Origin of the sequence: Bartonella sp. AS69XJJH, assembly GCF_042195585.1 — a bacterium.
In the GTDB taxonomy this organism is placed as follows: Bacteria; Pseudomonadota; Alphaproteobacteria; order Rhizobiales; family Rhizobiaceae; genus Bartonella.
On record NZ_JBHIOO010000006.1, the window covers coordinates 1 to 57,671 of the forward strand.

49 protein-coding genes, 1 tRNA gene and 1 pseudogene (1 of these 51 running past the window's edge) are annotated in these 57,671 nt (G+C 36.5%); 24 read left to right on the forward strand and 27 right to left on the reverse strand.

All coding sequences use genetic code 11. The features are described from left to right. The first annotated feature begins 100 nt into the window (after window positions 1-100). The 8 genes from ACFIK6_RS04160 to ACFIK6_RS04195 all read left to right on the forward strand — a co-directional run bounded on the left by ACFIK6_RS04160 (window position 101) and on the right by ACFIK6_RS04195 (window position 5,173). Window positions 101-436: a hypothetical protein gene (locus ACFIK6_RS04160; RefSeq protein ID WP_375641979.1), complete on the forward strand. Its 336-nt coding sequence runs from the start codon at window positions 101-103 to the stop codon at window positions 434-436. Window positions 437-449: 13 nt separating this feature from the next. Next, the gene (locus tag ACFIK6_RS04165; protein ID WP_375641978.1) at window positions 450-1,019 is read left to right on the forward strand and encodes a hypothetical protein; all 570 of its coding nucleotides are present in this window, start codon (window positions 450-452) and stop codon (window positions 1,017-1,019) included. Window positions 1,020-1,094: 75 nt separating this feature from the next. Further along, window positions 1,095-1,859: an ERF family protein gene (locus ACFIK6_RS04170; RefSeq protein WP_375641977.1), complete on the forward strand. Its 765-nt coding sequence runs from the start codon at window positions 1,095-1,097 to the stop codon at window positions 1,857-1,859. Window position 1,860: 1 nt separating this feature from the next. After that, window positions 1,861-2,484 carry a lambda exonuclease family protein gene (locus ACFIK6_RS04175; protein WP_375641976.1) on the forward strand — a complete coding sequence of 208 codons (624 nt, stop codon included), beginning with the start codon at window positions 1,861-1,863 and terminating at the stop codon, window positions 2,482-2,484. A gap of 110 nt (window positions 2,485-2,594) precedes the next feature. Continuing rightward, complete coding sequence (locus tag ACFIK6_RS04180) at window positions 2,595-3,140, forward strand: hypothetical protein (RefSeq protein ID WP_375641975.1); 546 nt, start codon at window positions 2,595-2,597, stop codon at window positions 3,138-3,140. Next, complete coding sequence (locus ACFIK6_RS04185) at window positions 3,137-3,748, forward strand: hypothetical protein (protein ID WP_273783639.1); 612 nt, start codon at window positions 3,137-3,139, stop codon at window positions 3,746-3,748. Before ACFIK6_RS04180 ends, ACFIK6_RS04185 begins: the two co-directional genes overlap by 4 nt. Window positions 3,749-3,881: 133 nt before the next feature. After that, window positions 3,882-4,130 (forward strand): hypothetical protein, encoded by a 249-nt coding sequence (locus ACFIK6_RS04190; protein ID WP_273724609.1) that lies wholly within the window; start codon window positions 3,882-3,884, stop codon window positions 4,128-4,130. Between the two features lie 2 nt (window positions 4,131-4,132). Beyond that, entirely contained in the window at window positions 4,133-5,173 is a 1,041-nt protein-coding gene (locus ACFIK6_RS04195; protein ID WP_375641974.1) for a tyrosine-type recombinase/integrase, read from the forward strand. Window positions 5,174-5,227: 54 nt separating this feature from the next. Here ACFIK6_RS04195 and ACFIK6_RS04200 read toward each other — a convergent pair whose 3' ends face one another. The 3 genes from ACFIK6_RS04200 to ACFIK6_RS04210 form a co-directional block, all read right to left on the reverse strand. Further along, a complete protein-coding gene (locus tag ACFIK6_RS04200) occupies window positions 5,228-5,527 on the reverse strand; it encodes a HigA family addiction module antitoxin (protein WP_330168901.1) in 300 nt (99 codons plus the stop codon). 18 nt (window positions 5,528-5,545) lie between these two features. Continuing rightward, the gene (locus ACFIK6_RS04205) at window positions 5,546-5,827 is read right to left on the reverse strand and encodes a type II toxin-antitoxin system RelE/ParE family toxin (RefSeq protein ID WP_375641973.1); all 282 of its coding nucleotides are present in this window, start codon (window positions 5,825-5,827) and stop codon (window positions 5,546-5,548) included. 199 nt (window positions 5,828-6,026) lie between these two features. Further along, window positions 6,027-6,101, reverse strand: a tRNA-Gln gene (locus tag ACFIK6_RS04210). 813 nt (window positions 6,102-6,914) lie between these two features. On the opposite strand from ACFIK6_RS04210, the gene ACFIK6_RS04215 reads away from it, so the two are divergent. Next, the gene (locus ACFIK6_RS04215) at window positions 6,915-7,517 is read left to right on the forward strand and encodes a superoxide dismutase (protein ID WP_375625105.1); all 603 of its coding nucleotides are present in this window, start codon (window positions 6,915-6,917) and stop codon (window positions 7,515-7,517) included. An 82-nt stretch (window positions 7,518-7,599) separates the two neighbouring features. On the opposite strand, the gene ACFIK6_RS04220 is transcribed toward ACFIK6_RS04215, so the two are convergent. Beyond that, window positions 7,600-9,693 carry a S9 family peptidase gene (locus ACFIK6_RS04220; protein ID WP_375641972.1) on the reverse strand — a complete coding sequence of 698 codons (2,094 nt, stop codon included), beginning with the start codon at window positions 9,691-9,693 and terminating at the stop codon, window positions 7,600-7,602. A gap of 856 nt (window positions 9,694-10,549) precedes the next feature. On the opposite strand from ACFIK6_RS04220, the gene ACFIK6_RS04225 reads away from it, so the two are divergent. Further along, entirely contained in the window at window positions 10,550-10,987 is a 438-nt protein-coding gene (locus ACFIK6_RS04225; RefSeq protein WP_012754848.1) for a MucR family transcriptional regulator, read from the forward strand. Window positions 10,988-11,085: 98 nt separating this feature from the next. Here ACFIK6_RS04225 and ACFIK6_RS04230 read toward each other — a convergent pair whose 3' ends face one another. Together ACFIK6_RS04230 and ACFIK6_RS04235 are read right to left on the reverse strand one after the other, a co-directional pair. Next, complete coding sequence (locus ACFIK6_RS04230; RefSeq protein WP_375641971.1) at window positions 11,086-11,496, reverse strand: SufE family protein; 411 nt, start codon at window positions 11,494-11,496, stop codon at window positions 11,086-11,088. Between the two features lie 139 nt (window positions 11,497-11,635). Beyond that, window positions 11,636-11,982 (reverse strand): annotated as a pseudogene (locus tag ACFIK6_RS04235) (DUF5330 domain-containing protein). A gap of 1,124 nt (window positions 11,983-13,106) precedes the next feature. Here ACFIK6_RS04235 and ACFIK6_RS04240 point away from each other — a divergent pair. Continuing rightward, window positions 13,107-13,940 (forward strand): peptidoglycan-binding domain-containing protein, encoded by an 834-nt coding sequence (locus tag ACFIK6_RS04240; RefSeq protein WP_375641970.1) that lies wholly within the window; start codon window positions 13,107-13,109, stop codon window positions 13,938-13,940. 1,763 nt (window positions 13,941-15,703) lie between these two features. On the opposite strand, the gene ppdK is transcribed toward ACFIK6_RS04240, so the two are convergent. The 3 genes from ppdK to ACFIK6_RS04255 all read right to left on the reverse strand — a co-directional run bounded on the left by ppdK (window position 15,704) and on the right by ACFIK6_RS04255 (window position 19,788). After that, window positions 15,704-18,370: a pyruvate, phosphate dikinase gene (gene ppdK / locus ACFIK6_RS04245; RefSeq protein WP_375677406.1), complete on the reverse strand. Its 2,667-nt coding sequence runs from the start codon at window positions 18,368-18,370 to the stop codon at window positions 15,704-15,706. 178 nt (window positions 18,371-18,548) lie between these two features. Further along, entirely contained in the window at window positions 18,549-19,205 is a 657-nt protein-coding gene (locus ACFIK6_RS04250; protein WP_375641968.1) for a DsbA family protein, read from the reverse strand. An 82-nt stretch (window positions 19,206-19,287) separates the two neighbouring features. Further along, window positions 19,288-19,788, reverse strand: a complete 501-nt coding sequence (locus ACFIK6_RS04255) for a DUF721 domain-containing protein (protein WP_375641967.1) — start codon at window positions 19,786-19,788, stop codon at window positions 19,288-19,290. 204 nt (window positions 19,789-19,992) lie between these two features. Here ACFIK6_RS04255 and mutY point away from each other — a divergent pair, with 204 nt between their 5' ends. Then, window positions 19,993-21,051 carry an A/G-specific adenine glycosylase gene (mutY, locus tag ACFIK6_RS04260; protein WP_375677407.1) on the forward strand — a complete coding sequence of 353 codons (1,059 nt, stop codon included), beginning with the start codon at window positions 19,993-19,995 and terminating at the stop codon, window positions 21,049-21,051. Between the two features lie 747 nt (window positions 21,052-21,798). Here mutY and ACFIK6_RS04265 read toward each other — a convergent pair. Next, the gene (locus ACFIK6_RS04265; protein ID WP_375641986.1) at window positions 21,799-22,887 is read right to left on the reverse strand and encodes a site-specific DNA-methyltransferase; all 1,089 of its coding nucleotides are present in this window, start codon (window positions 22,885-22,887) and stop codon (window positions 21,799-21,801) included. A gap of 365 nt (window positions 22,888-23,252) precedes the next feature. Here ACFIK6_RS04265 and ACFIK6_RS04270 point away from each other — a divergent pair, with 365 nt between their 5' ends. The 7 genes from ACFIK6_RS04270 (at window position 23,253) to ACFIK6_RS04300 (ending at window position 33,914) form a co-directional block, all read left to right on the forward strand. Beyond that, on the forward strand, window positions 23,253-23,948 hold the full coding sequence (locus ACFIK6_RS04270) for an HAD family hydrolase (RefSeq protein WP_375656569.1): 696 nt from the start codon (window positions 23,253-23,255) through the stop codon (window positions 23,946-23,948). A gap of 1,819 nt (window positions 23,949-25,767) precedes the next feature. Next, window positions 25,768-26,124 (forward strand): hypothetical protein, encoded by a 357-nt coding sequence (locus tag ACFIK6_RS04275; protein ID WP_273722969.1) that lies wholly within the window; start codon window positions 25,768-25,770, stop codon window positions 26,122-26,124. 177 nt (window positions 26,125-26,301) lie between these two features. Beyond that, window positions 26,302-26,664 carry a hypothetical protein gene (locus ACFIK6_RS04280; RefSeq protein WP_375641965.1) on the forward strand — a complete coding sequence of 121 codons (363 nt, stop codon included), beginning with the start codon at window positions 26,302-26,304 and terminating at the stop codon, window positions 26,662-26,664. A 214-nt stretch (window positions 26,665-26,878) separates the two neighbouring features. After that, window positions 26,879-27,241, forward strand: coding sequence for a hypothetical protein (locus tag ACFIK6_RS04285; RefSeq protein ID WP_375641964.1), 363 nt, complete (start codon window positions 26,879-26,881; stop codon window positions 27,239-27,241). A gap of 634 nt (window positions 27,242-27,875) precedes the next feature. Continuing rightward, window positions 27,876-29,273, forward strand: a complete 1,398-nt coding sequence (thrC, locus tag ACFIK6_RS04290) for a threonine synthase (protein WP_375677408.1) — start codon at window positions 27,876-27,878, stop codon at window positions 29,271-29,273. An 83-nt stretch (window positions 29,274-29,356) separates the two neighbouring features. Then, complete coding sequence (locus ACFIK6_RS04295; RefSeq protein WP_375641962.1) at window positions 29,357-30,631, forward strand: M16 family metallopeptidase; 1,275 nt, start codon at window positions 29,357-29,359, stop codon at window positions 30,629-30,631. A 397-nt stretch (window positions 30,632-31,028) separates the two neighbouring features. Then, complete coding sequence (locus tag ACFIK6_RS04300; protein ID WP_375641961.1) at window positions 31,029-33,914, forward strand: EAL domain-containing protein; 2,886 nt, start codon at window positions 31,029-31,031, stop codon at window positions 33,912-33,914. A 42-nt stretch (window positions 33,915-33,956) separates the two neighbouring features. Here ACFIK6_RS04300 and ACFIK6_RS04305 read toward each other — a convergent pair whose 3' ends face one another. Beyond that, on the reverse strand, window positions 33,957-34,541 hold the full coding sequence (locus ACFIK6_RS04305; RefSeq protein WP_012754832.1) for a YqgE/AlgH family protein: 585 nt from the start codon (window positions 34,539-34,541) through the stop codon (window positions 33,957-33,959). Window positions 34,542-34,612: 71 nt separating this feature from the next. Here ACFIK6_RS04305 and ACFIK6_RS04310 point away from each other — a divergent pair, with 71 nt between their 5' ends. Beyond that, on the forward strand, window positions 34,613-35,491 hold the full coding sequence (locus ACFIK6_RS04310; RefSeq protein ID WP_375641960.1) for a protein-disulfide reductase DsbD domain-containing protein: 879 nt from the start codon (window positions 34,613-34,615) through the stop codon (window positions 35,489-35,491). 27 nt (window positions 35,492-35,518) lie between these two features. On the opposite strand, the gene rnhA is transcribed toward ACFIK6_RS04310, so the two are convergent. The 4 genes from rnhA to cyoE form a co-directional block, all read right to left on the reverse strand. Then, window positions 35,519-35,986, reverse strand: coding sequence for a ribonuclease HI (gene rnhA, locus ACFIK6_RS04315; protein WP_375641959.1), 468 nt, complete (start codon window positions 35,984-35,986; stop codon window positions 35,519-35,521). Window positions 35,987-35,991: 5 nt separating this feature from the next. Beyond that, the gene (locus ACFIK6_RS04320; protein ID WP_375641958.1) at window positions 35,992-36,951 is read right to left on the reverse strand and encodes a homoserine kinase; all 960 of its coding nucleotides are present in this window, start codon (window positions 36,949-36,951) and stop codon (window positions 35,992-35,994) included. Beyond that, window positions 36,951-38,000, reverse strand: a complete 1,050-nt coding sequence (gene ispH, locus ACFIK6_RS04325; protein WP_375641957.1) for a 4-hydroxy-3-methylbut-2-enyl diphosphate reductase — start codon at window positions 37,998-38,000, stop codon at window positions 36,951-36,953. Before ispH ends, ACFIK6_RS04320 begins: the two co-directional genes overlap by 1 nt. Before the next feature lie 182 nt (window positions 38,001-38,182). Beyond that, window positions 38,183-39,118, reverse strand: coding sequence for a heme o synthase (cyoE, locus tag ACFIK6_RS04330; protein WP_375641985.1), 936 nt, complete (start codon window positions 39,116-39,118; stop codon window positions 38,183-38,185). A 344-nt stretch (window positions 39,119-39,462) separates the two neighbouring features. Between cyoE and ACFIK6_RS04335 the strand changes: the two genes are divergently transcribed. After that, on the forward strand, window positions 39,463-40,002 hold the full coding sequence (locus tag ACFIK6_RS04335; RefSeq protein WP_375641956.1) for an invasion associated locus B family protein: 540 nt from the start codon (window positions 39,463-39,465) through the stop codon (window positions 40,000-40,002). 109 nt (window positions 40,003-40,111) lie between these two features. Then, complete coding sequence (tldD, locus tag ACFIK6_RS04340; protein WP_375641955.1) at window positions 40,112-41,536, forward strand: metalloprotease TldD; 1,425 nt, start codon at window positions 40,112-40,114, stop codon at window positions 41,534-41,536. Window positions 41,537-42,079: 543 nt separating this feature from the next. Here tldD and ACFIK6_RS04345 read toward each other — a convergent pair. The 8 genes from ACFIK6_RS04345 to ACFIK6_RS04380 form a co-directional block, all read right to left on the reverse strand. Next, the gene (locus ACFIK6_RS04345) at window positions 42,080-43,333 is read right to left on the reverse strand and encodes a class I SAM-dependent RNA methyltransferase (protein ID WP_375641954.1); all 1,254 of its coding nucleotides are present in this window, start codon (window positions 43,331-43,333) and stop codon (window positions 42,080-42,082) included. After that, a complete protein-coding gene (locus ACFIK6_RS04350; protein ID WP_375641953.1) occupies window positions 43,330-44,073 on the reverse strand; it encodes a TlyA family RNA methyltransferase in 744 nt (247 codons plus the stop codon). Before ACFIK6_RS04350 ends, ACFIK6_RS04345 begins: the two co-directional genes overlap by 4 nt. A 16-nt stretch (window positions 44,074-44,089) precedes the next feature. Continuing rightward, complete coding sequence (gene dxs, locus ACFIK6_RS04355; protein WP_375641952.1) at window positions 44,090-45,997, reverse strand: 1-deoxy-D-xylulose-5-phosphate synthase; 1,908 nt, start codon at window positions 45,995-45,997, stop codon at window positions 44,090-44,092. Between the two features lie 236 nt (window positions 45,998-46,233). After that, entirely contained in the window at window positions 46,234-46,488 is a 255-nt protein-coding gene (locus ACFIK6_RS04360; protein ID WP_273791347.1) for an exodeoxyribonuclease VII small subunit, read from the reverse strand. 7 nt (window positions 46,489-46,495) lie between these two features. Next, a complete protein-coding gene (ribB, locus tag ACFIK6_RS04365; RefSeq protein WP_375641951.1) occupies window positions 46,496-47,599 on the reverse strand; it encodes a 3,4-dihydroxy-2-butanone-4-phosphate synthase in 1,104 nt (367 codons plus the stop codon). A 15-nt stretch (window positions 47,600-47,614) separates the two neighbouring features. After that, window positions 47,615-48,703 carry a chorismate synthase gene (gene aroC / locus ACFIK6_RS04370; RefSeq protein ID WP_375622315.1) on the reverse strand — a complete coding sequence of 363 codons (1,089 nt, stop codon included), beginning with the start codon at window positions 48,701-48,703 and terminating at the stop codon, window positions 47,615-47,617. Between the two features lie 146 nt (window positions 48,704-48,849). Then, on the reverse strand, window positions 48,850-49,668 hold the full coding sequence (gene fabI, locus ACFIK6_RS04375) for an enoyl-ACP reductase FabI (protein WP_375641950.1): 819 nt from the start codon (window positions 49,666-49,668) through the stop codon (window positions 48,850-48,852). A gap of 128 nt (window positions 49,669-49,796) precedes the next feature. Further along, window positions 49,797-50,699, reverse strand: coding sequence for a DnaJ C-terminal domain-containing protein (locus ACFIK6_RS04380; RefSeq protein WP_375641949.1), 903 nt, complete (start codon window positions 50,697-50,699; stop codon window positions 49,797-49,799). A gap of 234 nt (window positions 50,700-50,933) precedes the next feature. Between ACFIK6_RS04380 and pdxH the strand changes: the two genes are divergently transcribed. Continuing rightward, a complete protein-coding gene (gene pdxH / locus ACFIK6_RS04385) occupies window positions 50,934-51,557 on the forward strand; it encodes a pyridoxamine 5'-phosphate oxidase (RefSeq protein WP_375628318.1) in 624 nt (207 codons plus the stop codon). Between the two features lie 237 nt (window positions 51,558-51,794). Here pdxH and ubiA read toward each other — a convergent pair whose 3' ends face one another. After that, window positions 51,795-52,799, reverse strand: a complete 1,005-nt coding sequence (gene ubiA, locus ACFIK6_RS04390) for a 4-hydroxybenzoate octaprenyltransferase (RefSeq protein WP_375677409.1) — start codon at window positions 52,797-52,799, stop codon at window positions 51,795-51,797. A 90-nt stretch (window positions 52,800-52,889) separates the two neighbouring features. On the opposite strand from ubiA, the gene purD reads away from it, so the two are divergent. Beyond that, window positions 52,890-54,164, forward strand: a complete 1,275-nt coding sequence (gene purD / locus ACFIK6_RS04395; RefSeq protein WP_375677410.1) for a phosphoribosylamine--glycine ligase — start codon at window positions 52,890-52,892, stop codon at window positions 54,162-54,164. Between the two features lie 1,160 nt (window positions 54,165-55,324). Here purD and ACFIK6_RS04400 read toward each other — a convergent pair. The 3 genes from ACFIK6_RS04400 to ACFIK6_RS04410 form a co-directional block, all read right to left on the reverse strand. Continuing rightward, entirely contained in the window at window positions 55,325-55,852 is a 528-nt protein-coding gene (locus ACFIK6_RS04400) for a DUF6101 family protein (protein ID WP_375641946.1), read from the reverse strand. A gap of 144 nt (window positions 55,853-55,996) precedes the next feature. Continuing rightward, entirely contained in the window at window positions 55,997-57,406 is a 1,410-nt protein-coding gene (locus tag ACFIK6_RS04405) for an FAD-binding oxidoreductase (protein ID WP_375641945.1), read from the reverse strand. Between the two features lie 2 nt (window positions 57,407-57,408). Next, window positions 57,409-57,671 carry the final stretch of an L-threonylcarbamoyladenylate synthase gene (locus ACFIK6_RS04410; RefSeq protein WP_375677411.1) on the reverse strand. 700 nt of this gene lie beyond the right edge of the window, so 263 of the gene's 963 nt are visible here — the last part of the coding sequence; the start codon falls outside the window, past its right edge; its stop codon occupies window positions 57,409-57,411.

Sequence of the window (57,671 nt, forward strand, 5' to 3'; positions counted from 1 at the left end):
AATAGAAAAAGTCATTCCTTGCGCAAAAATCACAGCAAAAGGAATTGGTGTGCTGTCTCAAGAGCTTAAAAGACAAAGCATGCATTAAGAGGAGGTTATTATGATAAAAAAGAAATACGAATTGACTGATGAGACAATTAAAGTTGATAGAATAACGCTTTACCGTATCCGTGCATTAAAAGACTTTGGAGATGTTAAAAAAGGTGATCTTGGTGGCTGGGTAGAGAGTGAAAGAAATCTTAGCCATGATGACAATTGCTGGGTTGGTGGTGAGGCATGGGTTTATGAAAATGCCAAAGTTTATGAAAATGCTAAGGTTTATGAAAATGCTAAGGTTTATGATGATGCCGAAGTTTATAATAACGCAAAAGTTGGTGGTAATGCCATAGTAGCTGGCAAAACAGCATTTTATGGAAGTGATGCTATCTTAAGGTAGGGGGCAATAAACCATGGAAAAGAAATACGAACTGACTGATGAAATAAAAGAATTTTATGATGCAAGAGCCGATAAAAGTAAAAAACTTTATCGCATACGTGCATTAAGAGATTTTAGAAATATTAAAAAAGGTTACTTAGGCGGCTATATACAAAAAGAAGACAACCTATCGCATGAAGGCGATTGTTGGGTTTGGCATAAAGCTATGGTTTATGGTGACGCTAAGATTTTCGGCAATGCACAAGTATTTGAACGCGCAAAAATTACAGGCAGGGCGCATGTTTATGAAAATGCAAAAGTTTGTGGTGAAGCATATGTTGAATATGATGCGCAAATTTACGGCAATGCACAAATTTATGGTGAGGCTCGAGTTTTGGGCCATGTTTATGGCAATGCCCGTGTCTATGGAGATGCTTATATAAGTGATAAAGCACACATTTCCGGAAATATGAAAATTCTAGATGGAGTATATATTTTTGATAATGTAAATATTTCTGGTAATCTTGAAATTCGTGGACGCAATTCAATCATCTACGAAAGTGACTATTCAGCAAGCGATATAAGCTACATAAGCCGTTTCTAGCAACAAAAACAAAGATTTTAACACCAGCGTGATTCACGCCACGGGAGAATTGCGCTCAAATAGGAGGAAATCAAGATGAGTGAACTAACTACCACACAAACGGAATTAGTGGAAAAAAGAAACGATTGCGAAGTCAAACAAACAGCTATGGATCGCATTTTAAACAGAGCCTTAGAAAATGACGTTGATATGGACCGCTTAGAGCGCCTTATCACATTACGAGAAAAAGAAATAGAACGACAAAATTATCAAAGTTTCGTCTCTGATCTTTCCGCTATGCAAATCAAATATCAAAAAATCCAAAAAAACTCTATTAATACCCATACCAAGAGTACATATGCAACGCTTGATCAGTATATTGACGCAGTAAAGGATACTCTTGCAACATACCACTTCGCTTTGTTTTATCGTATTAAAAGTCAAACCACAACAAACGTTACCATAGAAATAACTCTATCTCATCCCTCTAGCAATCAAATCTCAACAGAAGGAACATTCCCGATTGATGGTCAAGGCAGTAAAAATAACATTCAATCTGTTGGTTCCACGATTACTTATGCACGCAGATATCTTTTAGGCATGCTTCTTAATGTGACCAGTGATGAAGATGATACTGATGGCAACACGCTCATAGCAGGTGTTACACCGGAACAAATGAATGAGATCAGAGAATTAATAGAACAGACACAAGCAAAGGAAAGCGATATTCTTTCTTTTATAGGCGTAAAAAATCTCACGCAGATGTCTTATAAACAAGCTCAAACCGTTTTGTTTGCTTTGAAAAAAAAGCAACGCTCGCAAATGAATAAAGCACAACAAGAGCAACAAAAGGCGTTGTGAAATGGAACAAAGAACAGCAGAGTGGTTTCAAGCCCGTTTAGGTAAAGTCACTGCTTCAAACGTTTACAACATACTCAGTAAAACAGCAAAGGGAACGCCTACAAGCAAATATGAGGAGTACAAAATAAAGCTTATGACAGAGCGCTTAACAGAGGAAATAAGCCAATCTTATACAACACCTGCTATGCAATGGGGCATTGAACATGAAGAGAATGCCTTAAGAGAATATGAATTCATTTATGACGCAGAAGTCACAAGGTGTGGATTTGTCCAACATCCTATAATCCAAATGGCTGGTGCAAGTCCTGATGGGCTTATTGGTGAGAACGGTTTAGTAGAGGTTAAATGCCCACAATCAACCACGCATTTGCGCTTCTTTATATATGACGAAATCAAGCCTGAATATATCGCACAAATGCAATTCCAAATGGCATGTACAGGACGCAAATGGTGTGATTTCATTAGCTATAATCCAAACTTTGTAGGCAGATCTACTGGTTTGAGAATGAAAATCAAACGCGTCAACCGTGATGAAAAACACATTGAAGAGATTAATAAAGCGGTCGAAATCTTTTTAGGGGAAATAGAACAAGAGATGCAAAAGATTTTGGCAAAAGCCGCTTAAACCTATGGGGGTGCTCTCTCCTCCCAGCACCCCCGCCCTTTCCTAACAACTTTCAACACATGCGTGCTTCACGCTACGGGTAGACTGTACGCAAATCAAGGAAATAAACCATGGAAAAGAAATATGAAATTACTGACGAAACAATCGAAGTTGATGGCAAAACTCTCCACCGCATTCGTGCATTGAGAGATTTGGGGGACGTCAAGAAAGGTGATCTTGGCGGCTATATCGAGAAAGAAGACAACCTATCGCATCATGGTAATTGCTGGATTGGGGGTTATGCCAAGGTTTATGATGATGCTAAGGTTTACGAAAATGCACAAGTTTACGGTTATGCACATGTTTACGACAATTCTCGTATTTATGGCAAAGCAGAAGTTTTCGATGAACCATGCATTTACGGTCATGCAGAAGTTTACGGTGATGCATATATTTGCGGTGAACCGCACGTTTTTGATAATGCAGAAGTTTATGGCAATGCACAAGTTTACGGTGAGGCATACATTTACGATAGGGCGCGTGTTTACGGCAATGCCCATGTTTACGGCAATGCGCATGTTTACGGTCATGCAAAAATTTACGGTGAAGCATGTGTATGTTGGGACGACTGGATTGATGGCGATAGAAGAATCTCAACTAGAGAACAAACCAAATGAGAAAATACGAACTGACTGATGAAACAATAGACATTGGGCGCAAAACTCTTCACCGAATTCGTGCTTTAAGGGATTTTGATGATGTTAAAGCAGACGACCTAGGCGGTTTTATACAAAAAGAAGACAATCTAAGTCATGATGGCAATTGCTGGGTAGGTGATGATGCAAAAGTCTATGGTTATGCCAAGATTTTTGGTGATGCACATGTTTATGGAAACGCTCGTGTGGATGGTCATGCAAGAGTTTATGACAAAGCCAAGGTTTTTGGTGATGCTTATATTGATAACATTGCTGATATTTACGAAAATGCATGTGTTTTTGGTAGTGCATCTGTTACCGGAGAAACTAATATTTTTGGCAATGCGCAGATTTTTGGACATGCTCGTGTTTTTGCCAGTGCACAAATCTACGAGAATGCACAAGTTTCCGGTGGTGCATTTATTAGTGGAAAAGCTAAAATTTATGGGAATGCTAAAATTTATGACAGTCCATTGATTTCCATCAGAGCAAAAGTTGGGGGAAATGCCAAAATCTATGGTTATGCATTTATTCATGGAAACGCAGAGATCATCAATGATGAAATCATCACAACGGGCGAGAGGCAATAAACCATGGAAAAGAAATACGAACGACTAATCTTATAGTGTCTCTATAAGCCGTTTCTAGCCACACAAACAAAATTTTAACACCAGCGTGATTCACGCCACGAGTGAATTACATCTAAAATGAAGGGGAATAAACATGCCACACCGCCCACCTACTATCACGCAACCAGCTATTGCTCGTGCTTTAAGAGAAGCTAAAAAACAAGGATGTGAACTCATAGAAATCAAACCTACAGGGGAATTATTAATTCATATCAATAAAACCATAACACCAACAACGACAGATAATACTTATAGCATTGACGATTTTCCACCGCTTGAAAATGAAAAAGAAGACTACGAGACCAGCAAAAGCTGCCCCTCTGTCGACGGTATAAAGTTTTAGCCATGCCAAAACGCCGTCCACCGCATCTTGTTCGTGAACGTACACGCCATGGTAAAATTATATGGTATGTACGTATTGGTCATGGACCACGGTTTCGGATTGAAGGAACCTATGGAACGCAAGAGTTTGTTGACAATTATACGATTGCCATTAAGCAAGCACAAAATGGCTCCTCCAAAACAAAGAGGCGTACCAGACTTACAGAAGGGTCTTTCGATTGGTTATTGCATCAGTATTTACAAAGCATGCAATGGCATAATCAATCAGAATCCACGAAAAAAGTTAAATATCGAATTCTGAATAATGTTTCTAAACATATTGGTGATCGCGCCTATAAAAGCATAAACAAACAACACATTCTTGACGCAGTAGAAAGAAGACGCGAGACTCCCGCAGCGGCAAGACATTTTTTAACGGCTTTAAATGGTCTTTTTAATTGGGCAGTTGATAATGATCTTTTGAATAGAAATCCTGCTTTTAATATAAAGCCACCAAAATCCTTTAACGCAGAAGGATTCATACCATGGTTAGAAGAAGACATAGATAAATATTATCACCGTTGGTCACATGGTACACATGAACGCGTCTGGATTGACGTCCTTTTGTATACAGGTTTACGTCGTGGTGATGCCGTTCGTATCGGCTGGAAAGATATCACAACAGATAATATTATTCATTTAAAAACAGAAAAGAGCCAATTTAAAACAGATGTTTTTCTCCCGATTTTGCCAGAACTCGCAGAAACACTTAAAATTGGTCCTATTGGAGATGAAACATTTATTTGCGGTAAAGAAGGTAAAAAACTGACCAAAGAAAGTTTTGGTAATCTGTTTCGTAAAGCTTGTAATGCAGCAGGTATTAAAAAATCAGCGCATGGATTGCGAAAATTAGCAGCAACACGTGCAGCAAATGCAGGTGCGACAGTTTCGCAAATGAAAGCGCTTTTTGGCTGGACAGAAGATAACATGGCATCCCTTTATACCAAAACAGCCGACAGAAAACGACTTGCAATAGAAGCAATCAAAAAACTTCAAAAAAGTTAGGACAATGGGTGGCTGCTAAAAAAAAACAAAGCCCCGTCAAAATTATGAATGAAATTAATGCGGCGTTTGAGGTGCATCAGAAACCAGAGGAGAAATAGGTGGTTGTGTCTGTTGCATTGTTTGCCATAAATTATAATTCGTTTGCATATCCAGCCAAAATTTTGCTTTACTAAAACCAGCTAGTTCTAATTTCACTGCAAGTTCGGTACTCATAGAAGCATGTCCGTTAATCACTCTTGATAGAGAAGCTCTTGTCATATGAAGATGATCAGCTAACTTTTGTATTGTTATCCCCATTTCTTCTAAGAAAGCTACTTTTAGAACTTCGCCCGGATGTGCGGGGTTATGCATCATTTGTTTTCGTTCCTTTCATCAATGGTAATCTTGATAATCAACAAGCTCCACATCTGTTCCTATAAAGCGAAAAGTAACACGCCAATTTCCATTCACCCATATAGAATAGTATCCTGTAAGTTCACCTTTAAGAGGGTGCATTTTAAAGGCAGGTGCTTTCAACATTTCAGGTGACGTAGCACTTGTTAAAGCTGTCAAGATAACGCGTAACTTTTTCACGTGATCTGGTCGAATAGCTTTTGTGGAACCTGTTGTATAAAATAATTTTAAGCCCTTATGTTTGAAACTCACAATTGCCATTATCGCCCCTTATCGTATACCATAGCTATACGATCATTAAAAATAAGAGTCAAGCGCCCTGCTAGCAAATCCAGTTATCTAGATAAAACGATTGAGTATAAGCTATAAAAAAGTTAGGGATAGGTGGAAAATAAGTTAAAAGAATCAACGGAATCAAAATTCCCGAACTTTTATATAACCTATTGATTTAATTAAATATTGGCTGGGGTACCTGGATTCGAACCAGGGAATGCCGGTACCAAAAACCGGTGCCTTACCGCTTGGCTATACCCCAAAAAACACGCTTTATAGCGATTCTTGCACCTTATAGCGATTCCTGTGATTGGACGCAATATCTGAAAATCAAAGACCTTACTTTTTTATCATAAAATTTCTGAGTCTTGTATGACATTGCATCGATACAAATTCGTAGCAGAAACTGATATACGGTTGTGCTTTTAACACAAGTAGAAACTATTTATCCACCAATTATTTTGCTCTTTGTATTGATGTCCTAGGAACAGAAAATCTTTTAGTTTACTCATGTATCTAATAAATTTGCATATGATTTACTTTTCTTGATATACTAAAATCTCATCTTGCTTAACTAAGATAAAAGCTGTCACCATTGGGGACCGGTACAGTGTGTATTAGTGCTGCTGTGCTCTTTTATTAAGCGTAAAGATGGTAATATCCACTGGCTTTTACATTATATTATCCATGGGTAGCGCCATAAAATGAAATCAAGTACATTGAAAAATAACATTTAATATTCTGTTGAAAACACTATGATACACCTATAGGTTAGAAGAGTTTTGCAAAAATTAAAAACAAGAAATAATAGCTGTTTCCATTTACTTTTTATTCAAAAGATAATGATATTTTTTACCCATTCATAGATGTAAAAAATCTTCAGAAGAAATCTTTATATAGACTAATGCCCTTTTGGATTGATGAGCATGCATTTCCTAAAAGCCTCTTTTACAAAAAGAGAGACATTAAAATTAATTTCATACAAATAGGTATTCAACATTTGCTTTTAAATTCGGTAAATGGCAAATTAGACTTATGAAATAAGCTTAACAATTAGAATCGAGGAGATTTTTAAATGGCTTTTGAATTGCCCCCGTTGCCTTATGATTACGATGCCCTTTCACCTTATATGTCACGCGAAACGCTTGAATATCATCATGATAAGCATCACCTCGCTTATCTTAACAACACCAATAATTTTGTGAAAGAGTTAGGCTTAGAAAATGAAAGCCTTGAAGATATTGTTAAAAAAAGTTTTGGAAAAAATATTGGTTTGTTTAATAATGCAGCACAGTATTACAATCATAACCACTTTTGGCTTTGGATGAAAAAAGATGGTGGTGGCCAAAAACTTCCTGAAAAGTTAGCAAAAGCTATTGACGCTGATCTAGGTGGTTACGACAAATTCCGCGCTGATTTTATTGCTGCTGCTAGTGCCCAATTTGGTTCTGGATGGGCGTGGGTTGCTGTTAAAGACGGCAAGCTTGAAATTATGAAAACGCCTAATGGCGAAAATCCCTTAATTCACAATGCTCGACCTATTTTGGGTGTCGATGTGTGGGAACATTCCTATTACATTGATTATCGCAATACTCGACCGAAGTACCTCGAATCCTTTGTAGACCATTTAATTAATTGGGACTATGTTTTGAAACTTTATGAAGAATGTGAACTTTAAGCTATCTAGATAATTTTTTAGTGTATGAAAGTCCCTATAATCCAATAAATTATCGGAGACTTTCATACAGAGATATTATGGATTAGCAAAAGTCTTTTCCTGCTATCTTTAGAATATATGCATAAATGTAGGCAGCTTCTTCTAGCTTTGAAAAACGTCCAGCTGCACCAGCGTGCCCTGAATCCATATTAATACGTAATAAAATTGCATTATCGTCTGTTTTTAGGTCTCGTAGTTTTGCCACCCATTTTGCAGGCTCCCAGTAAGTCACACGAGGATCTGTTAATCCTGCCATCACAAGTATAGGGGGATAGTTTTGAGCTTTGACATTATCGTAGGGAGAATAGGAAGCAATAAGCTTATAATCTTCTTCTGATTCAAGAGGATTCCCCCATTCGGCCCATTCTGGAGGTGTGAGTGGCAATGAAGCATCTAACATTGTTGCTAAGACATCAACAAAAGGCACATTCGCTACGATTCCAGCAAAATCCTGTGGAGCTATATTGGCAATGGCTCCCATCAACATCCCCCCTGCTGAACCACCATGAGCAATCAGCCGGTCGTGAGAAGTGAATTTATTTTTTACAAGATAACGCCCACAAGCAATAAAATCTGTAAATGTATTGTGCTTAAAGAGATGTTTTCCTTTCTCATACCATTCTACTCCCTTTTCTTTTCCTCCGCGAATATGAGCAATCGCGTAAATAAAACCTCTGTTTACTAGAGAAAGTACATTACTATTGAAACTGGCAGGAATAGAGATCCCATAAGCACCATAACCGTAAAGCAGACAAGGCGCACTACCATCAAGGGAAGTGTTTTTGTGATAAAAAAGTGAAATAGGAATCTTCTCCCCATCATCTGCTATTGCTGTAATACGTCGTGTTACATACGCATCTTTATTATGCCCAGAGGGAATTATTTGCGTTTTTAAAAGCATTCGTTTACAACTTTTCATCTCATAATCAAACACTTGATCAGGTGTTGTCATAGACGAATAGGAAAAACGAATAGTTGGACTGTTATATTCTGCAGCCCCTTGTAGACCTAAAGAATAAGCCTCTTCAGTAAAAGCAATGGAATTAACTTGTTTAGTGGTACGTTCCATTACTTTTATACGTGGAAGCCCCTCAAAACGTTCGATCCAGACAAGAAAATCTTGATAAGCATCATGGGATAATATGAGGCACCCAAGCTGATGTGGGACAAACTCAGACCAATTTTCTGATTGTGGAGATGTATATGGCGCTACCATAATTTTGAAATCTTTTGCATTATCTAAATTGGTCAGAATATAAAAGACATCACCGCCTTCTGTAAGTGAATATTCAATACCTTTTTGTCGTTTCCGTACACATTGGGGAATAGTAAAAGGCGCCTCAGCAGGAATTAACCAGATCTCGGATGTTTCATGATCATGAATATTAATATAAATAACATCATTAAGCTTAGAACCGCTTACATCTAAGAAAAAACCTGGATTATCTTCACGAAAAATAAGCTTATCTTGTGATTGATTTGTGTTTAATTGGTGATAATAGAGCTCTGAAGGTCGGTGGTTTTTATCCATCTTAGTATAAAAAAAACCTTCAGATCTAGCATCCCATACAATTTGACCAGATGTATCAGTAATTGTGTCCATACAGTCAGACAATGTCTCAAAATTACGAATTTTAGCTGTATAGAATTCTGATCCTTTGTCATCATAGGTCCATACCACGTGTGTATGGTCAGGAGATTCTTGAACTGAACCAAATTTGAAATATTCTTTGCCTTCTGCCAAGACATCACCATTAAGGTACACGTTTTTTTCTCCGCCATTCCTTGGTGTCCGAAAATAATGTGGTTGTTGACCTCCGGTAACATAAGAGAATCCGTATGCAAAAGGACCATGTTTTATAGGGACAGAACTATCATTCTCTTGGATCCTGTTTTTCATTTCGGTAAAAAGCAAATCTCGTAATGGTTTTGTATCAGCCATTTGAGCTGATTGATAAGCATTTTCTTTTTCAAGATAATGTCGAATATTGGGATCTAGACAGTTAGGATCTTTAAAAACATCTTGCCAGTTAGACGCACGTAGCCAATGATAGGGATCATCACGAAAAATACCATGATATATTTCCTTATGAGTGATTCTGGATGCTTTGGGAGGAATTGTAAAAGTGCGAGTCATACACAATCCTATATTAAAATATGTTAACAGCTTCGTTTATATGTTAGAATCACAGTTGTTGATGCAAGTGTAAAAATCTATAAGTTCTATTCACTTGCAAAAATAGCGCCATGATAATTTTTAAAATTAATACCTTTCTGTTCATTACATATCACAGCTATTGTTTTCTAAAGATATAATACCACTTTTATAATGAAAGTGACTGGTAAAACAATTAAACTATGAGAAAAAGAATTGATTTTTTTTGAAACAGTATAATCGCATAATTTTACAGAAAGGAATAAATATATATAAAGTATTATTATTACTGTATAAACAATAAAAATATCCTATGTCCTTTTAATGAATAGTTTTATATTATAAATAATGACATTATGTCATATTTATAATATAGTGTGTTTTTTATTATTAAATTTTATAAATATAAATAATAAAAATAAATTTGAAACCTATTAAATATAAACTTACTAAATTATAAGTATTCAAAACAAAAAATAATAATTTATATATTATATTTTTATAATTAGTAATTTTATTTTTACGTTCTCAAAAAAAATTAAATAAATTTTATCCTATATTTTTTTATAGTTGTGATGTATTATATATTATGTATGATATGTTATAGGATAAAAATATATTTTAGCATGTAATAATTTCGTTTTTCTTATTGTATATTATGACAAAAAATGGGTATTTATTTGATTTTTTTGTGTTTTGGCAATTTTATAGAATAATTGAATTGACAAAAAAGATTTTTGTACAATATGAAACTCATGTGCATGAGATCTTTATATCATGAGTATATGCACTATATCTCGATTTTGAATTACTCAATTTTAAATTAAAGGAAACAAGAATGGAACATCGTGCAGTCTTAGAGACTGAAAGCAATTTAGTTATTACATTGGTTGCTGATATTGTTGCTGCCTACGTGAGTAATAATTCTATTCGACCGACTGAAGTGCCAAGTTTAATTGCTGATGTCCATGCTGCTTTTCGTAAAGCAGGGAATCTAGAGTTAACAGAAGTCGAAGTTGAAAAACAAAGGCCTGCCGTTAATCCAAAGCGTTCAGTATTTCCTGATTATCTCATTTGCCTTGAAGATGGAAAGAAGTTTAAATCTCTAAAGCGTCATCTCATGACACATTATGGAATGTTGCCAGAGGAATATCGTGAAAAATGGCAGTTAGATAGTTCTTATCCTATGGTAGCGCCTAATTATGCAAAAACACGATCGGCTTTGGCCAAAGAAATGGGTCTTGGACGCAAAAGCAAACGGAAAAAAACTAAATAATCTTATTTTGCGAAAAAATGGTTTCGTGTATAAAGTTGATTATAGTATATATGTTTTGTGTGAAGCTTTTGTATATATAGCAATTTCTACCAAGGGGATTACATATAGCTTTCGTTACGAATCCGTTTAATCATTGATTTCAGACCATTTGATCGTTGTGGTGTAAGATTTTCATTTAAACCAAGTTTTTCAAAGAGCTCTTGAGCATCGGAATTGCGAATTTCAGAAGCTTTTTTGCCTGAATAAAAAGCAAGAAGTATATAAATGAGCCCACGTACAATATGAGCATCGGAATCACCTTGAAACGTCAATATTGGATCTTCTGAGTTATTACGTGAAGATAAAAGCCACACTTGGCTAACACAACCAGGAACTTTGTGAGCATCGTTTCGAGCGCTTTCCGGAAAAGGTGGCAATTCATGGCCAAGCTCAATGACATAACGATAACGATCTTCCCAATTATCCAAAAGCGAAAAGTTCTCTATAATATTACCGATTGTTTCCGCCATTATTTTAGTCCTGTTTCGTTTGAAATAATCATTCTTAAATACACTTAATAAAAATAAATATTTATTTTTCCTAACATAAATAACGCGAAGAACGTTAAAAATCCTTATTTCAAGATAACATTGTATGGTTTTGTAAGAACTATTGTCTTTCGATTTTGCAAGAAACATTAGGGGAAGTCCCTGATATTATTTTTTGTTCCCTAATATATTCCCTAGATATTCATAAGCTGCTCTTGCACCGTAATATGCGCGTTCGCCAAGTGAACTTAAAAAGGATTTTCCTACTTTGCAGGTTTCTATATTACGGTCACAAAATGCTCCTAAGTCATTTAAAGCTTCCTTAAAAGCAGTAATCACATCGCTCGTTATTGTCTCATTATTTTTGGGACCAGAAAAATGGTTACCGCTTGGATTTGCTACAAAAAATGAAATAATGACAAAAATAAAAAATAAAAAAAATGATAATTTGATTAAAAAACGTATCATGGGCAATCAATGTACCGTAGTGGTAAATACAATAAAAGAAGCATTTTATAAACTGTTTCTTTATAAAAACTTTATAAAATGTGCTTTTTATAAAGTTGAGTATTTATTTATTGGATCTATATCATTGGCTCTTTTATAAATATGGCACAATCCCGCTGTATAAAATATACATTGTCTATTCGCTAAAATAACATCCAAATTATACACCCATAGGCTGATCATATTAATGAACATACTATGATAAAAATACGAAATATAATCACGATTGTGCATAAGAGGTAAGGGATACAACCTACATTTGCAACCTTTTATTTCACAAAAAAGTGTACCGATAAGATAAGAATTAAACACAGAGTCCTATTTCTTTTCCATATTGTGTACATACTTATTTTAAATAATAGTTCACCATCTTAGCTTAGTTGAAAAGGCTAAAAAGAGTCAAACTCTGTTATTCTGACTCTCGTGTCGATAAAATATTTATATTATCTATAAAATTTTTACTGGAATGTTATGAAAATGATCAGCATCTCTTATGATTACATCTCAAACAAGTTTTTTCTATAACATTGTAAACATCAATTTAATTGATACTTATGAAAATTATTGAATAGAAGGAACTTATACCAAAATATAATCATATTAAGAGATAATTATTCTTACCAAATCGTTTATGGATAAGTAATCATTTATATGTAAATTATAAAGAATAGATAATTATTGCCGTCCTTTTAGCGTTATAGGCAAGTATTTTCAATTTTATTTTATACAATAGGCAAACATATGCTCAAAAATGAAGAATAACGTGGCATTATTGTTTAGATATTTATATGTTGATAATACAGTTTGCAAACACCAAAATGATCTTGAATGCTAATCATTTGGTGCTCTCTCTGTACATATTAAAGATTTGTAAAAAATGAAATGAATAAAAATTGATAAGAACTCTTGTTGATTTATCAACTTATAAATTGATATAATGAAACTGCTCATTTTAGGAGTTTGAAAGGAAAAAGCAATAATGTTAATGCACTTCTCTCTGGCTGAAAGTAAAAACTAATTCATATTCGTTTCCTAATTTATATTCGTTTCTTTGTGAAGAATAAAGGCAACTGAAAATAAAAGTAATGACAACAAAACGAAAGAAATCCCGAAAAAAAACTGTAAAACACCGTAAATACTATAGTAGTGTTGTTATAACACTTATTCTTATAATTTTTCATTTTGTTTTTTGGAGTACAAAAACTCTTTATTTCTATACACGAAAAAATACTTTATTTTTTGTTGGATCTCTTCTTTTTAGCATTAGTTTTTTATTTATTTCATTTAATGCTTTATTTTCACAAATGACAACGCATCAAAATATTTTAACTCAAATGAAATTTTCCTCTGTTCAAAGTATAGGTAAGGGCTCTACTTTATCGGAAAAAGAAGAAAAATCACTAGAACTCTCTGGTGTAACTTCTGTACATTCTCAAAGTCATAACCACACAAATTCACCTTTACCCCCTCAATCAGCAAGCATGCTGGAAAAGCAAAAAGAACTAGCAAAATTAGGACTTTATGATGGACCATTAGATGGACTGGAAGGACCTAAAACACGCCGAGCCATCACTTTATGGAAACAGCAAACTTCTCAGAGAATGCAAAAGAATTTTCTATCTGATCCCGCAACAGATGAAATTGCGATATTAATTAAGCAGAGCGAAATAGAAACAAACAATACAAACAATATGACACACTTAAAAGAAGCTATTTTAGAGCCTTCTGTCGAAGATATTATACAAGTGCAAAAAGCTTTACACATTTTTGGGAATGAGGAGGTTATTGTCACAGGAATAGAAGATCAAAAGACGATAGAAGCCTTAAAACAGTTTCAAAAAATGTTTGATCTTCCTGTAACCGGTAAAATTAATCACACAATTTTAATGAAAATGCGTGAAATTGGTTTATTAAATTGAAGCTAATCATCTACACTATAAAAATAATCTCTTAATTTATAATGATAATTCATCTTTCGCTTGTTTAATGCTCTCCTCAAACATTCCTTCATCTCAAGCCCTCTTATATTCAATCAACCAAAATGGCTTTCTTTCACATTTCATGTTGAACCATACAATTTGCTGAAAAAAAAACATAACTGATTGCAGTAAAAAGAAATATTGCAAAATAGCAAACGCGTTTGTTCTAGCATTTTTATTGCTTCTGATGATAAAAGGACACGGAATTTTTTATAGTATCACATAAACCTTTCATATTCTCGAGCGCCGAATTGTCCATATATTATCGTCCATTTGATCTCTATAAATATGACGCAAAGAATTTGTGTAAACACCTGTAAGGATAAGTAGACGTAAAGCTAGTTGTGTTATGGTTGTTGTTTTGCAAAGTGTCTGATAAAAAAACCGGCACTTCTCTCCAATCTATTGCTGGAAAGTTTTGTGTTTTATGACATTGTTTCCTAAGAAAGCGTGTGCTTTTGGTATTTCCTATAAATCAACATCCAAACCTAATGCAGCAGTATGTTTGAAACAAATGTTAAGACAGTTTAGTATTTCTCTCAGCTGTTATAGCTTTTATATGCCAAATGGAGACAAGGATATTGCGCATCTCTGTTTGCTATAATCTCTTAAAACAGGGAGACAGCCTAATTTGGGAAGAATATGAAATTTTAAGGTAGAAACCAGTTTTCATCTTTGCCATTTCCTTTTAATTCAGCTTTACGCCTTTCAAAGACATCTAAAGCAATGGCTGTAAGATAAGGGAGATCACCTATTCCCTCATGCTTTTATTTATCACGTGTCTTTTTGCGCTCACGCCCCCTCACGTAAAACAAAATGTCCAAAACGGAATATACTTGGATTGCCATTTACGGGCTTTCTTAAAAAACATCTCTTAAAGCACCCAAGCCCATTTCACAACAACGCCCGTGAATAATAACAGCAGCCCCCCACTATGTGCGCCTATCATCTTTACACTTGTGAAGAAGCAAGCCGGCACCATTACACACTGTATCTACCTTCAATTTGTAACAACTCTTGATACTTGAGACGATTCATAAGAAGCATATCCTTGCTTTATTTTTTACCCACAGACGCTCATCCCACCTGTAACATGCAAAAAACATGGTTTTGATTGATTCATTATAAAAGACGTTGAAATGAGAAAATCTTATGATATTTACAGCTTTCGTCCAATAGAGGAAATAAAAAATTATCATTATAAATCAATATATTGTATAATTTTGATATTCCTTCATAAATGTAAAGATGGTAGCGCATAGTAGAGTTTATATAGTTTGGAAAGATTTTTATAAACTTACGGGGAATTTTACATAATCCCCATTCCACGAATGTCAATGTGAAATGGGGCATCCACTAAGAGATGTCTATCTAAAACAGCATGATGTGCAAAAAAATACATTTGTTTGGAGCGTTCTATTTTGCGTGAGGAGCTCATTCCCTATAAAAAGCAACCGCGTAAATTGACTGCACAATAACACGTTTCTCTCTATCAAGAGGTTCGTCAATAAAGCGTATTAATAATACATCTTTGTCTATCCTGCTTTATATTTTCTCTCATAAACCTCTAAAAAAAACACTTTCTCACGTAACATAACTTATCTTGCATTTTAGAAGCATTTTTATTCTCTTTATTACAGAAAATAAAAGAATATATAACAATTTATTTCAGTAATAACTATACAACAAAAAATATTAACCCATTATATCCTTTTTGCTATTGCGGCTTGGGCTGCTGCTAAACGAGCAATTGGTACTCGAAAAGGAGAACATGAAACATAATCTAGGTTATTTTCTTCGCATAAAGCAATAGAGGCAGGATCGCCTCCATGTTCACCGCAAATTCCCAATTTTATTTTTGCACGCTTTGAGCGTCCACGCTGTGCAGCAATGGTAATAAGTTCCCCTACTCCATCACGGTCAATAGACACGAAAGGATCTTGCTCTAAAAGACCTTTTTGAAAATAGGTTGCCAAAAAAGGAGCAGCATCATCACGGGAAATCCCAAAAGTAGTTTGTGTCAAATCGTTTGTTCCAAATGAAAAAAATTCAGCAGTTTCAGCAATTTCATCTGCTCGAAGCGCTGCCCTTGGAAGTTCAATCATCGTCCCAACTATATATTGAATAGTGCCTCCCTTTTCTTTCATCACTTCCTCAGCAACCTGATCAATACGCGCTTTTACAAAATCAAGTTCAGATTTAAGCGCAACCAGTGGCACCATAATTTCAAGTATAACAGGAGATCCAGATTTTTGGGCAGCTTCTGCTGCTGCTTCAAAAATCGCCCGCGCTTGCATTTCTGCAATTTCAGGATAAGTAATAGCTAAACGGCATCCACGTAATCCAAGCATAGGATTAAATTCATGCAACTGCTGGGCGCGTTCAGCAAGCACTTCAGCAGAAACACCCATAGCTGTTGCAACATCAAGAATTTCTGCTTTCGTTTTAGGCAAAAATTCGTGTAATGGTGGATCTAGCAAGCGGATAGTAACAGGTAAACCACACATAATTTCAAATAATTCACCAAAATCTGAACGCTGCATTGGCAAAAGCTTATCTAGTGCTTTACGACGACCTCTTTCATCATGACTTAAAATCATTTCACGCATGGCAACAATACGTTCATCAGAAAAAAACATATGCTCCGTACGGCAAAGACCTATACCCTCAGCCCCGAAAGAGCGTCCCATACGGGCATCAGATGGTGTATCAGCATTAGCGCGAACTTTGAGACGCCGCATCCCATCAGCCCATTCCATTAATTTTGCAAAGTCTCCGCAAAGCTGAGGTTGCAACATTGCAACTTTCCCTTTGAAAATTTCTCCACTTCCACCATCAATTGTGATAATATCACCTTTTTTAAAGCTTTCTCCTGAAGCAAACAGCGTATTTGTGTTATGATCAATCCGCACACTGCCAGCACCAGAAATACATGGTTTTCCCATCCCCCGCGCAACAACAGCAGCGTGACTTGTCATACCGCCACGCGTTGTTAAAATTCCCTCTGCAGCATGCATACCATGAATATCTTCTGGGCTTGTTTCTACACGGACCAAAATAACTTTACGACCTTCCGCCGACAGAGTTTCTGCCTCTTCTGAAGTAAAAACAATTTCACCAGTTGCAGCTCCAGGAGAAGCAGGTAAACCACGTCCTATAACAAAACGTTCTGCTTTGGGATCAAGTGTTGGATGCAAAAGTTGGTCCAGCGACTTTGCATCAATACGCATCACAGCCTCTTCACGGTTTATTAACCCCTCCTCAACCATTTCAATTGCCATCTTGAGAGCCGCACGAGCCGTACGTTTTCCTGAACGAGTCTGAAGCATCCATAATTTACCTTTTTCAATGGTAAATTCGAGATCTTGCATATCCCGATAATGCTGCTCAAGCTTCTGCGCAATCTGACATAATTTCGAAAAAGCCTCAGGCATGATTTTTTCTAACGAAGGTCTATTTGAACCAGCAACAATACGTGCATTTTCTGTAATATTTTGAGGCGTTCGAATACCCGCCACAACATCTTCCCCTTGCGCATTAACTAAAAATTCACCATAAAGTTCTTTTTTCCCCGTCGATGGATTGCGTGTAAAAGCAACACCGGTTGCCGAATCTTCACCCATGTTGCCAAAAACCATAGCTTGCACATTAACTGCCGTTCCCCAACTTTCCGGAATACTATGTAAACGGCGATAAGTAACTGCACGTGCTGTCATCCAACTTGAAAAAACGGCCCCAATTGCTCCCCATAACTGCTGTTCAGGATCTTGTGGAAAAGGGGTTCCTAATTTTTCTTCAACATAGGCTTTATAAGAAATAATAACATTCTTCCAATCATCTGCTGTCATTTCTGTATCAATAGTGTAACCATTGCGTACTTTTGCTTCATCAAGAATCTCTTCAAAATACGAATGATCTAACCCCAAAACAACGTTAGAATACATTTGGATAAAACGCCGATAACTATCATAAGCAAAACGTTCATTATTAGCTTGTAAAGCAATGGCTTTTACAGTCTCATCATTCATGCCAAGGTTAAGAACTGTATCCATCATCCCTGGCATAGAAGCTCTAGCCCCTGAACGAACAGACAGCAAAAGTGGCTTTTTCTCACTCCCAAATTCACGTCCTGTTTGTTCACCAACGCGTTTTAGTGCTTGCTTAACAGATTCCTGTAGCTCTTCTGGATATGATTTGTCATGGGCATAATAAAAATTACAAACTTCTGTTGTCAGCGTAAATCCGGGTGGTACGGGCAAACCAAGATTACTCATTTCTGCCAAATTAGCCCCTTTACCTCCGAGAAGGTTACGCTCACTTGCACTTCCTTCTGCCTTTCCATCTCCAAAACTATAAACCCATTTTTTCACTGTACAAATCCTCCCATATCAGCATCAAAACATCATTCAACCTAGGCTCACTTAAAAGCAATGATTTGATTCAAAATTGACTCAACAAAAAATATCGCTTCATAAATGCATAATAATAATCCTTCCAAAAGAGATAATGACCAAAAGTATCACTATCCATCTTCTGGAAAATTAAGATTCAGTTTTTAAGAAAACTATCAATCACCGAAAAAAAATCTTCTACTTTCATGGCACCTTCATATTTACTACCATTAATAAAGAAAGTAGGTGTTGCTGTGACACCAAGCTCTTTACCGCGTTCAAAAGATGCATTTACTTCATCTAAAATGGACTGATTTTTCAAACACGCAGTAAAACTTTCATCTGTAAAACCAGCCATTAAGCCAATTTTTTTCAATGGTGTCAGAGCATCTTTTCCGAAAGCCCATTCATTTTGTTTTTGAAATAAAACTTCTATCAAAGGAAAATAGCGATCTTCTGGTGCACACCGTGCCAACATAAAACCTGCTGTTGCCCGAGGATCAAAAGCATAATCACGGAAAATAAGTTTTACTTTTCCTGTTTTGATATATTTTTTACGAATTTGGGGAAGTATATCATCATAAAAATGCGCACAATGGGTACATGTCAACGAAGCATACTCAACAATGACGACTGGTGCATCCGCCTCTCCCTCAAAGCGATCCTTTACTTTACCCGATTGGAGAAGCTCTGCCATATCAACAGTTGCCACTGGTTTTAGATCACGCGCTAAAGAAACTGTTACACTGTTTTGTACAATCGTTATGAAGAGAAAAATTATCCCGAAAGATAAAAAAGAACGATATTTTACCATAAATAATACTTTTCTGTTGTTATTAACGAATAGGAATCCAATGCTTTCTCATATATTAAAGAAAAATATATAAAATATCTTTCTATTTATTATTTTTTTCCAAGAAAATGCAACAGCCAAGTTTATAAAGTGCTTGGTGCAAGCTTTTATCTTCAATTCCTTCAAGCATTTTTTCCACGCATTTTTTGTCTTGTTCACTCAAAGGCGGTTTTAGAGGCAAGTGATTCATAAAAACCGACATACTCCTTTGCTCAATCCTGATGCGATCAATAGCAATATAGCCAAAAAATCCGTTAATTCTATGAAGTAATTCCTCTGTTTCATGCATCAATTTTAACGCAGCAAATCCTTCACATGCGACAACAAGTGTTGCTGGTTGAAAAACTTCATCTTGGTCTGCACGACGTTTCCAAATAATTTTAAGCGGTATTGTATATTCACTGATATCATAGCCCGCAATTTGTGGCCAATGTTCTATAAGCGCTACATTAAGCCCTGTTCGTTTGCGTAAAACTGGATCAAGTATTTTGTATACCGTCTCAGAAAGAGAATAAAAGATACGTTTTTTAAGTTGTTTTCTCATTTTTATATCATTGTTCAACCGCTTACTAAATTAAAATTATTTGTTTCATCTAAAAAATTATTGCCTCCTCAATCTATGGAGTATCAACAAAATAAAAAGCCTTTTCTCACCAGAGGCTTGACAATAAAAGAGAAAAAAACATGAATTACCAAATAAATAATTTTTTCTTTTGCATTTTATATCTCCCTATGCTTGAAAGCAATCATGTATGAAATTTCTTCGCACCTCCTTGCTTGGTACGATCAAAATCACAGACATCTCCCATGGCGGATTACCCCCGAAAAGCAAAAACAAGGTATCCGTCCTGATCCTTATCAAGTTTGGCTTTCTGAAATCATGCTTCAACAAACAACCGTTGAAACAGTTAAGCCTTATTTTAAAAAGTTTCTGAAACTATGGCCTGATCTTTCCTCTTTAGCAAAAGCCTCACAAGATGATATCATGAAAGCATGGGCTGGACTTGGTTATTATTCACGCGCACGTAATCTTAAAAAATGTGCGCAACAGCTTGTTGAAAACTACGCGGGACAATTTCCACAATCTGTAAAAGAATTGCGAACTCTAGCCGGCATTGGAGATTATACTGCCGCAGCTATTGCTGCAATTGCTTTTAACCACCCTGTAGCAGTGGTTGATGGTAATGTCGAACGTGTGGTAGCGCGCCTTTTTGCTATCACTTCAATATTACGAAAAGCAAAAGTTGAAATTAAAGAAAAAACACAAAAAATTACTGCTTTAAATCGTCCTGGCGACTTTGCTCAAGCAATGATGGATTTGGGAGCAACAGTTTGTACTCCACGCAAACCATCTTGTTATACCTGTCCTCTGCAATGTTTATGCAAAGCAGCAAAAACGCAACAACCGGAATCTTTTCCAGTCAAAGCCCCTAAAAAAGAACGCCCTTCAAAAACAGGTATTGCTTTTGTGGTCCTTAATAAAAAGAGACAAATTTATTTGGAAAAACGACAGACGCAAAAACTCCTTGGTGGAATGACCCAAATTCCTAACAATATTGGCATAAACAACGAAAATGGGCTCCAAAACGCACCCTTTACGGCTAATTGGCAATTCAAAGGACAAATTACGCATGTTTTTACTCACTTTTCTCTAAAGCTCGATGTTTACTATACCGAGGATGTTCATGAAATGAACTGTGAAAATGGTTGGTGGTGTAACATTCAACATCTTGCCGAAGAAGCATTACCTACTGTTATGAAAAAAGCCATTTCCGTAGCGCTTCCCAATTCTTTCAGTTTTAAATAATCTTTCCTATTCGTAAAAATATTTTCTAACGGAGACTTTTGTATCTCTAGCGACCATTTCTTAATCTGAAAAATTTAAAAAAATGAAATAACCAATTTTTTCTACAAATAAGAATGAAGGAGGGATAGAAAAGCTTAGATTTAAATTTCAGGATCTATCCTTTTTTCGCTCATGAAGGAGCAAATCGGCACCATCATTATATTTACCAATCCCCTACAACAACCCTTGGCACTTGAAACAGTTCATAAAAAGTACTTTTAGTTCTTTCTTTAACAATTTTTATTCACACGCCAACTCCGCTGATGACATGTAAGCAAGTAAATTTCATTGATTCAATATGGAACAGGTCCGAAATAAGAAAATTTGACGATATTCGGGGAAAACCTCAATGTGAATAACGCTAAATTATCTTTATAAATCAATTATATCATACACACTTTACAGATGTGCGTATTATCTCAAAAAAGCACTTAATTTTGTACTTCTGAATGAGCCTTTTAATTCTGGTCTTTCATTTTCACAAAATTATATTGAAATTTTACTATTTTGAAACTCAAATGAGAACATAGAGTGAAAGTTTCTCATTTTAATTTCTTCTACAAGAAGCAAAAAATACTCGCTTGCCGCTTACAAGTGGGATTAGTGTGTCAATAAACAACATCTAAGAAAGGCATAAAACACCTTCACCTCGATCTCAATCAAGATCAGGTACATTAGTGATCAATAGAATGAAGCAATCAGCTTAGTTCATACAACACCCGTTTTTAACATTTGTGAACGTATGATCATTCTTAAATGATCTATGGACTTCAACCGTCCATTTTCCTCATAATACCAAAAAGTCCAACCATTACAACTCTGCGAATCTTGAGCTTTTCTTCCCATTGCGTGAATTGAGCCCGCTTCACCACCATGCATAATCGTACCATCAGCTCTTACAATAGCAGATACTTGCTTCTTGCGATCATAAAGAACTTCTCCGGGATAGAGTAAACCTGCTTCAAGCAAACTGTTGAATGCTACGCGCGGTTCTGCTTTTTTTCTATCCAAAATCGCTAGTTCTGGTTGCGCTAAAGGTTTAACCGCAGCAATTCTCTCACATGCTGCATCAATGTAATCTTGCTCGCGTTCAATCCCAACAAAATCACGCCCTAAAAGCTTGGCAACAGCCCCTGTTGTTCCCGAACCAAAAAACGGATCAAGAATAACATCGCCAGGTTTACTAGAAGCCATAATAATACGCGCTAATAATGCTTGCGGTTTTTGTGTTGGATGTAATTTACGCCCTGAATCATCTTTTAAACGTTCAGCTCCAGTGCAGAGAGGGAAAAGCCAATCTGAACGCATTTGTAGATCTTCATTTGCCGCTTTTAAGGCATCATAATTAAATGTGTACTTTTTATCTTTTTGATCTCGCACGGCCCAAATAAGCGTCTCATGCGCATTTTGAAAACGTCGCCCTCGAAAATTAGGCATCGGATTATTTTTGCGCCAAATAATATCATTAAGCATCCAAAAACCTAAATCTTGTAATGCCGTCCCAACTCGAAAAATATTATGGTAAGATCCGATAACCCAAAGTGTTCCGTTGGGCTTTAATACACGACGACAAGCAAGCAACCATGCACGGGTAAACGCATCATAAGCAGCAAAACTCTCAAACTGATCCCATGCATCATCAACCGCATCAACAAGCGAATGATCTGGACGATATAAAGCTCCATCCAATTGTAAATTATAGGGTGGATCCGCAAAAATCATATCAACCGAATGTTTTGGCAGTTTTTCTAGAACGGAAACACAATCTCCTTTAAAAATTTTATTGCGCCATGGCATCTGTGAGGGAGTACGAAGAAAATCTTTTTGAAGCTGAATAACTGTCATGAAAAACCCAACAAAATTAACTGAATTTGCCCTATAATCAATCAAAATAGTTTATAGGCCCGCATTACCAATCTATATTTACAAAATAGCGTAAACGTATCGTTAAAATTCTATAAAATTGATAATTGTTTTTTTAAGTAAAAAAACTTTCATATGAATGAAACCTTATTTTTCTTTTTTTCAATGTCCTGTTCCCATATCTTTTATTTCGTAAAATAATTAAGAATCATTTTCAAAGCGTATTTTTATGAAATAAGGTCCTCTCAATATCGTTTTTATGAAAGTTGTCCATCTCGTAACATGTAAAGGAATATCTTATGCCTCAGATAGATCTTATTATTTTTGATTGTGACGGGGTTCTCGTCGACTCTGAATATCTTGCAGCAAAAATTGGATCTCAATTGCTCAAACAAACAGGATATGAAATATCACCCGAAGAATTGAGTGAGCGTTTTGCAGGGCTTATCTTTCGCGATATTCTTAAACACGTTGAACAGGAAACAGAAAAACCAATTTCTGCTCATCTCATAGATCAGATGACTAATATTTTTCGTACACAAATAAAAACTGAATTACGGGCTATCGATGATGTAAGAGAAGCTGTAGAAATTATTCAAACACGCTATCCCTACTGTATCTGCTCTAATGCAAAAAGCGTAGATATAAAAGAGATGCTCACCACGGTTGATCTCTATAACCTTTTTGAAGGTAAAATATTTTCAGCACCTGAAGTTGGAACAAAAAGAACGAAACCGGCCCCTGATGTTTTCCTTTTTGCCGCACAACAATTACAAGTAGAGCCCAAAAACACTATCGTTATAGAAGATTCAATTCATGGTGTCCACGCAGCCATAGCAGCAGGCATGCGTGTCATCGGCTTTACGGGAGGATCACATAGCTATCTTGGTCACTCTAATGCCCTTGCAGAAGCTGGCGCAGAAACAGTTATCGCAAAACATGCTCATTTAGGAGAAGTCTTAGAAGCAATGGCAGTATGGCGAGATCTATTATAAAAAAAACTCTTGGATATATCAGTTTGTAAACTCTTGTAAGAAGCATTTTTATTCAAATACCCTTCTCTTCTCGCTGCTCCTTTTATAATAACTTCAATAAATGTGTAATTCACGACACAAGTGAATTGCATCTCAATGTGAAGGAAAAAATATAGCACCTCGTTGAACAATCATAAGTCAGTTAACCATTGCACGTGCTTTAAAAAAACAAAAAACAGGGGTGCAAACTCATAACAATCAAACCCTGCTTATCTATCTCAACTCCGATATCCCACTCCCAACCTCAGCAGCCCAGCCTGATAAATTATTATATGTATCAAAAAGGAATATTACGATACCTTGCTCGATAAGATGTGAAAATTGCGATGCCAAAACCACGTCCTCTCAGCTTATTACGTACATTACCCAACATAGTAAAATTGTAGTGTATGTGCGTATTGATCCTGGGGGAACACGTTAAAATTCGCGGAATCTATGAAATGCAAGAGTTTACTGAAAACAACAAAAGAGTCCTTGTTGAGTTAGAAGGGCTTATATTTACTCAATCCAAATCTCGTAAACTTATTGAAGGCTTATTTACTTTGCTGCTTCAACAGTAATTTAACAGCATCAATTGGTACAACCTTCCTAAGATTACAAAAGACAAAAAGAATACATTCTTATGAAGATGTGCATTTTATAAAAAACATTTCATACCAAGTCATTCGTAGACAACATATTGATTTATAATCATCAATTTTATCATTATTCAAATTAAACAAAAAACCGAATATTGTAAGATTCCCTCATTTCAAATCTGGTTGAATCAAATAAATAAAGAAATAAAAATGCCTCTTAATGAATCATCTCAAAAGGCAAAGATTGTAGCAACATTAGGAGCGAGCAAAGCGTATGGCGATGCCATCTTTTTTCTTTATAAACGTCAAAGATTCTGATGCCCTAAGAATTTTATATTATGGGGATTTACCATTGTATCACTCATGTGCATCATTGCAGAATAGGCTTGAGTACCTTGAGAAGGGTTTCTTAAAAAAGCACATAAATATGAAACATATAATCATGTAAAACAACGTAAAGAGATACCAGTAGTTGCTCAAAATTTTCCGAAAGCACTTAATAGACTTTTTAAATAAGCAATGAAATCAGATCTTTTCAAAAGTAATCCCACTTTAAGAAAAACACTCTTTCTAAAAATAAAAGTGGCTTTTCAGTTTAAAAAGAAGAAAATGTTAAAAAATATTATCCAATGCTGATCTTTCGGCACTTATAAATATGTAGGAATTTATATTCTTCTATACACAGCTTTGCATCATAGTAATATGCTGTTCACATTGGCGAAATAAAGATTATATCATTTATCTTTATCCAATTAGAGCCCTATTTTATACGATGATAGAACTATATATTTTTAGCATCTATAATAAATACTATGAATCATGAAATTTTATCGTGTCAATTTATAATAGATACTAAATAATTTTTATATATTTAGTATGTAAAAATTTTGATCAATTTTATTATCTATGAATGTATTAAAAAATAATATTAATATCATTTTATAAAAATTATATGATAACCACATGTTATTTATATATAACACATAACGAAATATTTCATAAAATTTTTAAGAATATTTTTGTAATTATTACTGTTACTTTTTTACAATAATGTTTATTAAAAATTACAGTTATATTTTTATATGTATTTTTATTATTGACTAAAAATACATATTGAAATAATATATTTTATATAGGGTGAGATATATAAACATTATGTATATTTCTTACATATATAATTTAAGAATATTTGAGGTAAAGTTATGGTAAAAATATTTAAAAATTATATCTTAAGCATTTTTATAGCGAGCACTTTTTTTATTTCACAAACTGTAAATGTTAATGCAAACTATTTGAAAAACGATACTCCAAAAGAGGAACTTTCTGTTTCCCCAATGGAACAAGTAAAATATGCGAAATCCAATGTAGTTTCTACGGCTGCTTCCTATGTTCCATCTGTAAATTATAAAACAGAAAATGGAACAACAAGTGAAGGAAAATTTGAAAAGGTCGTTGAACCTATGACTATAGGAATGGGATTATTGCTTACTGGATATGCAATGAGTTTTATAGGATCAATAATAAGTTGGATAAAGGACATAGTATTGATGTTCAAATAATTCAACCTCATCTAGAACTCTAGAATAATAGCTTCATTGTGTTTCTATAATTCATTGTAAATAATTACATAATGAAGCTCACCTTTCTACAAAAGATAAATGTTGTAGATTATATCCAAATATCCAAAGTATAAATTTACACATATATTGAATAGTATAAAATATTTGAGGTAAATTATGATTAAATTGTTTAAAAATCATATGTTAAGTATTTGCATTATGTCTGCCTTTTCTCTTTCTCAGGTTGTAAATGTGCATGCAAACTCTTTGCAAAATAATACTCATCGTGAGAATATTTCTGTTTCTACAATAGAGCAGAAAAGAAAGGATGCAATCCATACCGTTTCTCTCTATAGACCCAGTCTAAATCGTGGAATGGATAATGAAACTACTATTGAAGGAAAATTTGAAAAGGTCGTTGAACCTCTTACAATCGGGAATTTTGGTATGGGGATGGCACTTGGATATGCATCAAGTACGATAGGCATGTTTTTAGGATGGATCATAAGTAAAATAATATCGTATTTTACATCTCGTTAAAATTGAAATTTCATCAGAATAAAACCTTCTCATATGAAATGTAAACTATGGATATATTCTGTGTTGACCCATTATTGATGACAAAAAACTAATGAATTATCACACTAAGAATGAAAAAAGCTTTAAATGCTTCTGTTTCTCTCGATGTGTACTAATTCTGCCGATGCATCTATTCAATTCAGATTAAAATAAAATAAAAGATTGGTGATAAATTATGATTAAAGTATTGAAAACTTACGTATTAAATATTTTAATAGCAGTTTCTTTTTTGCTTTCACAAGTTATAAATGTTCATGCCAATCATTGGAAAAATGATACTCAATGGGAAACTGTCTCTTTAATAGAACAAGGAAAGAAAAAAGCTATCGATATAGCTGCTCTTTATGTCCCAAGTTTCACTCATAAAGCAAAAAGTGAATCTGCCTTTGAAGGAAAATTTGAGAAAGTGTTTGAACCAATTACGCTAGGAATTTTTTCTACAGTAGGAGCTTTGGGTTTTGGATTTTTGACTGGATTTGTTATGTCCATATTTAGCGGGATAATCGGATGTGCAATAGGAAAAATTAAAGGAAAATAATTCAAAGATACTCCGTGATTTTTTCTATTTAAAATAAGAATATTTTACAGCCTGCTTCACATCATTTAGCAGGCTGTTTTTATGTTTTCTATGGATAAACTTTCGGTTACCATCCTGTATAGCACAAATATAATATCTATTATTATACAAAATGATAAATTAAGCTAAAAAAGAGTATTCAAAGTATAGATTTGCGCATGAAATGCCATAAAATTACCTTATAAATCTTCTATTATGAATCTTGATATGTATAGTTTTAAATTCATTTTAGCAGATTTAATTATTACAAAGTATAAGAGTATAAAATAACTATGAATGGTTGAGTTTTACAAAAAAATCTTCAATAAATACCATTCTATCTATTTGGTTTTATTATTTAAGTAAGGTGTACAAGTGAAGATACGTTGTAAAATTTAAGTGAATGAATAATAGAGAGAAAATTTTCGACTGTAACAGATTTTCTGTGCACATTTGACGTTTATATCTCAAAAATAAAAATGCTTAAGACTCTTTCCTTTCATTATTGAGTTAAAAAGAAGAAAAGAAACTCTATCCATTTAATAATTTAAATATTATGAAAAACGTGAAATAAATAACTTCACCAATTTGCCCGAAATAAAAAAGGATAAGACTTATGGAATATATCAGCACGAGAGGTGAAGCTCCTGCTTTAAGCTTTACGGAAACGATCATGACAGGATTGGCAAGTGATGGGGGACTTTATCTGCCAGATAAATTTCCTCAGCTATCATTTGATGCGTTACGAGCACTTCGTGGTCAGTCCTATACAACAATTGCTAAAACTATTCTGTGGCCCTTTGTGAATAACGAAATCGAATATACAGCTTTTGAAAAGATGATCGCTGAATCTTATGCAACCTTTCACCATCCAGCAATCTGTCCGTTACGACAAACTGGAACAGATGAATTTATCCTTGAACTCTTTCATGGTCCTACTTTAGCTTTTAAAGATGTAGCAATGCAGTTTCTTTCTCGACTGATGGATTATGTTTTGACTGAAAAAAATAGATGTGCAACGATTATTGCTGCAACATCAGGTGATACAGGAGGAGCTGCAATACAAGCTTTTGCTGGAAAAGAACACTCAGATATTTTTATTTTATTTCCTAAAGGACGTGTATCACCTGTTCAACAACGGCAAATGACCACCAACCAATGTTCAAATGTTCATGCCATTGCCATTGAAGGAAATTTTGATGATTGCCAAGCTCTTGTCAAAGCAATGTTTAATGACCACAATTTTCGTAAAAAAAGAGCGCTTTCAGGTGTTAATTCTATAAATTGGGCGCGTATTATGGCGCAAATTGTTTACTATTTTTCATCTGCACTTTCCTTAGGATCTCCTGATAGAGCTGTTTCATTTACTGTTCCTACTGGAAATTTTGGTGATATTTTTGCAGGTTACGTTGCAGCCCGTATGGGATTACCCATTGCTCAACTGGTCATCGCAACGAATGATAACGACATCCTTGTACGTACATTGATCAGTGGTACTTACGAAACACAACCAATAGTCCATACAACATCACCTTCTATGGATATTCAGGTCTCTTCTAATTTTGAACGTTTGCTCTTTGAAAGTGGCAATCGTGATCCAAAGTGGATTCGCAATGCAATGGAAAACTTGAAACAATCAGGACATTTTACTCTTAATGAAAAGCAACTCAAAAATATTCGTTCCCTATTTTCCGCTGGGAAAAGCACCATGGCTGCAACAGCTCAAACAATTGATAGTGTCTATAAAGAAAGTGGCTATCTTGTTGATCCACATACAGCCGTCGCTCTTCAAGTAGCGCGTGAAAACAAAAAACCGCATATTCCAATGATTGTCCTTGCCACGGCTCATCCAGCTAAATTTCCTGATACTATTAAAAGTGCTTGTGGCCTGCATGCCCCATGGCCATCTCATCTCAATGATGTAATGAAACGCGAAGAACACTTTATAAGTCTTGCTAATGATGAAAAAATAGTAAAAGATTATATCTCTTTAAAATCACGTGCATCTTATTAAAGTTAGCTGCATTAATTTAAATCAAGAATATTCTAATACCCTTACAATGAGGTATTTAGCTTACTTAATGGAGTTGTAAATACATGGATGTAGATATATGTCGCCTTAGTAATGGTTTGACTATCGCCACACATACAATGCAACAAATTGATAGTGTTGCCCTCGGGATATGGGTTAAAGTAGGCTCACGCAATGAAACCTCTACACAGCATGGTATCGCTCATCTTCTTGAACATATGGCTTTTAAAGGAACCGAAAACCGCACTGCTTTTCAAATTGCAACCGATATTGAAGATGTTGGCGGTGAAATCAATGCCACAACCAGTATTGAAACAACAGCTTACTTTGCACGTGTACTTAAAAGCGATATTCCACTTGCTATAGACATTTTGGCCGATATTTTAATGCATTCAAAATTTGACGACGATGAACTAGAACGAGAAAAACAAGTAATCTTTCAGGAAATTGGTGCCGCCCATGACACTCCTGATGATATTGTTTTTGATCACTTTACAGAAACAGCCTTTCGTCATCAATCCCTTGGGCGCTCTATTTTAGGAACAGCTAAAACTATTCAATCATTTACATCTACTGATCTCCATGATTTCATCAATAAACAATATAGTGCAGATCGTATGATTGTCGTTGCTGCAGGAGCTGTAGAGCACGAAAGTTTCTTGCGAGAAGTTGAAAGTCGTCTTGGTACTTTTCGCTCCCATTCAACCGCACCTCTTACTAATCTTGCAAATTATGTCGGTGGCGACTTTCGTGAATATCGCGATTTAATGGATACACAAGTTGTTTTAGGGTTTGAAGGGCGTGCTTATCACGCGCGTGATTTTTATGCGGCCCAAATTCTTTCAATCATTCTTGGTGGTGGTATGTCTTCACGTCTTTTTCAAGAGGTAAGAGAGAAACGTGGATTATGCTATTCTATCTATGCTTTTCATTGGGGATTTTCAGATACTGGGCTTTTTGGTGTTCACGCAGCTACCAGACAAGAAGGGCTCAAAGAACTTATTCCTGTGATTCTTGATGAACTTTCCAAGGTCAGCAAAAATATTCACGCCAATGAACTGCAACGAGCACAAACGCAATATCGTGCGAATCTGACAATGTCACAGGAAAATCCCTCTAGTCAAGCACACCTCATTGCTCGCCAAATACTCCTTTATGGTCGACCAATTCCAATATCGGAAACAATTGAACGCCTCAGTCTCATCACTCCTCAAAGATTAACTGATTTAGCACATCGTCTTTTTACAAACTCCACGCCAACACTAACTGCTGTTGGACCTGTAGGACCCCTCATAAATTTTGATGATTTAACGTCAACACTTTCATACAAGCTAAAGTAAAAACTTCTTTTCAAAGCAGCATCACATAACATACACATATTTTATCATAAAATTTACCACAAAAGCTCTCCTCATTAAATAAGTTTTGGAAATATTGGGCAAAGAAGCGTACAAAACTACCCAATTCATACTTCATGTGATAAAGATTCTAATAAGTGAAGGTATATTTGTGAAATCTGGAATTTCATGGTTTAACTTTGCCCTTTTAAAATATAAAATTTCATTCGCTTCAAGTTCCATTGAAGCAAATGGTATGTAGTTTATTTGTATATAAAACCACATAACTTAAGAAAAAGTGATAACAATTTATTATGTAGATAAATTATAAAAGGTGGGCGTTTTTTCTCAGAAATCGAAATGAAAATTAAACATCCTAAAATATTGAGAGTGGGACATTGTGAAGAGTTTGCGTAAAATAATTGACATCATTTTCATTGTAGTCGTTAGTTCTCTTGTCCATCTTACATCAGCACAAGCAATTGAACCAGTTAAAATTTCTCCTCAGGATGCTGCGCTTGATCTTTCACAAGCAATTGAAATTCACCATACAAACAACTCTATTTTTCAAACAAGTACAGCGCCAGGACCAGATGGTATTGTATGGCGTATTGAGGTGCAGGCAAAAAATGAAAATTTTTCCGGAAATTGGGCAGTTTTTTCTCTTGCAAATCCAACAGATGAACAAATCGATCGTCTCATCGTTGCTCCCCATTACCGCATGGCGCATTCTGGATTTTTTTGGCCCGACCTTGGATCAGCAAGGATTCAATCCATAACGCCAAGCGAAGGTTTTTCCCTCGATCGTCAACTTAGTGCAAACTCTGATATCTTTCGTATTACCCTTAACCCAGGTGCGGTTGTTACATTTGTGGCCGAACTTAACTCTGCCAATCTACCGCAAATCTATTTATGGCAACCTGAAGCTTATAAAGATGCAATTAATTCTTATACGCTTTATCATGGTATTCTTCTTGGGATATCGGGTCTCTTAGCGCTTTTGTTAACTGTTCTCTTCGTCGTCCGTGGAACAGGGCTGTTTCCTGCAACAGCTGCTGTTGCTTGGGCCGTGCTTTTTTATATTGGTATTGACTTCAACTTTTTAAATAAATTCTTTGCAGTTACACTCACAACACAACCAATCTGGCGTGCTGGTACAGAAGTAGCACTTACTGCTACACTCTTCATTTTTCTTTTTACCTATCTCAGCCTTAACCGCTGGCATTATCATTTTAGTTACGGTGCTATCGCTTGGACCATTGCCTTTTGCAGTCTGGGAGCCTTTGCTATTTATGATCCAATTAGAGCAGCTGGAATTGCGCGTTTGTCTTTTGGCCTTACCGCTGTGCTTGGTATACTATTAATCATCTATTTCTCAATCAGAAGCTATGACCGCGCTATTATGCTTATTCCAACATGGTTGCTTATTAGCTTTTGGTGTGTTGGAGCCTATGCCTGTATAGCTGGATATTTAAACAATGATATTATCCAGCCAGCATTAGCGGGGGGATTAGTGCTCATTGTTCTTCTCATCAGCTTTACTGTCCTGCAACAAACTTTTTCTAATGACGCTTTCCATGAAGGAATATTTTCCGACCTTGAACAACAAGTACTCGCAGCAAAGGGAGCTGGAAATATTATTTGGGATTGGAACATTGAGCGTGACCGTATTGTTGTGCATCCAAACATGGCAACCCTTTTTGGTACTGAAATTCATAACCTCAATGGACCTATGCGCAACTGGATTTCAGCCTTGCACCATGATGATCGTGAACGCTTTCAAGCTGTATTAGATATCATTCTTAAAAATAAAAAAGGGCGCATTGATCAAATTTTTCGGCTTTCTTCCGGTGGTGGTTATTATCATTGGTTTTCTCTTCGTGCACGTCCGGCTATGCAAAAAGATGGGAAAATCACACGTGTCATTGGAACCATTGTCAATATTACTAACCATAAAAAATCCGAAGAACGCTTATTGCATGATGCAATCCACGACAGCTTAACCGGCCTTCCTAACCAACAAGTTTTCTTTGATAGACTACAAAATTATACCTCTTTGGCGAAAGCAAATATCAAAATTAGACCGACTGTCTTTATGATTGATTTTGACAATTTTCGCCAAATTAATCGCAAATTAGGCATAGCAGTTGGGGATACTGTATTGCTTATAATCGCACGTCGTTTAAACCGTCTTATTAACTTTCAAGACACCTTATCGCGACTTTCAGCAGACCGCTTTGCAATTATTTTACTCAGTGAAACTGAACCACAAAAAATTGCAGCATTTGCAGATCATTTGCACAAAACAATTTCAGCACCTATTTCACTTTCAGAAAACAAAATAATCCTTTCAACGTCTATCGGATTGGTTACATGGAGTGAAAGCCGATCGACGGCTAAAGATATTTTTAATGATAGTGAATTAGCGATGATTCGTGCAAAACAAATGGGCGGAAACCATATAGAACCTTTTCGTCCTAATTTTCGCACTTTGGGTCTCGAACATAATACTCTGGAGAAAGATGTTCATTATGCCATAAAACGTAATGAGATAAAAATCCTCTACCATCCTATTCTTAATTTATCAGATGGACATATTATTGGTTTTGAAACAATTGTAGAATGGCATCATCCCACTTATGGAAATTTAAATGTCTCTGATTTCATAAAAATCGTAGAAAACGAACAAATTGTTATGGATTTGTCACAATTTATCATCGATAATGCTATTATTGATCTTATAAATGTACAAGAAAAGTTTTCCCAACAATCTTTCTTTATTTCAATTAATTTACCAAGCGCAGAAATGATTCATCCTCGTTTTATCAGTCAATTGCGCGCCGCTTTGCTTCGCCATCCGCTCCACAAAGGGCGTTTGATGATTGAAATATCTGAATTTGTCTTAAGAAATAATCCTGAACAATCAGCGCACTTTCTCGAACAAATTAAGACACTTGGAATGAATCTCGCACTCGATAATTTTGGAACAGGTTATTCGTCTCTGACCTATCTCGTACGTTATCCATTTGATATGGTTAAACTTGATCGTTCACTTATCTCAATCGACTCTCTTAAAAAGAAAATTGTTCTAAAGTCTATCATTAATATGGCAACAGATCTTAATTTGCAAATTATCGCAGAAGGTGTTGAAAATGAAAAAGAAGCAATCTTCCTCCGTCAAGAAGGCTGTAAATATGTTCAAAGTACACTTGTGACGAAACCGATTGCCATAGAAGAATTAATTACGCTCGTTCAGAGCCATTTCCCTTATAAAATAAAAACATAAGGGATAAAATAACGTATAAAGTTAAAAAGCTTAGAAAAAACTCTACGCGTGTCCCATTTCAGAAGCAAGATAAGTTGGATCGATACCCATGCGTGTTAAACTTTTATCATACTTGCAGCTTAAATCGCTTTCAAAAAGAAAACTAGGTGATGTAGAACTGATGAGCCAACCATTTGTAGAAATTTCTGCCTCAAGTTGCCCTGCTTTCCATCCAGCATAGCCTAATGCTACCAATGCATGTTGCGGACCTTGTTCGCAACTGATTGCTTTTAATATATCAATTGTCGCAGTAAAACAGACCTTATCTGCAATAAAAACAGTTTCTTCACAAGCATAATCATCTGAATGAAGGACAAAACCACGCGAAGGATCAACAGGACCACCATAGCGAACTGGAAACTGTTTTATTGGTTCAGAAAGGCTTTTTTTTTGGCCACTGTCTATGACGCCCAAGTGAAGCAAAAGCTCTGGAAAATCAATATGATGCAATTGATTGAGAATAATGCCCATCGCACCGGCATCAGAATGCGCACAAATATAAATAACAGAACGAATAAAGCGTTTGTCATTCATTCCAGGCATTGCTATGAGTAATTGTCCACCTAAAAAGCCATTACACCGCTTCATTAATCTGTTATTCTCCATAATTTACATGATAAAAGTTTGTTCATTTAGCACACTAGGAAAATAAAACTCCAATGAAAAAAAGTCATATATTTAAAAATTTACAAAATATCGCAACTTTCTTTTATAAAAAGCTTTTCATTACTTTAAGCTTAACATTCATAGTTTTAGAATTACTTAACATTCCTGTAAATGCTCAAACAGAACAAAAACTCCAGCTTTTCGCAACATCTTGGTATGAATCAGATGGTGGTCGTATCCGATTAGCGATCACTGAACCTTCTCTTTCTGGAATAAGAGAAGGCATTATTGAGATTGTGCTTAAACCAGGATGGAAAACTTACTGGCGTAATCCAGGTAATTCTGGCATGGCGCCATTTTTTAATTTCAACCAACAAGTTTCTTATGAAATCTTTTATCCTACTCCACAACTTTTCGAAACAGAAAATGATTGGTCATTAGGCTATAAAGATAAAGTAATATTGCCCTTCAATCTTTCTGCTTCAAGCAAAAATTTAAGTGGTGCTTTCACTCTTGGATTATGTAATAAAATCTGTCTTCCATTTACTGTTAACTTTGATTTTTCGCCTTCTGCTCTTAAAAATAAACATCTTCCTGCTTCCTTATTAAAAAATGCTCAAGATTCTTTGCCCCGCATGATGCAGAATGCACTAAAAATAAGTGCCGAAAAAAATAACAGTACGCTTCTTATAAAAATACAAAATAACAACAAAACCACTCCTTCCTCTCTCTTTTTAGATGGAGGAGAAATGCAAATTGGAGCAGCAAGAAAAGTCAGTGATAACGCAGAATATACACTCTTCAGTGCTCCACTCTATTTCGCACCAGAAGAAATAAACCAAAAAATTTTTTATACAGTTTCTTTTAAAGACCACGCCTTAAGTGGAACATTCATATTCCATACACAGCCAACCCCTCTTGCGACTCCGTGATAAAAGAAAAAAGCTCTCAAACAGCAATTATGCTGGAAAACGTCCATTTTCGCGATATTGAGTAATTGCTTTGCGAGCAAGGGCATCTGCGCGTTCATTTTCTGGATGTCCCGCATGCCCTTTTACCCAGTGCCATCTGACTGTATGACAAGAACTAGCATCCTCAAGAACTTGCCATAGCTCCATATTTTTAACAGGATTTTTTGATGCGGTGCGCCAATTATTCTTTTTCCAATCTTCAATCCACTTAGATATACCATTACGCACATAAACTGAGTCTGTATAAAGGTCGACCAAACAAGGCTCTTTAAGCGCCTTTAATGCACAAATTGCCGCCATGAGTTCCATTTGATTGTTTGTCGTATGTACCTTACCACCATAAAGCTCACGTTCATGGCCATTCCAGCGTAAAATTGCTCCCCAACCTCCAATTCCAGGGTTCCCTGAGCAAGCACCATCTGTATAAATTTCAACGATTTTTTGTTGAGTTGCCATAAAATTTAAAAACCTAATTCACTTAGCGAATTTACATTACTGAAAAAACAAAGCTTGTGCCAATACTCCCATGGATCTTTCTTAATAACAAAGCTATTAGGCGGTGTATTAAACCAATCATAAAGACGTGTGAGTAAGAAACGCAAAGACGCACCACGAGCTAATAAAACAATCTTGTCCAATTCTAAAGGGATCAATGGTCTTATTTTTTGATAATTTTCCAATAACTTACGTGCTTTGGTAAGATTATAGGAATGATCAGGTTCAAAGCACCAAGCATTTAAACAGATCGCTAAATCATAAGCAAAAAAGTCATTACAAGCAAAATAGAAATCTATTATCCCAGAAAGACGATGATTCACAAAAAAGACGTTATCATTAAATAAATCTGCATGAATAATGCCTATTGGTAAATTGAATGGCCAATTTTCCTGTAAAAAAGCCAATTCCGACTCAATTTTTTGTCCAAATTCTTTTAACAATGCATCTTCTTTGGTTTGACAACGTTGCCACAATACCTGCCAATCCATAACAGAAAGAGTATTTTTACGACTGAGTGTAAAATCCTGTCCTGCTAAATGCAATTGTGCGAGCCCCGTCCCCACTTCACCACAATGATCTATCTTGGGCTGGCGGATCCATTCTCCTTCCAGAAAAGTAATAATAGCAGCAGGGCGTCCTGCTAGTTCACAGATCATCATTCCATTATTTTGAATAACAGGTTGAGGACAAGGGATTCCACGCTGTCCTAAATGCTGCATCAAGCGACAAAAAAAAGGTAAATCATCTTTTGAAATACGCTTTTCATAAAGCGTTAAAATAAATCGCCCTTGTGTTGTCTCTAACATAAAATTAGAATTTTCAATCCCCTCCTCTATACCTTGATAAGACAAAAGTGATCCTATTGCATAACGTGTTAAAAACACTTTTAAATCATTTAAATGAATATCTGTATAAACGGCCATTATTCTGCTTTCGTTGTAGATATGTCTGTATTCTGATTTTTTGCATTATTTGCTTGACCATTGACGAAAGCCATATCTTGAGACGTTAAAATGACGTCACGTAATTCGCGACTCACTAAAAATTTTTCCGTTTCCACCGCTGTTTCAGCTAATTCTATTGTGACATCATAACGCTCACGAAATGCAGAAATAATTTCATCAATAATAATTTCAGGAGCCGAAGCCCCTGCTGAAAGACTGACAATAGAAAGAGCTTTTAGGTTTTCAAAATTAATTTCATCAGCGCGCTGAACTAAAATAGCTTGCCGCGCACCAGACTTTTCGGCAACCTCTACTAAACGTCGTGAATTAGAAGAATTTGGCGCTCCAACAATCAAAAACAAATCACTCCCCTTTGCTGCTGCCTTAACCGCGTCTTGTCGATTCGTTGTAGCATAGCAAATTGATTCAGCCGCTGGAGCTGCTAATGTAGGGAAACGTTGTTGTAATATATCGAGAATTCCTGCAGTATCTTCAACAGAAAGCGTTGTTTGTGTAACAAATCCTAATTTATCTGGATCATTAGGTTGATAATGCAAAGCATCTTCTATCGTTTCAATAAGCGTTACAGCCCCTTCTTCAAGCTGTCCCATTGTCCCTATCACCTCAGGATGACCAGCATGACCAATCAATATAACATGACGACCATGACGTTGATGTCGTATCGCTTGTTTATGAACTTTCGAAACCAATGGACATGTTGCGTCGAGATAAAACAAATTATAGCATTGCGCTTCTTCTGAAACAGATTTTGGTACACCATGAGCAGAAAAAACAACCGGTTGATTGCGATGTTCTTCTGGAATCTCATTAAGTTCTTCGACAAAAATAGCTCCCCGTTGCTGTAATCCCTCGACCACGTAACGGTTGTGTACAATTTCATGACGAACATATACTGGAACACCATATTTTTTTAATGCAAGGAGAACAATCTGGATAGCACGATCAACCCCTGCACAAAATCCACGTGGACCACAAAGACGTATCGTTAAAGGGGGAAGTCCAGACATAAATCATCCTTAATTTCTATAGTGTTAGCTATATACTCAAATAACCGGTCATTATACACGAATAAGCAATGTAAAAAAACTGGCAATAGCATCTTTTGCATAAGAACACACTCTATCGCATTTTCTTACGACATTTTCTTGCAGCAAAGCTCTTTTAAAATTTGCTTTTTCATTTCACAAAACTAAAGAGCGATAAAATACCAAACAAGAGATTCAATCAAAAGAACTCCAAAGATAGCTGCCAAATAAAGTAATGAAAAGAAAAACAGTTTTTTTGCCATCAAAATAGTTTCATTATGTGTATCAGTTTTCCACAAACGATAGGCAAAATAGACAAAGATAATGCTTAAAATTATTGAAAAAATACCATAAAAAATTCCGCCAAGACCAGTAAAGCAAGGAGCAACAGCGCATAATGCCATCAAAATAGTATAAAATAAAATCTGTTTTTTTGTTGAATGTTCACCTCGTACATTGGGCATCATAGGGATACCGGCAGCCTCATAATCAAGAGATGAAAATAAAGAAAGAGCCCAAAAATGAGGGGGGGTCCACATAAAAATGATTAAAAATAATAAAAAGCTATCAATACTCACTGTTCCTGTTGTCGCGGCCCATCCAATCATTGGTGGAAAAGCCCCAGAAGCACCACCAATAACAATATTTTGTGGTGTGATACGCTTTAACCAAATTGTATAGATGACGACATAAAAGAAAATCGTAAACGCAAGAAAAAATGCTGCAAACCAATTAATGAAACTCCCCATAACCAATACCGAAAGCATAGAAAGAACCATGCCAAAAATAAATGCTTTTCGGGAACTGATTTTACCCATAGGAATAGGACGCTTTTTGGTCCGTTCCATCACGGCATCAATGTCAGCATCATACCACATATTCAATGCTCCCGCACCACCACCACCGATGGCAATACATAAAATCGCTAAAAAACCATACAATGGATTGATAGGAACAGGCGATACAAGCAAACCAACCAGAGCTGTAAAGACCACAAGAGACATAACACGTGGCTTTAATAGTGTGATATAATCACCAATACCGGATTTTGGTGGCGTTGATTTACCATTCACAACCGATAACTCTCCTGAAACTGACATTCCGCTCAAAGCCCTTTTCCATTTCTGTCATTCACAAACCAATATTATCTGACAAATATTATCTAGCGTATGGAAATAACCAATTAAGACCAATCGTATTTTTGAGAAAATATGAAATACCTCTTTCGCACATATCTCCTAAAAATAGATAGAAATATTGGCAACGAAAATACATTTTTTCAATCAACATGCTCTCCTACATTGCAAATGTATCATAAAAATATATCCTATGGATTAATATATTTGGGTAAATACTGATTTTGTGTTATAGTTTTTTTATAGGGAATTCATTTTTTATGTAAATCTATGCATGGTTGTGGGTGTTGAGTCGGATAGGATTTTCTGTGATACTTTATAAATTACTCAAAAAAACTTTTTTTATTGGTGTTGTTTTTTACACATTTTATAATAGTTTTATCAGTCATGTATTTGCACAAACACCCTATGCGCAAAATGTTCCTGCTCCACAAACCTATGGTGCATGGACAAAAGTTTGTTCTCTACCACCAGGTACACCTAACATGCAGTGTGAAGTTGTACAAAACGTTCATACACAAGGTCGTCATGATATTACCTTGCGCGTTACATTTTATAAACTTCCTCAAAAGCAAGGTGCTTTGATGCGTGTTTTTGTTCCGATTCGCGTCGAATTACGCCCTGGCGTTGGAATTAAAATTGACGATAAAAATATGGGCAGAATGGAATATCGTCGTTGTCTTGGTGATAATTGTGTTGCTGAAGCCTTTCTTAAAGAAGACATATTGCAGCTCTTTTTAAAAGGAAAAATGGCAACCTATTTTATCTTTACAACTCCTGAACAAGGGATTGGAGGTTTTGTTGACCTTCATGGTCTTGGTGACGCCTATGCAACCTTACCGACATGAATAAAATCGATACACTTTAAACGATTAAAATCTCATCGTTTATTTTGAACGCTTCTTAAATTAGATTAATAAAAATCTTCTAAGTCCCCATAAAAATAGGATAATTCTTATGAAATCGCTGATTGATCATTTTGATATTGCTTCCTCTAAAGTGCAATCACTGGTACAGGAAACGCTTCATCATGCAGATGATGGTGAGCTTTACCTTGAGTATACAGAAAGCGAAGCTCTTTTATTTGATAATGGACAGCTTAAAAACGGCTCATTTCATCAAGATATGGGATTTGGACTACGCGTTGTTGCTGGAGAGGCTACTGGATATGCGCATTCTAATGAGTTATCAGCAGCTGCACTAAAACGTGCCAGTGAAGCAGCTAAAGCTGTCACCTATAATAATCATACAGGAACTTATAGCATAGCACCTCAACAAACAAACAAGAGACTTTACCAACCGCAGAATCCCCTTGATGCTCCATCATTTGAAGAAAAAAGTGCTCTTTTGCAAAAAATTGATGCCTATTTACGTGCTAAAAATGATAAATTGCATCAAGTGACTGTTTCTCTTTCCGGCTCGTTACAACATGTTGAAATTTTACGTGCAGATGGTTATTTGGTTCGTGATATTCGTCCCCTTGTGCGACTTTCTATATCTGTAGTCGCAGCTGAAGGCAATCGACGTGAAAATGGTTTTTATGGGTGTGGAGGGCGACAAGCATTTAGCCAATTTATTCATGAAGACAATTGGAAAAAAGCTGCGGATGAAGCCTTACGTATGGCTTTAACAAATTTAGAAGCAGAAGCAGCGCCTGCTGGATCTTTTGATGTTGTCTTAGCCAATGGATGGCCTGGTGTTATGCTCCATGAAGCCGTAGGTCATGGTTTAGAAGGTGACTTTAACCGTAAAAAAACATCCGCTTTTGCTGGACTTTTAGGACAACAAGTTGCGGCAAAAGGTGTTACAGTTGTTGATGATGGAACAATTCCACAATGTCGTGGCTCTCTCACTGTCGATGATGAGGGAACCCCTTCAGGATATAACGTTCTCATTGAAGATGGAAAGCTCGTTGGTTTTATGCAAGACAGGCTTAATGCACGGCTTATGGGAGGTAAATCAACTGGAAATGGACGGCGTGAATCTTATGCTTATGCACCAATGCCACGAATGACCAATACAGTCATGCTAGGAGGAGATAAAACACCTGAAGAAATCCTTTCTTCTCTCAAACATGGTATCTATGCTGTTTCATTTGGTGGAGGACAAGTTGATATTACTTCTGGAAAATTCGTCTTTGAATGTACTGAAGCATACCGAGTGGAAAATGGTAAAATTGGTGCACCAATCAAAGGCGCAACTCTTATTGGAAATGGACCGGATGCTATGAAACGTATTACAATGATTGGTAATGATAGTAAACTTGATAATGGTATCGGTATGTGTGGAAAAGCTGGACAAAATGTCCCTGTTGGTGTCGGTCAACCTCATCTTCGAATCAATAATATGACAATCGGTGGAACTGCGCTTATAAAGGAATGAGCTTTCTCATTTCTCCCCAATATTGCCTCCTTCTGATCTATTACGACAATTTTGTGGGGGGCTTTACAGTGAATTGATTTATAAAGATAATCTACCGTTGTTCGTATTGCATTAGAACCTTGAATACCATAAGATTTTCTCATTTCAAATCTGTATCTGTTGAATCAATCAAAATCATTCGTTTGTACGTTACAAGCGGAGAGAGTTATATGGATAAAAACTGTACAAGAAAGGACTAAAGATTCCTCTTATGAACCTTCTCAAGTACCAAGAATTTTAGAAACATCGGGAGATGGCAAATGTAATGAGGGCACCGGTTTGGTTAGATACATCTTCTTCATAAGACCTTAGTCTTTTGTGTGGGGTAACTTATCTCTTATATTTCATAATAAAAAAGTTTAAAATAAAAAACATTTTTTACATTCAGTGCTCTTAATTCAATGAGAAAAAGGTTATTACTGTAGATAAATTTTGGAGAGATTTTTATAATAATACTCAAGTAAACTTTTAAAAAAATCTTCATGGCATTAAAAAAATTTTAGGCTAAAACTTCCAACCTTTCTTTTTTTTCTTTTTGCTCAAAACAGCAACAATTTCGACATGTGGTGACCATAAAAATTGATCAATCGGTATGATTTTTTCTACTGTATACCCCCCTGCAACAAGGAGAGATAAATCACGAGCAAATGTAGTAGGATTACAGGAAATTGCCACAATACGAGATACTGTTGCCTTTGCTAATTCACGTACTTGTTTCTCTGCACCAGCGCGTGGAGGGTCAAAAACTACACACTCAAAACATTCAAGTTCCTTTACAGAAAGTGGATGTCGGAAAAGATCACGTTTTTCACAAGTGACCGTTTTTAAACCGGTCGCAAAACGTGCTGCTGTATTTAGATTTCTTAATGCATCTTCATTGTTTTCTACTGCATGAACATTCATCTTTTTTGCCATACGCAAGGTAAATGTTCCTACCCCTGAAAACAAATCAACAGCATTCTTTGTTTTTTTTAAATGAGTCAAAATAATATTGCCCATTATATTTTCAGCTTCGCACGTTGCTTGAAGAAAACCACCAGAAGGAAATTCAACACGGACATCTCCAAAGTAAATCTCTGGTTTTTCTCGTTCAACTAAAACTTCACCGTCAACAGATAAACGTATAATTCCATATGAAAGAGCAGCACTGATCATTTTCTGACGAAGTGATTCATGATGTACAATGCAACCGCTTAAAGCAACATCTAAACCATTTTCAACACATGTTATCGTAACATGAAACCGTTTGGCAGAGCTGCTTAGAAAAGCACAGAGCTCTCTGATATTATGCAACTGAGAGATAAGCTCTGGACGGCTTACTGGACATTCCTCAAGAGCTACAATCTCATGAGAGAGATAACGGTTAAAACCAACTTTTTGCCCCTGTGGTGTCATGGATGCTGTTAGAGTAATCCGCCGTCGGCTATAAGGTTTACATTCTATTAAAGGCGCAACAACATTATTAAGTCCATACTTTTTAAGCGCATCAACAACCAATTGTTGTTTCCATACGCGATAAGCATCCATATGCCAATGCTGAAGAGTACACCCTCCACATTCTCCAAAATGCTGACAAAGAGCATCAACGCGTTCTGATGATTTTTCTTTTAATGCTATATATGTTGCATATTTTCCATGAACAGTAATTTCAGCACACTCTCCTGGTAAAGTAAAAGGAACATAAACGAAGCCGTGAGACGTCTTAGCAGTACCATAACCATTTGCTACGATATGGTCGATTATGACATTGTCATTCACTCTTGTTTTTCTCCAAATAGTAAATATTCCACGTTGCCATCTCCACCTGTAATAGGGGAAGAAATTAGACCTTTTGAACACCACCCTGTTTGTGTATTTAACCAAACAAAAAGCGCCTCAGCAGTTTCTTTAGCTATTGATGGATTTAATATTCCTCTCTTACTAAAGTGTTTACGACCAAGCTCAAACTGAGGCTTTACCAGTAAAACAGCTTGGGCGCCCTTTTTGGCTAAAGACAAAACAGGAGGCAATGCAAGTTTGAGAGAGATGAAGCTAACATCTGAAACGATAAGATCAATTTCTCGCCCGCCTAAATGTTTCTGTTGAAAATCTCTAACATTCAAGCCTTCTAATAACGTTATAGCACTGTTGCCCAATAAGCGTTTATCAAATTGATGGTGCCCAACATCAACGGCAATTACATGAGCTGATCCACGCTCTAAGAGAACTTGTGTAAAACCACCTGTGGACGCACCAACATCAATGGCCGTCACTTTATCTGTTATAATCGGAAATGCATCAAGTGCAGCAATCAATTTTAACGCTGCCCGAGAAACATAATTCTGCGCTGGATCACAAACAGCAATCTCTGCATCATCAAAAACGATTTGCCCAGCTTTGAAAACGATTTCGCCGTTAACTTTAACAGTTTGACGCACGATAGCATCACGTGCGCGTGAACGTGTCGTAAAAAAGTTTTTTTCAACTAAAAGAATATCGAGTCTTTTTCTGATAGCCATCTCATACTCGATTTTTTTATCCTGTTCGAATCTCGCGGCCTAAAGCAGTAAAAACCATGTTGACAATACCCATAGCATCAAGCCCGATAGTTGAGAGAACTTTTTCTGGTGAACCATGATTCAAATATTCATCAGGAAGTTTTAGTGTACGAACTTTCAAACCATGCTCTAAGAGCCCTTCTTGCGCTAAAAATTGTAATATATGCGCTCCAAATCCACCGATTGCTCCTTCTTCAATTGTCACCAATACTTCATGCTCACGTGCCAAACGACGCATCAAATCCTTATCTAAAGGTTTTGCAAACCGTGCATCTGCAACCGTTGTAGAGAATCCTTCAGCCTCTAACGCATCAGCAGCTTGCAACACTTCTGACATCCGCGTTCCAAAACAAACCAAAGCGATCTTATTTCCTTCATGCAGAACACGCCCTTTTCCAATTTCTAATAACTCACCACGTTGCGGTAAATCTATACCAATCCCCTCACCACGCGGATAACGAAAAGAAATTGGTCCCTGATCATAAGCTGCAGCTGTACGCACCATATGCATCAGTTCAAGCTCATCAGAAGGTGCCATAACAACAAACTCAGGAAGAGTGGACAAAAAAACAATATCAAAACTTCCAGCATGTGTTGCACCATCTGCCCCCACAAAACCCGCTCGGTCAATAGCAAAACGTACTGGTAATTTTTGAATTGATACATCATGAATAATTTGATCATAAGCACGCTGTAAAAAAGTAGAATAAATTGCAACAAAAGGCTTATACCCTTCACAAGCAAGTCCTGCCGCAAAAGTTACGGCATGTTGCTCAGCGATACCAACATCAAACATTTTTTCAGGAAATTTTTCTGCGAAAACATCAAGGCCCGTTCCTGTTGGCATCGCCGCTGTTATGCCAACAATCTTATCATCATGACAAGCTTCTTCTATTAAAGCTTTAGAAAATACCTTGGTATAAGGTAGAGTATTACTTGATGCTTTAACCTGTTTTCCTGTCGTAACATCAAAACGATTAACACCATGATATTTATCAGACGAGGCTTCTGCAGGTGGATATCCCTTTCCCTTATGGGTTACAACATGTACCAAAACAGGACCATTAGGATATTCACGAACATTTTTTAAAACAGGCAATAAATGCCCCAAATTGTGCCCATCTATGGGTCCAACATAATAAAAGCCAAGCTCATCAAATAAAGTTCCCCCAACCAAAAGGCCACGCGCAAATTCCTCTGAACGACGGGCCTTATCCAAAAAAAACTTTGGCAATTTTTCGCTCAACATCTTTACGCGTTCACGCAAATGACGATAAGAAGGACGAGATACTAATCGTGCAAGATGTGCACTCATAGCACCTGTAGGTGGTGCTATAGACATATCGTTATCATTAAGAACAACAATCAAGCGCGCATTCAAAACACCAGCGTTGTTCATTGCTTCATATGCCATACCCGCAGACATTGCACCATCACCAATGACAGTTATGATATTGCGTCTTGTCTCTGCTTTCAAAGCACTTGCCACCGCCATGCCAAGCCCCGCTGAAATAGAAGTAGATGAATGCCCCGCTCCAAATGGATCATACACACTTTCTGAACGTTTTGTAAAACCAGATAATCCGCCCTCTTGACGTAATGTGCGAATTTTTTCTCTACGCCCCGTTAAAATCTTGTGTGGATAGGTTTGATGACCAACATCCCAAATAATCCTATCCTCTGGTGTATTAAAAATATAATGTAATGCAACAGTGAGCTCAACAACACCAAGTCCCGCCCCAAGATGACCACCTGTTACAGAAACCGCATCAATTGTTGCTGTCCGCAACTCATCAACCAACTGTACCAAATCAGACTCATGCAATGCCCGCAAATCTTGCGGAAAACAAACACGGTCAAGCAATGGTGTTAGGACCTGAGACAAAAAAAATCCTTTCTATTATCTTAACTCAAGAAAACGCAACGAAATACATCTTCTCTACTCTTATTTACAGTTTTGCATCTTTTTTTACTGAAAAATGCTCTTTTCTATTGAGATGAACTATAATTTCCTCATTTTTAAATTATTATATAAAAAAGAAATCAATAAATTTTTCTGTTTATAAACTAAGGTTATTGCATCTCTTAAGTCCCACAATAAATATCCAAAAAGATTTAATATTATTTAGCATCAAGTGGTTCTACTCCTTCTGGAGAACCTTCTTCTGAAAACTGGATTTTTTCAACTTTAGCTTCAGCAACTCTTAAGAGTTTTTCACAATGCTTTTTAAGCGCTTCACCGCGTTCATAAATATCAATGGATTGTTCCAAAGGCACATCGCCACGTTCCAAATTTTCGACAATAACTTCAAGTTGCTTAAGCGCTTGCTCGAAACTTAAGGTCGTAATATCTCCCTCTTGTATCTCTTTTTTCATATGAACCTCAAAAAATATCTGTTCTGGATATACGAATTCCAAAACCTTCCAAACCTACATAATGGCGCTCTTTAGAAGCATAAACAATAACAGAGCCTATTCCTAAATATTTTAAAATTTGTGATCCTAAACCAATTTTGCGCCATTCTTCTTCGCGTTCAATCGCCTGCACATGGTTTTCTGAACTGTCTCTTGCCATGTTTTGAATATCAATAGTTGATTGTATAACAGATCCTTCACGCAAATAAATAAATACGCCACGTTTTTCTTTTTCCATCATACGCCGCATCATCACCATAATATCTGAAGTTTGACAAAAAACGTCATTTATAATGTTTTCATGATGTAAATACACAGGAATATCCTCCCCCTCACGGACATCACCAAAAACAATTGCAATATGCTGAACGGCTTCCCAAGGGAGTTGATAACTTTGAATAATAGCGGGACCTACAAATGTTTCAATAGGCATTTCTCCAACATTTTTGATCAATATTTCCTTACGTTGGCGGTAAGCAATTAAATCTGCAACCGTTATAATATGCAACCGATGTTCTTGCGCAAATTTCATAATCTGATCGCCATGTTTAACGCTTCCATCATCATTAACTAACTCACCGATAACACCAACCGGCGGCAAATTAGCTAATTTACATAAATCAACAGCCGCCTCTGTGTGACCTGAACGCATGAGCACCCCCCCTTCATGCGCAATCAAAGGAAAAACATGCCCTGGACGAACAAAATCATCCGCACTTGCATTTGAATTCGCAAGATTACGTACAGCTAATGTACGGTCATGTGCTGAGATCCCTGTTGTTATGCCGTGTTTAAAATCAACAGTAACCGTAAATTGTGTCCCATGTGCAGAATTATTATCTGGTACCATAGGAGAAAGATTAAACCGTTTTGCTTCTTTTTTTGGCATAGGTGTGCACACAATACCTGTTGTGTGACGAAGAATAAACGCCATCTTTTCTTCTGTACAATGCGCTGCAGCAACAGTTAAATCACCTTCATTTTCACGGTCATCATCATCTGTTACCACAACAATTTCACCGCGTTCAAAAGCTTTAAGTGCAGAAACAATTTTTTTTTCATCATACGCCATTGTTCACCTTTTCAATCACCCAACTTGACCGCGATGTCTTAGATAATGGTCAGCAATAGCACAAGCAACCATCGCTTCACCAACAGGAACGGCACGGATCCCAACACATGGATCATGACGCCCCTTTGTTATAACGTCTATATCATGACCATCAACATCAATAGAGCGACGAGGTGTTAAAATTGATGAAGTAGGCTTTACAGCAAAACGTGCAACAATTGGCTGTCCACTCGATATTCCCCCTAAAATACCTCCCGCATGATTTGATAAAAAAAGCGGTTTTCCATCATTTCCCATTCGCATTTCATCGGCATTTTCTTCTCCCCTCAAGCGGGCTGCCGCAAAACCATCACCAATTTCCACACCTTTTACCGCATTAATCGACATAAGTAACGAGGCAATATCTTGATCAAGCTTTGCGTAAATAGGGGCTCCTAAACCTGCCGGAACATTTTCTGCAACGATCTCAACAACCGCTCCAACAGATGTTCCCTCTTTACGGAGTTCACTGATATAATCACTAAAAATGTGAACCATCTCTGCATCAGCTGTAAAAAAAGGATTATTATTAACCTCTGACCAATCCCAACGATCACGATTAATATTATGAGGACCAATTGCTATCACTGCTCCTCGTACAATCAAACCAGGAACGATTTTACGAGCAAATGCACCAGCTGCAACACGTGCTGCCGTCTCCCGTGCCGAAGCACGTCCCCCGCCTCGAAAATCACGAATGCCATATTTAATATCATAAGTATAATCCGCATGTCCTGGACGATACTGATGGGCAATCGAGCTATAATCCTTCGAACGCTGATCTGTGTTTCGAATCAACAGAGAAATTGGTGTACCTGTTGTCACCAATGTCGTCCCATCGTCTTGAACAACAACTCCTGAAAGGACCTCTACTTTATCTGGTTCTCGGCGCTGCGTTGTATATTTTGATTGTCCTGGTTTGCGTTTATCAAGATAAGCTTGAACTTCTGCAAGAGTAAAAATAATTCCAGGTGGACAACCATCAATGACACAACCAAGAGCAGCACCATGACTTTCACCCCATGTTGTTACACGAAACAAATGACCAAATGTATTATGCGACATGAAAAAGATCCGTTTCTCTGTCAAATATTACAACGACAACGCATGTTGTATGCTATACACAAGGTAGCTCTTTGCGCTCAAATACTCTTAGCCACTTTAAATTTGGTCAAATTACTGCTGTCCAATAAAATCCTATAAACCAAACTTTATTCTTTAACGACAGAAATGTCTGGTGCATCAACGGCTTTCATACCTATGATATTATAACCCGAATCGACATGATGGACTTCACCAGTAACAGAACGAGACAAATCTGAAAGAAAATAAAGCGCAGAATCACCAACCTCTTCAATTGTTACCGTACGACGTAATGGAGCATTATATTCATTCCATTTTAAAATATAACGAAAATCACCAATACCAGAAGCTGCTAACGTTTTAATGGGTCCAGCAGATATAGCATTAACACGAATATTTTGAGGACCTAAATCTACCGCTAAATATTTCACGCTCGCTTCAAGAGCCGCTTTAGCAACCCCCATTACATTATAATTTGGAACAACCTTTTCTGCTCCATAATAGGTCAGTGTCAAGATTGAACCACCATCTGGCATCAATTTTTCTGCACGCTTCGTTAGAGCCGTTAGGGAATAAACGGAAATATTCATGGTCATCATAAAATTTGATTCGCTGATATCAACATAACGACCGCTTAATTCATCTTTATCAGAAAAACCAATAGCATGAACTAAAAAGTCGAGTTTTCCCCATTTCTTCTCTATTTCTTTAAAGACCGTATCAATAGAGGCACTGTCAGAAACATCACAATGCCCACAAACAAACCCCTTTAATTCTTCAGCCAAAGGCTCAACACGCTTTTTCATTGCTTCACCCTGATAGGTAAAAGCTAGCTCTGCCCCTGCGCTACTTGCCGCTTTAGCGATTCCCCAAGCGATGGAGCGATTATTGGCCAACCCCAAAATTAAACCACGCTTACCGTACAATAAACCATTACCCTTAGCCATCAGCACTGCCCCATTGTTACTTAAAATTAATATTATTCACCTGCCTATGACACAGGTCAACTTTTTCTTCAAGCAATTGGTTTAAAATCAAACAAAAACTACGCTTTTATATATAAAAAATTTTAAAATTAATCTTGCTGCATTTTCAAAAACTGTTCTAGCGCGGCATTTTCACCTTCCGGCAACATAATGCGAACATGCACATAAAGATCATCTCTTGTACCATTTTTTAAACGAAGCCCTTTCCCTTTCAACCGTAAAACGCGATCAGAACTTGACCACGCAGGAATCGTTAAAACCACACGTCCCTCCAACGTCTCAACTTCTTCTTTTGCTCCCAAAACAGCATGTTTAAGAGAAACTGGTAAATCAAGATGAAGTGCTCTTCCTTCAACCCGAAAACGAGGATGTTTTTGAATCTGAATGGTTATCAACGCATCTCCTGCTTGCCCAAGAGCTACCCCTTCTCCCTGACCTTTTAAACGAATAACCTGTCCGTCTTCAATATAATCTGGAAGTTTAATTTTTAACTTTTTTCCATTTGGAAAAACAGCTTCCACCTTTTCTGCGCCAACCATCTGCTCTAATGTTATGGCAAGATTAGCACGCACATGTGCTCCTTGTTGGGGACGGTTATAGTGTGTGGAATTCGAAAAGCTACCTCCTCCTCCAAACAGATCCCGAAAAATATCACTCGCATCAAAACCTGCACCACCTGAAGAGGAAAAATCAAATCCCTTTGCTCTTCCTGAAAAAGGATTTTGTTTATTGCTAAAATTTTCACCAGTACCATAGGCTTGATAAAGCGGTTTTCCTTCCATATCAATTTCACCGCGGTCAAATTGTGCCTTTTTATCTTTATCACCTATAATTTCATAAGCTTGATTAATTTCAGCAAATTTTTCTTTAGCCTTTGCATCATCTCTATTATGATCTGGATGATACTTCTTTGCTAATCTTCTAAATGCCGATTTAATCTCTTGCGATTTTGCGGTACGTGCCACACCCAGAATCGTGTAGGGATCACGCATATTGCCCTCTTTTCAATTTCTTCGTTTTCAAAATATCAACTGATACGTTGTTAATACCCTTTATAGCTTCATCAATCTATTCTAGAGAATAATTTCTTCTTTTCTCTTTATATGTCTATCAATAAACTAAAATACCAGATAAAATGAGATATTTATTTAATATAGCTCCTTGTAGTCTATGCTAAAGTAAATGAGAAAATGCCTCACCCATGCTCACTGATATTTGGAGAAACTATGAGCAAAAAAATACCAACAGATGATCATTTTATGCAAATGCAAAAACCTTTTGAACTTTTCGCAAAGTGGCTTGAAGAGGCAACGATAAGTGAAATAAATGATCCGAATGCTATGGCATTAGCAACAGTTGACGAAACAGGACTCCCTAATGTTCGTATGGTTCTCCTCAAAGACTACAGTCCCCAAGGCTTTGTCTTCTATACCAATTATGAAAGCTGTAAAGGACAAGAAATTTTAAAATCAATGAAAGCATCCTTAGGTTTTCATTGGAAATCGCTCCGTCGTCAGGTAAGAATTAGAGGAATTGTTGAAAAAGTAAGTCAACAGGAAGCCGATGCCTATTTCCAATCACGACCACGTGGTAGTCGAATTGGTGCATGGGCATCTAAACAATCTCAACCTTTAGACAATCGTTTTGTGCTCGAAAAAGCAATTGCTCAATATACTGCGCGTTATGCTCTAGGTAATATTCCACGACCACCTTATTGGTCTGGGTTTCGTGTTAAACCCCTTTCTATAGAGTTCTGGTGTGATCGCCCATTTCGTTTACATGATCGTCTGCTTTTTACACGAGATTGTGTTGAACACAGCGATTGGAAAAGACAAAAACTTTATCCCTAATCCTTCAAACTTCATCGTTATGAAGATTTTTTCTTCCCAACAGTTAAGCAAATATTTTTTATTTGAAAAATTCTAAAAGAAGATGATTTATTTTATTTAAATAGAAGAATTTCATTTCCACTGTAACAGTTGATTAGTAATATTTTCTACTGTATCGCTTAAAAATAGATTAGCAACAAGCTTATTAAAAAAAACATACTGTATTCAGTAGAAACTATGATTTTAGCTAACTTATTTTTAGACCGCAGGATAAAATATCGTCCATATACCCCCACATACTAAACCAGCAAAAATCACAAAACCAATAAGCGAATTAGATTTGAAAAGCCTGAGGCATTGTGAACTGTCATCTATATCAATGACTTTAATTTGAATAAACATATGGATGCTTGCCACAAAAATCCCCAAAAAACTAAGAACAGGGACTCCAGCTAAATAAAATGCTAGACTAATGAACATCACAAAACCACCATACAAAAATACTAAAGCACGCTTGGTTGCTTTACCAAAGAGAAGAGCCGTAGAACGGACACCAACAGTAACGTCATCTTCTTTATCTTGATGTGCGTAGATTGTATCATATCCTATGGTCCACAAAATTGATCCCACATAAAGCAAGATTGGTGCCCAGCTTAAACTTCCAAAGACAACAGCCCACCCCATTAATGCCCCCCAATTAAACGCAACGCCTAAAAAAAACTGCGGCCAATATGTTACGCGTTTCATAAAAGGATAAAATGCAACAGCTATCAATGACGAAATACCTAGAAAAAAACTAAACCTATTAAATTGTGATAAAACAACTAAACCAACCAAACATTGCACAAGTATAAAAACTCTTGCTTGAAACCGACTCACATGACCTGTCGGCAATGGGCGAGAACGTGTCCTTTCTACCTGAGCATCAATTTTATGGTCAATAAGATCATTCCAAGTACATCCTGCCCCTCGCATAGCAATAGATCCCAGAAAAAAAAGAAAAAGATACCAAACCCAATGAAGAAACATTGATAAAAGAGTATCGTGATGCATTTTATAAGAGAAAAAAGCCATTGTTGTTGACCAAAAACAAGGCCACATCAACAATTGCCATCCGATAGGCCGATCCCAACGCGCTAATTGCGCATAAAACCATAAAGAACAGGGAAGGAAATTGTAGACCCATTGTTTGGAAGATGCATCCATAACCCGTCCTGGGCTATCATAGGACTGAACATGCGCGGTATTTTTATTTTTTTTCATCAAATGATTTACCTTTGGTCTTGCGATAGAGACATTTCATTCTTATGAGAAGGGGATGAGATTAATCATCTTTTATGAGAGGAGCAAGCAATGAATATTCTTCTTATTGGCTCAGGTGGACGAGAACATGCTTTAGCATGGAAAATAGCTGCATCACCACTACTAACAAAATTATATTGTGCTCCTGGAAACCCTGCAACAACAGAATTTGGTAAAAATATTAATTTAAACATTGATGACCATCCCCTTGTTATTGATTTTTGTAAGGCACATTCTATTGATCTCGTGATTGTAGGACCAGAAGCACCATTGGTTGCGGGTATAACAGACTCTCTTAATAGCGCTAACATTTGTGTATTTGGTCCTACTCAAAAAGCTGCTCAACTAGAAGGTTCAAAAGCTTTTACAAAAGATTTATGTCGTAAGAATAACATTCCTACAGGAAGTTACCAATGCTTTAATGATGCCTCTAAAGCTAAGGCTTACATTCAACAACAAGGTATTCCCATTGTTATTAAAGCTGATGGCTTAGCTGCTGGCAAAGGTGTCGTGGTTGCAACAACTATGGAAGAAGCATTTAACGCAGTCGATGCCTGCTTCAAAAGTGCATTTGGAGATGCAGGAAACAAAATTGTTGTAGAATCTTTTCTTGAAGGTGAAGAAGCAAGCTTCTTCTGCCTTTGTGATGGTAAAATTGCTCTTCCTTTTGGATCTGCTCAAGATCATAAACGTGTAGGTGATGGGGATATTGGAGCAAACACCGGTGGGATGGGTGCTTATTCACCAGCGCCCATCATGACCCAAGAAATAGTGAATCGTACCCTCAAAGAAATTGTTGAACCAGCTTTAAAAAGCATGAAAGAAATGGGCGCTCCCTTTAAAGGTATTCTCTTCGTCGGCTTAATGATAACGCAAAAAGGACCCGAATTAATTGAATTTAACGTACGATTCGGTGATCCTGAATGTCAAGTTTTAATGATGCGTCTCAAAGATGACATTTTGCCAATTTTTCTTGCTGCAGCTCAAGGAAAACTTGAAAATAAGCCTCTTCGGTGGTCTGAAAAAACTGCTCTCACCGTTGTTATGGCTGCCAATGGTTATCCAGACTCTCCCCAAAAAGGTACTGTCATCCGTAACGTTGATAAAGTAAACACTCTTCCCGATGTGAAAGTTTTTCAAGCTGGTACAGTATTGCGTGATGGAGAACTCATTGCAAATGGTGGACGTGTTCTCAACATAACAGCAACAGGAAACACGATTACGCATGCACAAAAACGTGCTTATGAAGCTGTTGATTGTATTGATTGGCCAGAAGGTTTTGTTCGGCGTGATATCGGATGGAGAGCCATTGCGCGAGAAAACTAAATCCTTTGAATATTCTTTTTTACGATTTGATTATTTTATATAAGAGCATAGTATAAAAATTTTCTCACTGTTTTACGTTGATCATAATTTTGAAAAAATGAGTGTGCTTTCCTTTGAACAATCAAATATTGTAAATAGGATAACTACTCATAATAAAATAGGAAAATTTTCTGAATATGATACTGTCATATAAACTGATCATTTTACTGTTTTATTTACTTTAAACGCATTTTCTCATCATTTTTATGAACGCTTTCTTTCTTATAAAATATTGACGAAAAACATATATATTATCATTTCTTTTATTTATCGCGTTTTTTAATGAAGTTCCGCTTTTACGAAAAATAAAATGCCCCAAAAAGATACTGATGTTATTTACGTACAGATTCTTAAACAATATCTCTCATGCTCGTCACTCCCATTTTACGACACTACCTGCAAATAAGTATAAATCCATTCTGACATCTTTCTGGAATAAAGATAAAACAGATATCATCTTTGTATTTTCCAACTCTCAATGTTACGATAACCATTTCTATCTAAACACTTTATTAGAAAGTGTTTACTCTTTTTTAATGTTTTTTATCCACACTATAACCCTTCTTATAACGTGCAAAAAAAATGACTTTAATTATAAGAGAGAGATGAAATAAGAATATTTTGCAATATTCAAAGCTCTCATTCAACATGGAGAAATGATTTATAAAAAAATTCAAAAACACTTCCAGCAATCTTCTCGTATTTTAATGATGTGGCAAAAACCAAAATTACACTGCCAAAGAACGGTTTCTATTGTTATGAAAGCTGTTTTTACCTCTTCGAAAAAAGCGTTTAACATAACCGATTCCTGCTGCCAATGTATGGTGTCAAAAAACTCTCGTTTACAATCATTGACTTCCTCTTTGCCATAAAGAACGAACAGTCATACCAAAGCCGTCTGTAAACGTCTTGCTCTCTCATGGAGCGGGTTCCTCTTGGTTTTCACTCATATATTTCACTTACACAAAGACGAACAAGCAAACTTAAGAATATTCGCCATGTCCTCTAAAAACACTTCATGTGTGAAGTTTACATGCCTTATATTACCGCCCAAACAACGATGTTTTACGGCACAAAAAGATAAATGCTTATGGTAGTACAAAAATGAATACATATTAATATTACTGGAGTGCAATTCGATTCGAAATCACCAAACGCAAGCCTAACGGATTGCTATAACGAAGTAAAAAACGCTTTTGTTTAGAATGTGCTGTTGTACCAAAAAATCGATGTAAATCAGAACGATCTTTTACAACCAGAATGCGATTATCTTCACTGATCATAAGCATGGGGAGACCATAAGTATCCGCCCATAATCGCCAATCCAGAAGAACATTATTCAAATCTCTGGAAACCAACAGCGGTATACAAGCTTCCTCATCGGCATGAAGTAATTCTAATGCAACAGCTCTTTCTCCTGAACGCATTTTCACGGTACGTGCTGCAATTCCTTGGAAATGATAAGGGGGTATTAAATGCGATAAACTTGAAGGCATATCCGTTTTAAAAGAAACTCCACGCTCATTTAACGAACAGATAACCTGATTACCCGTTTTAGATGAAAAATATGTCGTCGTTTGTGGCAAATGGCACGGATCCAACCGAAATTCAAGCACCGCTTTTGCCTGATTAAAGCATTGATTAGCCATATACATTATCCCAATTTATCTTAAATAACATACACCCTTTAGCAGCTTTTTCTCATTGGATTATTAAAAGTTTGAATAAAAAACAACTGGTTTCTTTTTTGGTTATTAAAATCTAAACAAAAATACATGATCACCATTCTTGAATTATAATACTTTTCCTGGATTCATTATCCCTAAAGGATCAAGCGTTTTTTTAATCCCTTGCATAATATCCAATGCGACAGGCGATTTAAAAGAACGAAGTTCTTCGCGCTTAAGCTGACCAATTCCATGCTCAGCAGAAAATGCACCTCTATAGTCCATCACTAAACTATGAATGCAATGATTCATTTTTGACCATAACTGCAAGAACACCGTCGTATCAGCGCCTACAGGTTGTGTAACATTATAATGTAAATTTCCATCGCCCATGTGTCCAAAACAAATCACCCGTGCTCCTGGAGCAAGATCTTCAACAATAAGTGCCGCCTCAGCAAGAAAATCAGGAATAGAAGCAAGCGGGACTGCAATATCATGCTTAATGGACCCTCCTGCTAACTTTTGTGCTGGTGATATACTTTCTCGTAATTGCCAAAAAAAATCCTGCTGTTTTAAAGATTGTGCAATAACTGCATCTTCTATCATCGCATTCTTTAAAGCTTCTTCTAAAATAATACTCAATACTGATAACGCCTCACCATTGCCTTGCAATGATGAAATATTCATTAATACATACCATTCATGTTTCCGCTGAAGAGGAGGCTTCTCACACATCTTATAATCTAAAGCCATTTGTAAACTGAGATTTCCCATGAGCTCAAAACCTGTCAACATCCCTCCTCCATATTCTTGAGCCAGAGACAAAAACTCTAAAGCCTTCACCGGACTATACAATCCCACCAAAGCAACAGCTATTTCTTTGGGTTTCGGAAAAAGCTTTAAAACTGCAGCAGTTATAACACCTAATGTGCCTTCTGCACCAATAAAAAGATTTTTCAAATCGTAACCGCTATTGTCTTTTTTAACAAAACGCAAATCATCTAAAATACGGCCATCTGGTAAAACAACTTCCAACCCAAGACAAAGATCACGCATATTGCCATAAGCTAAAACAGCTGTCCCTCCAGCATTCGTCGAAAGATTTCCTCCTACTTGGCAAGAACCTTCAGATGCCAAAGAAAGAGGGAAAAAACGACCTGATTCATCCACTTTTTTCTGTAAATCCTGTAAAATAACACCAGCCTCTACAACAACAAAGTTTCCTTCAAGATTTATAGCTCTAATCTTATTTAATCGCTCCATGGATAAAAGAACGGCCCCTCCTCTTTCATCTGGTTGTTGCCCCCCCACAAGCCCTGTATTTCCACCCTGTGGCACAATCGGTGTACGTGTTTTGCTCGCTAACTGCATAATCGATGAGACCTCTGCACAAGAAGATGGACGTAAAAGTAAAGGTGTTTTCCCATGAAAAAGCCCACGCTCTTCAAGCAAATACGGTGCAATCAACGCTTGATCTGTTATAGCATGCTTAGCACCAACAATTTCTCTAAACCCCTCAATTAATTCCTGCTCCATATTCATTTCTCCTTTGGGGCTGCAGCCCGTATAAGACGATCATTGATAGCCTCCCCTAATCCGTATGATGGAATAGGTTCTACTGCGATACATCTCACTTTAAATGAATCTAATTCCTTCATATATTGAAATAAATGAGAGGCTGCTTCTTCCAACTTGCCATCTTCGCTAAGGTTTAAAATAGAAACGGCATTTTCAGCTCCCATAACGCGCTTTGAACCAAACGCTAAAAGCGCTTCACCATTTTCCACCTTTTCTACATTCA

Coding starts and splice junctions, on each gene's coding strand:
- ACFIK6_RS04160 (WP_375641979.1), top strand. CDS start 101: ATGATAAAAAAGAAATACGAATTGACTGATGAGACAATTAAAGTTGAT.
- ACFIK6_RS04165 (WP_375641978.1), top strand. CDS start 450: ATGGAAAAGAAATACGAACTGACTGATGAAATAAAAGAATTTTATGAT.
- ACFIK6_RS04170 (WP_375641977.1), top strand. CDS start 1,095: ATGAGTGAACTAACTACCACACAAACGGAATTAGTGGAAAAAAGAAAC.
- ACFIK6_RS04175 (WP_375641976.1), top strand. CDS start 1,861: ATGGAACAAAGAACAGCAGAGTGGTTTCAAGCCCGTTTAGGTAAAGTC.
- ACFIK6_RS04180 (WP_375641975.1), top strand. CDS start 2,595: ATGGAAAAGAAATATGAAATTACTGACGAAACAATCGAAGTTGATGGC.
- ACFIK6_RS04185 (WP_273783639.1), top strand. CDS start 3,137: ATGAGAAAATACGAACTGACTGATGAAACAATAGACATTGGGCGCAAA.
- ACFIK6_RS04190 (WP_273724609.1), top strand. CDS start 3,882: ATGCCACACCGCCCACCTACTATCACGCAACCAGCTATTGCTCGTGCT.
- ACFIK6_RS04195 (WP_375641974.1), top strand. CDS start 4,133: ATGCCAAAACGCCGTCCACCGCATCTTGTTCGTGAACGTACACGCCAT.
- ACFIK6_RS04200 (WP_330168901.1), bottom strand. CDS start 5,527: ATGATGCATAACCCCGCACATCCGGGCGAAGTTCTAAAAGTAGCTTTC.
- ACFIK6_RS04205 (WP_375641973.1), bottom strand. CDS start 5,827: ATGGCAATTGTGAGTTTCAAACATAAGGGCTTAAAATTATTTTATACA.
- ACFIK6_RS04215 (WP_375625105.1), top strand. CDS start 6,915: ATGGCTTTTGAATTGCCCCCGTTGCCTTATGATTACGATGCCCTTTCA.
- ACFIK6_RS04220 (WP_375641972.1), bottom strand. CDS start 9,693: ATGACTCGCACTTTTACAATTCCTCCCAAAGCATCCAGAATCACTCAT.
- ACFIK6_RS04225 (WP_012754848.1), top strand. CDS start 10,550: ATGGAACATCGTGCAGTCTTAGAGACTGAAAGCAATTTAGTTATTACA.
- ACFIK6_RS04230 (WP_375641971.1), bottom strand. CDS start 11,496: ATGGCGGAAACAATCGGTAATATTATAGAGAACTTTTCGCTTTTGGAT.
- ACFIK6_RS04240 (WP_375641970.1), top strand. CDS start 13,107: ATGACAACAAAACGAAAGAAATCCCGAAAAAAAACTGTAAAACACCGT.
- ACFIK6_RS04250 (WP_375641968.1), bottom strand. CDS start 19,205: ATGGTAAAATATCGTTCTTTTTTATCTTTCGGGATAATTTTTCTCTTC.
- ACFIK6_RS04255 (WP_375641967.1), bottom strand. CDS start 19,788: ATGAGAAAACAACTTAAAAAACGTATCTTTTATTCTCTTTCTGAGACG.
- mutY (WP_375677407.1), top strand. CDS start 19,993: ATGTATGAAATTTCTTCGCACCTCCTTGCTTGGTACGATCAAAATCAC.
- ACFIK6_RS04265 (WP_375641986.1), bottom strand. CDS start 22,887: ATGCCATGGCGCAATAAAATTTTTAAAGGAGATTGTGTTTCCGTTCTA.
- ACFIK6_RS04270 (WP_375656569.1), top strand. CDS start 23,253: ATGCCTCAGATAGATCTTATTATTTTTGATTGTGACGGGGTTCTCGTC.
- ACFIK6_RS04275 (WP_273722969.1), top strand. CDS start 25,768: ATGGTAAAAATATTTAAAAATTATATCTTAAGCATTTTTATAGCGAGC.
- ACFIK6_RS04280 (WP_375641965.1), top strand. CDS start 26,302: ATGATTAAATTGTTTAAAAATCATATGTTAAGTATTTGCATTATGTCT.
- ACFIK6_RS04285 (WP_375641964.1), top strand. CDS start 26,879: ATGATTAAAGTATTGAAAACTTACGTATTAAATATTTTAATAGCAGTT.
- thrC (WP_375677408.1), top strand. CDS start 27,876: ATGGAATATATCAGCACGAGAGGTGAAGCTCCTGCTTTAAGCTTTACG.
- ACFIK6_RS04295 (WP_375641962.1), top strand. CDS start 29,357: ATGGATGTAGATATATGTCGCCTTAGTAATGGTTTGACTATCGCCACA.
- ACFIK6_RS04305 (WP_012754832.1), bottom strand. CDS start 34,541: ATGAAGCGGTGTAATGGCTTTTTAGGTGGACAATTACTCATAGCAATG.
- ACFIK6_RS04310 (WP_375641960.1), top strand. CDS start 34,613: ATGAAAAAAAGTCATATATTTAAAAATTTACAAAATATCGCAACTTTC.
- rnhA (WP_375641959.1), bottom strand. CDS start 35,986: ATGGCAACTCAACAAAAAATCGTTGAAATTTATACAGATGGTGCTTGC.
- ACFIK6_RS04320 (WP_375641958.1), bottom strand. CDS start 36,951: ATGGCCGTTTATACAGATATTCATTTAAATGATTTAAAAGTGTTTTTA.
- ispH (WP_375641957.1), bottom strand. CDS start 38,000: ATGTCTGGACTTCCCCCTTTAACGATACGTCTTTGTGGTCCACGTGGA.
- cyoE (WP_375641985.1), bottom strand. CDS start 39,118: ATGTCAGTTTCAGGAGAGTTATCGGTTGTGAATGGTAAATCAACGCCA.
- tldD (WP_375641955.1), top strand. CDS start 40,112: ATGAAATCGCTGATTGATCATTTTGATATTGCTTCCTCTAAAGTGCAA.
- ACFIK6_RS04350 (WP_375641953.1), bottom strand. CDS start 44,073: ATGGCTATCAGAAAAAGACTCGATATTCTTTTAGTTGAAAAAAACTTT.
- ACFIK6_RS04360 (WP_273791347.1), bottom strand. CDS start 46,488: ATGAAAAAAGAGATACAAGAGGGAGATATTACGACCTTAAGTTTCGAG.
- ribB (WP_375641951.1), bottom strand. CDS start 47,599: ATGGCGTATGATGAAAAAAAAATTGTTTCTGCACTTAAAGCTTTTGAA.
- aroC (WP_375622315.1), bottom strand. CDS start 48,703: ATGTCGCATAATACATTTGGTCATTTGTTTCGTGTAACAACATGGGGT.
- fabI (WP_375641950.1), bottom strand. CDS start 49,668: ATGGCTAAGGGTAATGGTTTATTGTACGGTAAGCGTGGTTTAATTTTG.
- ACFIK6_RS04380 (WP_375641949.1), bottom strand. CDS start 50,699: ATGCGTGATCCCTACACGATTCTGGGTGTGGCACGTACCGCAAAATCG.
- pdxH (WP_375628318.1), top strand. CDS start 50,934: ATGAGCAAAAAAATACCAACAGATGATCATTTTATGCAAATGCAAAAA.
- ubiA (WP_375677409.1), bottom strand. CDS start 52,799: ATGAAAAAAAATAAAAATACCGCGCATGTTCAGTCCTATGATAGCCCA.
- purD (WP_375677410.1), top strand. CDS start 52,890: ATGAATATTCTTCTTATTGGCTCAGGTGGACGAGAACATGCTTTAGCA.
- ACFIK6_RS04400 (WP_375641946.1), bottom strand. CDS start 55,852: ATGGCTAATCAATGCTTTAATCAGGCAAAAGCGGTGCTTGAATTTCGG.
- ACFIK6_RS04405 (WP_375641945.1), bottom strand. CDS start 57,406: ATGGAGCAGGAATTAATTGAGGGGTTTAGAGAAATTGTTGGTGCTAAG.